At 57.0% G+C, this 57671-nt stretch carries 44 protein-coding genes (1 of these 44 running past the window's edge); 25 read left to right on the top strand and 19 right to left on the bottom strand.

From position 1 onward, the window contains the following. A protein-coding gene (proP, locus tag VSX58_RS18335) for a glycine betaine/L-proline transporter ProP (RefSeq protein ID WP_327619352.1) crosses the window boundary here: on the bottom strand, nt 1-1045 show its 5' portion. 458 nt of this gene lie to the left of the window's left edge; 1045 of the gene's 1503 nt are visible here — the first part of the coding sequence; its start codon is at nt 1043-1045; its stop codon lies off the left edge, out of view. Nucleotides 1046-1687: 642 nt separating this feature from the next. On the opposite strand from proP, the gene VSX58_RS18330 reads away from it, so the two are divergent. Then, nucleotides 1688-3232, top strand: coding sequence for a carboxylesterase/lipase family protein (locus VSX58_RS18330; RefSeq protein ID WP_327619351.1), 1545 nt, complete (start codon nt 1688-1690; stop codon nt 3230-3232). Between the two features lie 164 nt (nt 3233-3396). On the opposite strand, the gene ygjG is transcribed toward VSX58_RS18330, so the two are convergent. After that, nucleotides 3397-4803 carry a putrescine aminotransferase gene (gene ygjG / locus VSX58_RS18325; protein ID WP_327619350.1) on the bottom strand — a complete coding sequence of 469 codons (1407 nt, stop codon included), beginning with the start codon at nt 4801-4803 and terminating at the stop codon, nt 3397-3399. 308 nt (nt 4804-5111) lie between these two features. Then, nucleotides 5112-6536: an aminobutyraldehyde dehydrogenase gene (gene patD, locus VSX58_RS18320; RefSeq protein WP_327619349.1), complete on the bottom strand. Its 1425-nt coding sequence runs from the start codon at nt 6534-6536 to the stop codon at nt 5112-5114. Between the two features lie 315 nt (nt 6537-6851). Between patD and VSX58_RS18315 the strand changes: the two genes are divergently transcribed. From VSX58_RS18315 to VSX58_RS18275, 9 genes are all read left to right on the top strand, one after another. Beyond that, nucleotides 6852-7361 carry an RNA polymerase sigma factor gene (locus tag VSX58_RS18315; RefSeq protein ID WP_327619348.1) on the top strand — a complete coding sequence of 170 codons (510 nt, stop codon included), beginning with the start codon at nt 6852-6854 and terminating at the stop codon, nt 7359-7361. Nucleotides 7362-7441: 80 nt separating this feature from the next. Then, complete coding sequence (locus VSX58_RS18310) at nt 7442-8377, top strand: FecR family protein (RefSeq protein ID WP_327619347.1); 936 nt, start codon at nt 7442-7444, stop codon at nt 8375-8377. Between the two features lie 255 nt (nt 8378-8632). Continuing rightward, entirely contained in the window at nt 8633-11362 is a 2730-nt protein-coding gene (locus VSX58_RS18305; protein ID WP_327619346.1) for a TonB-dependent receptor, read from the top strand. Nucleotides 11363-11491: 129 nt separating this feature from the next. Beyond that, entirely contained in the window at nt 11492-12130 is a 639-nt protein-coding gene (locus VSX58_RS18300) for a heme acquisition protein HasA (protein ID WP_327619345.1), read from the top strand. A 238-nt stretch (nt 12131-12368) separates the two neighbouring features. Next, nucleotides 12369-14174, top strand: coding sequence for a type I secretion system permease/ATPase (locus VSX58_RS18295; protein ID WP_327619344.1), 1806 nt, complete (start codon nt 12369-12371; stop codon nt 14172-14174). A gap of 83 nt (nt 14175-14257) precedes the next feature. Beyond that, entirely contained in the window at nt 14258-15649 is a 1392-nt protein-coding gene (locus VSX58_RS18290) for an HlyD family type I secretion periplasmic adaptor subunit (RefSeq protein ID WP_327619343.1), read from the top strand. Nucleotides 15650-15651: 2 nt separating this feature from the next. Next, a complete protein-coding gene (locus VSX58_RS18285; protein WP_327619342.1) occupies nt 15652-17007 on the top strand; it encodes a TolC family outer membrane protein in 1356 nt (451 codons plus the stop codon). A 464-nt stretch (nt 17008-17471) separates the two neighbouring features. Further along, complete coding sequence (locus VSX58_RS18280; RefSeq protein ID WP_327619341.1) at nt 17472-18812, top strand: anaerobic C4-dicarboxylate transporter; 1341 nt, start codon at nt 17472-17474, stop codon at nt 18810-18812. A 271-nt stretch (nt 18813-19083) separates the two neighbouring features. Next, entirely contained in the window at nt 19084-19422 is a 339-nt protein-coding gene (locus VSX58_RS18275; protein ID WP_327619340.1) for a DMT family transporter, read from the top strand. A gap of 61 nt (nt 19423-19483) precedes the next feature. On the opposite strand, the gene gltP is transcribed toward VSX58_RS18275, so the two are convergent. The 12 genes from gltP to hypC all read right to left on the bottom strand — a co-directional run bounded on the left by gltP (nt 19484) and on the right by hypC (nt 33352). Further along, nucleotides 19484-20809: a glutamate/aspartate:proton symporter GltP gene (gene gltP, locus VSX58_RS18270; protein ID WP_327619339.1), complete on the bottom strand. Its 1326-nt coding sequence runs from the start codon at nt 20807-20809 to the stop codon at nt 19484-19486. 478 nt (nt 20810-21287) lie between these two features. Beyond that, a complete protein-coding gene (gene cbl / locus VSX58_RS18265; RefSeq protein WP_327619338.1) occupies nt 21288-22241 on the bottom strand; it encodes an HTH-type transcriptional regulator Cbl in 954 nt (317 codons plus the stop codon). A gap of 364 nt (nt 22242-22605) precedes the next feature. Continuing rightward, nucleotides 22606-23550: an AEC family transporter gene (locus VSX58_RS18260; RefSeq protein ID WP_327616111.1), complete on the bottom strand. Its 945-nt coding sequence runs from the start codon at nt 23548-23550 to the stop codon at nt 22606-22608. A gap of 668 nt (nt 23551-24218) precedes the next feature. Further along, nucleotides 24219-25289 carry a hypothetical protein gene (locus VSX58_RS18255; RefSeq protein WP_327619337.1) on the bottom strand — a complete coding sequence of 357 codons (1071 nt, stop codon included), beginning with the start codon at nt 25287-25289 and terminating at the stop codon, nt 24219-24221. Between the two features lie 73 nt (nt 25290-25362). After that, nucleotides 25363-25863 (bottom strand): TlpA family protein disulfide reductase, encoded by a 501-nt coding sequence (locus VSX58_RS18250; RefSeq protein ID WP_327619336.1) that lies wholly within the window; start codon nt 25861-25863, stop codon nt 25363-25365. After that, nucleotides 25850-26554 (bottom strand): ABC transporter ATP-binding protein, encoded by a 705-nt coding sequence (locus VSX58_RS18245; protein ID WP_327619335.1) that lies wholly within the window; start codon nt 26552-26554, stop codon nt 25850-25852. Before VSX58_RS18245 ends, VSX58_RS18250 begins: the two co-directional genes overlap by 14 nt. A gap of 4 nt (nt 26555-26558) precedes the next feature. Continuing rightward, complete coding sequence (locus VSX58_RS18240) at nt 26559-27671, bottom strand: ABC transporter permease (protein ID WP_327612403.1); 1113 nt, start codon at nt 27669-27671, stop codon at nt 26559-26561. A 16-nt stretch (nt 27672-27687) separates the two neighbouring features. Further along, the gene (locus VSX58_RS18235; protein WP_327619334.1) at nt 27688-28977 is read right to left on the bottom strand and encodes an ABC transporter permease; all 1290 of its coding nucleotides are present in this window, start codon (nt 28975-28977) and stop codon (nt 27688-27690) included. Between the two features lie 2 nt (nt 28978-28979). After that, entirely contained in the window at nt 28980-30380 is a 1401-nt protein-coding gene (locus VSX58_RS18230) for a Fe-S-containing protein (RefSeq protein ID WP_327619333.1), read from the bottom strand. A gap of 124 nt (nt 30381-30504) precedes the next feature. Then, on the bottom strand, nt 30505-31032 hold the full coding sequence (locus tag VSX58_RS18225; protein WP_327612361.1) for an iron transporter: 528 nt from the start codon (nt 31030-31032) through the stop codon (nt 30505-30507). A 19-nt stretch (nt 31033-31051) separates the two neighbouring features. Further along, nucleotides 31052-32995, bottom strand: a complete 1944-nt coding sequence (locus VSX58_RS18220; protein WP_327619332.1) for an FTR1 family iron permease — start codon at nt 32993-32995, stop codon at nt 31052-31054. Between the two features lie 87 nt (nt 32996-33082). Beyond that, on the bottom strand, nt 33083-33352 hold the full coding sequence (gene hypC / locus VSX58_RS18215; protein ID WP_327619331.1) for a HypC/HybG/HupF family hydrogenase formation chaperone: 270 nt from the start codon (nt 33350-33352) through the stop codon (nt 33083-33085). A 613-nt stretch (nt 33353-33965) separates the two neighbouring features. On the opposite strand from hypC, the gene VSX58_RS18210 reads away from it, so the two are divergent. The 11 genes from VSX58_RS18210 to hycI are packed head-to-tail and all read left to right on the top strand — an operon-like array spanning nt 33966 to nt 45376. Beyond that, entirely contained in the window at nt 33966-34592 is a 627-nt protein-coding gene (locus tag VSX58_RS18210) for a 4Fe-4S dicluster domain-containing protein (RefSeq protein ID WP_327619430.1), read from the top strand. Then, complete coding sequence (hyfB, locus tag VSX58_RS18205; protein WP_327619330.1) at nt 34589-36604, top strand: hydrogenase 4 subunit B; 2016 nt, start codon at nt 34589-34591, stop codon at nt 36602-36604. Before VSX58_RS18210 ends, hyfB begins: the two co-directional genes overlap by 4 nt. A 52-nt stretch (nt 36605-36656) precedes the next feature. Continuing rightward, entirely contained in the window at nt 36657-37604 is a 948-nt protein-coding gene (locus VSX58_RS18200) for a respiratory chain complex I subunit 1 family protein (RefSeq protein ID WP_327619429.1), read from the top strand. Between the two features lie 16 nt (nt 37605-37620). Continuing rightward, on the top strand, nt 37621-39075 hold the full coding sequence (locus tag VSX58_RS18195; protein ID WP_327619329.1) for a hydrogenase 4 subunit D: 1455 nt from the start codon (nt 37621-37623) through the stop codon (nt 39073-39075). Nucleotides 39076-39087: 12 nt separating this feature from the next. Further along, the gene (gene hyfE / locus VSX58_RS18190; RefSeq protein ID WP_327619428.1) at nt 39088-39738 is read left to right on the top strand and encodes a hydrogenase 4 membrane subunit; all 651 of its coding nucleotides are present in this window, start codon (nt 39088-39090) and stop codon (nt 39736-39738) included. Between the two features lie 5 nt (nt 39739-39743). Continuing rightward, nucleotides 39744-41393 (top strand): hydrogenase 4 subunit F, encoded by a 1650-nt coding sequence (locus tag VSX58_RS18185; RefSeq protein WP_327619328.1) that lies wholly within the window; start codon nt 39744-39746, stop codon nt 41391-41393. Next, on the top strand, nt 41386-43122 hold the full coding sequence (locus tag VSX58_RS18180; RefSeq protein WP_327619327.1) for a hydrogenase large subunit: 1737 nt from the start codon (nt 41386-41388) through the stop codon (nt 43120-43122). Before VSX58_RS18185 ends, VSX58_RS18180 begins: the two co-directional genes overlap by 8 nt. 11 nt (nt 43123-43133) lie before the next feature. Beyond that, complete coding sequence (gene hyfH / locus VSX58_RS18175) at nt 43134-43718, top strand: hydrogenase 4 subunit H (protein ID WP_327619326.1); 585 nt, start codon at nt 43134-43136, stop codon at nt 43716-43718. Continuing rightward, nucleotides 43715-44506 (top strand): NADH-quinone oxidoreductase subunit B family protein, encoded by a 792-nt coding sequence (gene nuoB / locus VSX58_RS18170; protein ID WP_327619325.1) that lies wholly within the window; start codon nt 43715-43717, stop codon nt 44504-44506. The genes hyfH and nuoB overlap by 4 nt, the downstream gene beginning before the upstream one ends. Then, a complete protein-coding gene (locus VSX58_RS18165; RefSeq protein WP_327619324.1) occupies nt 44503-44907 on the top strand; it encodes a formate hydrogenlyase maturation HycH family protein in 405 nt (134 codons plus the stop codon). Before nuoB ends, VSX58_RS18165 begins: the two co-directional genes overlap by 4 nt. Beyond that, complete coding sequence (gene hycI / locus VSX58_RS18160) at nt 44900-45376, top strand: hydrogenase maturation peptidase HycI (protein ID WP_327619323.1); 477 nt, start codon at nt 44900-44902, stop codon at nt 45374-45376. Before VSX58_RS18165 ends, hycI begins: the two co-directional genes overlap by 8 nt. 106 nt (nt 45377-45482) lie before the next feature. On the opposite strand, the gene VSX58_RS18155 is transcribed toward hycI, so the two are convergent. Both VSX58_RS18155 and VSX58_RS18150 read right to left on the bottom strand, forming a co-directional pair. Continuing rightward, nucleotides 45483-47132 carry a methyl-accepting chemotaxis protein gene (locus VSX58_RS18155; RefSeq protein ID WP_327619322.1) on the bottom strand — a complete coding sequence of 550 codons (1650 nt, stop codon included), beginning with the start codon at nt 47130-47132 and terminating at the stop codon, nt 45483-45485. A gap of 307 nt (nt 47133-47439) precedes the next feature. After that, nucleotides 47440-48141: a lipopolysaccharide core heptose(II) kinase RfaY gene (locus tag VSX58_RS18150; protein WP_327619321.1), complete on the bottom strand. Its 702-nt coding sequence runs from the start codon at nt 48139-48141 to the stop codon at nt 47440-47442. A gap of 339 nt (nt 48142-48480) precedes the next feature. On the opposite strand from VSX58_RS18150, the gene VSX58_RS18145 reads away from it, so the two are divergent. Further along, nucleotides 48481-49023: a 4Fe-4S dicluster domain-containing protein gene (locus VSX58_RS18145; RefSeq protein WP_327619320.1), complete on the top strand. Its 543-nt coding sequence runs from the start codon at nt 48481-48483 to the stop codon at nt 49021-49023. Nucleotides 49024-49062: 39 nt separating this feature from the next. Continuing rightward, nucleotides 49063-51213 (top strand): formate dehydrogenase subunit alpha, encoded by a 2151-nt coding sequence (gene fdhF / locus VSX58_RS18140; RefSeq protein ID WP_327619319.1) that lies wholly within the window; start codon nt 49063-49065, stop codon nt 51211-51213. A 165-nt stretch (nt 51214-51378) separates the two neighbouring features. On the opposite strand, the gene flhA is transcribed toward fdhF, so the two are convergent. Further along, nucleotides 51379-53550, bottom strand: coding sequence for a formate hydrogenlyase transcriptional activator FlhA (gene flhA / locus VSX58_RS18135; protein WP_327619318.1), 2172 nt, complete (start codon nt 53548-53550; stop codon nt 51379-51381). A gap of 819 nt (nt 53551-54369) precedes the next feature. Here flhA and VSX58_RS18130 point away from each other — a divergent pair. Next, complete coding sequence (locus VSX58_RS18130; protein ID WP_327619317.1) at nt 54370-55665, top strand: dicarboxylate/amino acid:cation symporter; 1296 nt, start codon at nt 54370-54372, stop codon at nt 55663-55665. Nucleotides 55666-55726: 61 nt separating this feature from the next. On the opposite strand, the gene hypT is transcribed toward VSX58_RS18130, so the two are convergent. Continuing rightward, the gene (gene hypT, locus VSX58_RS18125) at nt 55727-56617 is read right to left on the bottom strand and encodes a hypochlorite stress DNA-binding transcriptional regulator HypT (RefSeq protein ID WP_327612377.1); all 891 of its coding nucleotides are present in this window, start codon (nt 56615-56617) and stop codon (nt 55727-55729) included. 150 nt (nt 56618-56767) lie between these two features. Between hypT and cuyB the strand changes: the two genes are divergently transcribed. Beyond that, complete coding sequence (cuyB, locus tag VSX58_RS18120) at nt 56768-57484, top strand: cysteate racemase (RefSeq protein ID WP_327619316.1); 717 nt, start codon at nt 56768-56770, stop codon at nt 57482-57484. The last annotated feature ends 187 nt before the right edge of the window (nt 57485-57671 follow it).

Genomic DNA, 57671 nt, shown 5'->3' with positions numbered 1-57671 from the left:
TGTTAATCAGCATAAAGCTCGGGATAGAGAAAATAAACAGGCCGATGCTGCCGAAAATAATAAACGGCTTACGCCCGTATCGGTCGCTCATTAACCCCATTATCGGCTGTACGAACAGCATGCCGATCATCACGGCGATAATAATCATTACGCCATGATCTTCAGAATAGTGGAGGCTGTGTGAAAGGTAGCTCGGCATATACGTCAGCAGCATGTAGTAGGTGACGTTGGTGACAATCACCACGCCGACGCAGAGCAATAAATTCTTCCACTGGGTCGCGGCGATATCGCGAAAAGAGACTTTCGGCGATGTCTGCAGGCTATCCTTCGACTCTTTATCAATTTTATCAAAATGCTGTTGAAAGGCCGGCGTCTCCTCCAATGCATGCCGCAAATAGATCCCAATCAGCCCCAAAGGCCCGGCGATAAAGAACGGAATACGCCATCCCCACTCAAGAAAGTCCGCTTCGCCGACAATCGACGAGATCAGAACCACAACGCCGGCGCCGAGAACAAAACCGGCGATGGAGCCGAAATCCAGCCAGCTGCCTAAAAATCCGCGCTTTCTGTCCGGCGAATATTCGGCCACGAATATCGCCGCTCCGGTATACTCCCCGCCGACGGAAAAACCCTGCGCCAGTTTTGCCAACAGCAGGAGAATCGGCGCCCAGATGCCGATGGATGCGTAGGATGGGATCAGCCCGATGCAAAAGGTGCTGACCGCCATAATGATAATGGTGATCGACAGCACTTTTTGCCGGCCGAATTTATCGCCCATGGCGCCGAAAAATATTCCGCCCAACGGACGGACAAGAAAAGGAACGGAGAAAGTCGCCAATGCGGCAATCATTTGTACGCCCGGATCGGCGCCGGGAAAAAATACCCGCCCAAGAGCGTAAGCCACAAAACCATATACGCCGAAATCGAACCATTCCATGGCATTACCCAACGCCGCGGCCGTAATGGCCTTCTTTAGTTTGGCGTCATCAATTATCGTAATATCCTGTATTTTCATTGGCACAGGACGTTTTTTTCTTAATGCCATTACTCATTTCCTTTGTCTAAAAAACAAACTTTATATGCAACGATAAAGATAAATCGTCACCACAATCCCCTAATGCTAACTGATTATAGAATATTTTAAAAAATGAAGTGCATTACGTCTGATGCGCAATAATTAACCGAATGCCGTGCATTAATATATACCCAAAATAATTCGAGTTGCAGGACAAAAACGCCAAGGCGTTTTTGAACAGCGCTTGCGGCGGCCCCAACGGGGCGAGCTCGATGGAGGGAGCGAGTAACAAAGCCAACGCACCTGCAACTTGAAGTATGAAGGGTATAAATAACGCGATGATAATTCCATATTGAAATCATCCTGAATAAGCCGGAGCGGCGGGAGTAAACGGGAGTTTGCAACGGTCGGGCGGACACCTGCCGCAAACCGTTTCCATGCGGCCATTGAGCGTTAACCGCCGGCATTTTCCAGGGCATAACGCCGCTTCCCGGCGGCCGAAAAGATGAAAGCCGCATCACATATCCAGCTTTCCAATATTGTCGTCCCCGCGCAAACGCCCTATAAGTAGGGCTACAGGGCGTGACTGACTGAATAAAGGCGAACCTGTCATGTATGGCTTATGGCCATGCATGACAGGTTTTTTTTTGGCATGAAGAAGGATAAACACAGATGAATAAAGCGCTAGCGGTCGGGCTGACGATGCTCCTATCCTCGACCTGTCATTCTGTTCTTGCCGGCGGGCCGGAAGTGACGCTGGACAGCGGCCGCATCGCCGGCGCGACGGCTCAGGGGGTCGATGCCTTCAAAGGTATTCCCTTTGCCGCGCCGCCGGTCGGCGAACTGCGCTGGCAGGCGCCGCAGCCGGTGGCGCCCTGGACAGGCGTGCGCGCGGCCACCGCATACGGCAAAGATTGTATGCAGGAGCCTTTTCCCGGCGACGCCGCTCCGCTTGGCGTCGGATTCAGCGAAGATTGCCTGACGGTTAACGTATGGCGTCCCGACAACGCGCAGGGCGAGCTACCGGTGATGGTGTGGATCTACGGCGGCGGTTTCGTCAACGGAGGCTCATCGCCCGACGTCTATTCCGGCGCAGAGTTTGCGCGGCGGGGCGTGGTGTTTGTCAGCTTCAACTACCGCGTCGGGCGTTTCGGCTTCTTCGCCCATCCCGCTCTGGCTAAGCAGCCGCTGCGCGGCAATTACGGACTGATGGATCAGATTGCGGCGCTGAAATGGGTGCAAAAAAATATCGCGGCCTTTAATGGGGATGCGAAAAACGTCACGCTGTTCGGTGAATCCGCCGGCGGATTTTCCGTCGGCTCGCTGCTTACCACCGACTTAGCCAACGGGTTGTTCCAAAAAGCCATTATTCAATCCGGCTCCGGCAGGAATAATATCGTGCCCTATCAGGGCTGGCGCCAAGCGGAACAGGCTGGATTGGCGTTCGCGCGGGCCAACGGCATCAGCGGCGACGATGAAAAATCGCTGGCGGCTCTGCGCCAAATTCCGCCCGATAAAATAGTCGGCGGGCTGAATATGGCGACGATGATGTCGGCGGATTACTCCGGCCCGATGGTCGATGGCAAAGTGATTACCGGCGAACCGCAAGACCTTTATCGGCAGGGCGCATTTCAGCACGTACCGCTGATGATTGGCGCCACCGACGCAGATATCGCTTTCCCGCCCAGCGTCGCCACGACGGATGAAGCGGTGGCTATTTTCGCCCCGGACGAACGTTCCGCAGCCAAACAGGCCTATCGCGGAATAACGCCTCAAGAGGCCGCACAGGCGATCGCCAGCGATGCTTTTATGGTTGAGCCGGCGCGTTTTATCGCGCGTATCTGGGATCAGGCGGGAGTTCCGGTATGGCAATATCGTTTCGGCTATGTAGCGCAAAGCATGCGAGACCGGTGGCCGGCCGCCGTACATGCCAGCGAGATCCCCTACGTGTTTAACACCCTGACCGCGCGCTATGCGGATAAAGTCACCGCCGAGGATCGCGCCGTCGCCCGACAAATCCATCAGTACTGGGTTAATTTCGCCCGCGCCAGCAATCCCGGCGCCGCGGATCTGCCGGCATGGGAGCGTTACCGCCGGCAAAAAGACAACGTTCTGATCGTTCCGGCCGGCGGCGCGGAGCACACGGCGCAACAGGCCGATCCCTGGAAGGACCGCCTGGACTTGGTGGAGAAACTGGCGGAAAGGCGCTTACATTAACGCTAGCGAAAACGCCATCATGCGCGTCGGTGCGCGCATGATGGCCGCATTTTCATCTGCTTATCGGATATAACGCTCAGATCTGGCGGCGGGGATAAAAAAGCCAGTCGGCGACGGGCCTGACTGGCTTTCAGAAAAGCGCAACATGCTGAATATCCGCTATCTTATTCGACGGCATATTCCTTGATTTTATTTTCCTCCGACATCTCGCCCTTGAGCTTTTTTAACACCTCTCCCGCCTCTTTCAATACCCGCGCGCACTGTTCGCGGGTAATGGTGAGCGGCGGCTCAATGCGCACCGTTTTAGCGTTATTTAGCGTACCGGCGACCAGAATATTACGATGGAAAAGTTCTTTCGAAAACGCATATCCAATTTCATTCTTTTTGAATTCAATAGCTTGCAATAAACCCAGACCTCGGGCTTCAGAAATCAATTCTGGATAGTCGGCGGCGAGCTGCTTCAGTCCCTTCAATAAGAAAGCGCCTTGCCGTGCGGCTTTTTCAGGCAGGTTATCGGTCAACAGGACGTTGATGGCTGCCAGCGCCGCCGAACAGGCCAACGGGTTTCCGCCAAAAGTGGTGGTGTGCAGAAACGGGTTTTCAAACAGTACCGAGAAGACCTCTTCCGTCGCCACCGTGGCGCCGATCGGCATCACGCCGCCTCCCAGCGCTTTAGCCAGGCAAAGAATGTCGGGCTGCACGCCGTAATGCTCGCAGGCGAACATCTTACCCGTCCGCCCCATGCCGGTCTGCACTTCGTCCAGAATCAGCAATGCCCCAACCTCATCGCATAACGCTCTGACCGCAGGTAAGTAATTATCCGGTGGTACGATTACCCCGCCCTCCCCTTGAACGGGTTCAAGGATGATGGCGGCGACGTCATCGCCGGTCTTCTGGCATTGATGAACCTGCTTCCTGATAGCAAGGATATCGCCAAAAGGAACATGGTGAAAGCCAGGAACTAACGGCATGAAAGGACGGCGGAATTCGGCCTTGGCGGTGGCGGACAGCGCGCCGAGCGACTTACCGTGAAACGCGCCCGACGCGGCGATAAAGGTATATTTTCCCCGTTTGGATTGATAAGCCTTAGCCAGCTTCAGCGCAGCCTCAACCGATTCCGTGCCGCTGTTGCTGAAAAAACTGTATTTAAGATCGCCGGGCGTCAGCGCCGCCAACGTTTTGGCCAGCATGGCGCGCAGCGGGTCGAGAAGCTCCTGACTATGCAGCGGTTGTTTGGCGAGCTGCTGCTCTACGGCGGCGATAACGGTGGGATTACGGTGACCAACGCTGAAGATACCGAAACCACCCAGGCAGTCCAGATATTCATTTCCCTGCGTATCGACTAAGGTATTCGGGCCGCTGGCGCGCCATTCGACCGCGCCGTACTCGCCCCCGGAGGTGACGGATTTTCTGTATTCAAGAAATCCCGGATTGACGTATTCACGAAAAGAAGTGAGAACATCGCGATTCAATGCCGCCACTTCATCAGTGGTTAAGGTTTCACTTTTAATCCAATGCAATGCCTGCTGAGTACACTCTAGCGGGTTGATGTTTGACGTCGGTCTGGACAAAATGCGCTCCTTTATAACTGATATCACGTGATATCAGTTTAATTAATGCACATAACGCGCCAGTAAGCAGCCCAAAAATCCAATAAAAGATTAAAATCTGACGAAACACGCAAAACCGAAATAAAAATATAAATAAAACTTAAGTGTTGGAATTAAAGGCTAACAGTAGGCTTGATCTCAGGGGAAAAACGGATAATTAGCGTTTAATCGCACCATAAAGGAGCGATAGGCTCCATGCTAGTGCAAAAGCGCGAAGGGAATGCCACGCTGCGGCGGGAGATGCCGCCGCGCGGCGCCGGGACGAGGGATTAATGGCGGATCATGATATGACGGACGATCGTGTAATCCTCCAGGCCATATATCGACATATCTTTCCCATAGCCGGAAAGTTTCTGTCCGCCGTGCGGCATTTCGCTTACCAGCATAAAATGGGTATTCACCCAGGTGCAGCCATACTGTAGGCTGGCCGCCAGACGATGCCCCCGGCCGATATCTTTGGTCCAGACCGATGACGCCAGCCCGTAGTCGGAGTCATTCGCCCAGCCGATCGCCTGCTCTTCATCGTCGAACGGCGTAATGGAAATCACCGGGCCGAAGACCTCTTTCTGGACGATTTCATCTTCCTGACGGGCGCCGGCCAGCACCGTTGGCTGGAAGTAATACCCTTTCCCCTCCCGCTTCTCGCCGCCGGTTATCACGGAGATATGCGGCTGTTCCCTGGCCCTTGCGACAAAGCCGGCGACACTCTCCAGCTGCGCTTCGGTAATCAACGGCCCCAGTTCGGTGTTTTCATCCAGCGGATCGCCCATATTCAGCGTAGACACCGCCTTGCCTAGCTCAGCCACCACCCGATCATAGACGCCGCGCTGCACATAGAGGCGGCAGGCCGCGGTGCAGTCCTGACCGGCGTTATAGAAACCAAAGCTACGGATGCCGTCGACCACCTGCTCAATATCCGCGTCGTCAAAGACAATGACCGGCGCTTTACCGCCCAGCTCCATGTGCGTACGTTTTACGCTGGGCGCGGCGTTGGAGATGATATTTACGCCCGTGGCGATCGACCCCGTCAAAGAAACCATGCGCACCTTTTCGTGCCCGGTGAGCGCCTTGCCCACGCCGGCGCCGTTGCCAAACAGGATATTCAGCACCCCGGCGGGCAGCGCATCCGCCAGCAGATAAGCCAGATAAAGCGCCGTCAGAGGCGTTTGTTCCGCCGGTTTCAGCACCACGCAGTTCCCCGCCGCCAGCGCCGGCGCCAGCTTCCAGGAGACCATCATCAGCGGGTAGTTCCACGGGGCGATGGAGGCCACCACGCCCACCGGATCGCGCCGAATCATCGAGGTGTGGCCTGCAAGATATTCGCCCGCGGCCGAACCGCTCAGGCAGCGCGCCGCGCCGGCGAAAAACCGGAATACATCGGCAACCGCCGGTATCTCATCATTCAATACCGCATGATAGGGTTTGCCGCAGTTAAGGGACTCCAGCCGGGCAAACTCTCCGGCATGTTCCTCAATGACATCGGCAATTTTTAATAAATAGGCGGCGCGATCTTTGGGCGTCGTTTTTCCCCATGCCGCGAATGCCGCATCCGCCGCCTGCACGGCGTCATCAACCTGCTGGAGGTCCGCCTGCGCTATCGATGCGATTTGCTCTCCGCTGGCGGGATTAAAAACCGCCAGCGCCTCGCCCCGACCCGCGATTTGCTTACCATCTATGAGCAATTTATCGTGCATAACACTTCCCTTATAAACAGAAAATCAGTGGGGGTTTTTACGACTACTGGTTCTTCACTTATAAAAGACGCTTGCAAAATAGCTGCCACTTTTTCAGACGGATAAGACGCCGGCAGATTGTCGGTCGCTATCAATAACGATTCCGCCCCTTATCGGGCGGAAAAGCGCGTCGAACATCAGAAAAGTGTAGCCCATCATTGTTCGCGCCGCACCCGAGCGGAGTCGCATCAAAGAGCATTTATCTCATTAGCCAGATATGATAATAATTATCAATCAAAAAATTAATCAGGTCTACCTGACTGATGGGAAGCTGGCATGTCGGCGTCTGAACTCAGAATACTTTTCAGCCATTACGCCCAACGGCTGGAACGGTATCTTAATTATAAACTTCACGATCCGCAGCTCGCAGCGGATATGGTACAGGAAAGTTTTTTGCGCCTGGCGCAACGGCTAGAGCAACAAGATGACGTAACCGATAAAAAGGCCTATCTATTTAAGACCGCGCATAACCTGGTGTTGGACCATATTCGCCATCAACAACGCTGGCAGAGAAATCCAACTGGCGACGAGGCGGAAAACGAACTGGACGAACTGGCGGATGACGCCCCGCAGCTCGATCAGGTCGTCTTCACCCAACAACAGCTGGCGCGATTGGCGGAAATGCTATCCACCCTGCCGGAACGTTCTCAGTTAATATTCCGCCTGCACCGGCTTGAGCATATGACGCAGGCGCAAATCGCGCAGCGCTTGAATATTTCCCTCAGTACGGTTGAAAAACACCTGGCCAATGCGCTGGCGGCAATGATGACGATACGTTTGTCGTAAAATAATCACAAAATAGTTACGGGTTTACCGCCGCCGGGCGTCTACATAATTAGAGACCATATGACCATCAGGCCTACCAGATGAAAGATTATCCACCTGAAATCAGACAACAGGCAGCATTGTGGGCCGTCCGGCTGACTGAATCTCCCCAGGAAAGCGAACAGGATCAGGCATTGCGAAACTGGCTGCGGCAGGATCCGCGCCATGCCTTCGCCCTGCAACAGGCGCAAAAACTGTGGCAAAACCTCGGTTCGTTGAACGAACAGCAAAAACAACCGTTGCGCGCCCCGGCGTTCAAGTCCAAGCGCGCGCTCCGCTGGCGCATCGCCGCGCTGCTGCTGCTGGGGTTATGCGGCGGTACGGCATGGCTATCCGATGGTCTATTGCTGCTTCAGGCCGATTATCGCGCGGAACATCAGGTGCGGCGGGTAACGCTGCCCGACGGCAGCAACGTCGATATGGACGCCGGCAGCGCTATCGCGCTGGATTACGATCGGACGGTAAGGCGGGTAAAACTGTTGCAAGGCACCGCCTGGTTCAGCCCCGCGCCGGTCGGCGAACGGGAAAAACGCCCTTTTCTGGTCGATGCCTCCACGGGCACCACTCAAGCCATGGGAACCCAGTTCATGATTCAAAATAGCACGGATACCACCACCGTCGGAGTCATTGAACACAGCGTGGAAGTCACGGCCGGCGAGCAATCTCTGCGGCTGCAAGAGCGGCAGGCCGCGCGCTACGATCGGCAAGGACTGACGCGCATAGCCGACTGGAACACTCAGGACAGCGGCGATTGGCGGCGCGGGCTGCTCATCTTTAAGCAACAACCGCTGGCGGACGTCGTCGCGCGGATTAACCGCTACCATAGCGGCACGGTGATCGTCGCCGGTGAAACGCTGCGGCAACGCCGAGTTAGCGGCATCTTTAGTTTAACCGACCTCGACAGCGCGCTCAGCGCCATACGCGCCGAACTCGGCGCAAAAGAAGCGCGCCTACCCGGCGTGATCCTCCTATACTGAATTTCCTCTTTTGCTCCCGCCGCTTTTCGTCGGGAGACGCGTCCAATCTGAACGCACACCACTCCTCCGGGATTTATCCCTAGCCTCAGAAATGTTGAAAAAAAATTAAAATCTTTTTACGGGTTATGCCGTGTCGGCCGTCTATATAGTTAGGTAATGATTTTTATTATCATTTTCATTAAGAAGCAATTCGCAACATATCGCATTGTTTTTTTAATGTTTATTACAGTTGGCATCGATGACAGAACAAGCGACATGAACACAACATTGCATAATTCAAAAATAGGTTTGTTACCCGTAAGTAAACTCGCACTGGCGGTAGGGCTGGCGTTCGGTATTCTGGGCACATCGTCAAACGCGCGGGCGGAGACGGGTAACAACGAGGCCCGCCAGGGGCAGACCGACCAATCACGCCACTTCGCCATCGCCCGACAACCGTTGCGCGTGGCGCTGTTACGCTTTGCGGAACAGGCCGGTTTACAGGTTTTTTTCGCCGACACGAAATTGGACGACATGCAGGCTAACCCGCTGCAAGGTTCATACACGCCCGAACGGGGGTTGAATCAGTTGATCGGCGATAACCCGATTAATTTCAATATCAGCCCGGCCGGCGTAATTACCTTGAACGCGCGTCCCGTGCTGAAAGACGGCGCCAACGGGCAGGATGTGATGGTGGTGCGCGCCCTTACCGTCGCCAACCCCGGCGACTGGATCTACGAACAGCCGCGCGCCATCAGCGTGATCTCGCGCGAACAGATGGACAATCGCCCGGCCCGCCACGCCGCCGATATGCTGGAGCAGTCCGCCGGCGTCTACTCCAGCGTCAGCCAGCAGGATCCCGCGCTGTCGGTGAATATTCGCGGCATTCAGGACTTCGGCCGCGTTAACATGAACATCGACGGCATTCGCCAGAACTTTCAAAAAACCGGTTACGGTCAACGCAACGGCCAGACTTACATCGATTCCGAACTGCTGTCCGGCGTCACCATTGAAAAAGGCGCCACCAACGTAATGGGCAGCGCCGGCACCCTGGGCGGCGTCGCCACCTTCAACACCGTCAGCGCCAGCGAATTTATCGCCCCCGGCAAGGAGATCGGCGGCAAACTGCACGCCAGCACCGGCGACAACGGCACCCACTTTATCGGCAGCGGCATTCTGGCGTTGGGCAACGAAACCGGTGATATTTTAATCGGCGCCAGCGAACGCCATCTCGGCGACTACTGGCCGGGCAACGACGGCAGCATCGGCGGCGTTCGAATTAACAATGATGCGGGCCGTTACGATACGCTGACCGAGCAAGTGAAGCACAGCATGGTCGACTACTCCGGTTATGTCATGCGCTCGCGGCTGGCGAAAATCGGCTGGAATCTGCCCGCCAATCAGCGCGTCCAGCTCAGCTATATGCAAACCCAAACCTCGACGGACAATGCGGGGGTGCTAACCAACCTGACCAATACCTGGCCCTACGAACTGGGCTGGAAAAGCACCGGCCAAAGCGAAATCATGGCGCGCAACGCGGCGCTGGACTACAGCCTGAAGCCGGACGACCAGGACTGGCTGGACTTCAAACTGAAGCTCTACTACGCCAATACCGACAACGACACCTATAACTACGGCAATCCGGCGTCCTGGTCCTCCACCGGCAGCTATACCGCCGCCAAGGCCGCCTACAGCGACCGCACCAGCCTGCGCACCTACGGTCTACAGGCGCAGAACACCTCTCACCTGCTGCAACGCGGCCTGCACGGACTGAGCGCCGATTATGGGCTGGAGATTTACTACGACAAGATATTATCGGACAGCAACGACAGCAGTCAGAATGCGGCCGGCACAACCCCCGCCGGTAACCGCACCATGGCCAGCCTGTTCGCTAACCTGAACTACGCCTACGACGACTGGCTTACCCTGCAAGGGGGGGGGCGTTACGATCGCTACCGACTGCGCGGCAACACCAGCATCAGCTACAAGGAACTGCCTTTCTCTGAAGCGGCCCCTTGCTATCAATACACGCTATCGCGTTGCCCAAGCTCTACCAACGCAACCCAGAGCTGGGACGTGAATGAAGAGCAAGGTAAGTTTTCACCCACAATGTTCGTCGGGGTAAAACCGGGTCTCGACTGGCTTCAGCTGTTTACCAGCTACGGCCTCTCCTGGCGCCCGCCTGCCGTGAGCGAAACCTTCGCCAACGGCACCTACAGCGCCGGCAACTACTACGTTTATCCCAACCCTTATGTCAAGCCGGAACGTTCCCGCGCCTGGGAGATAGGGTTTAATATCCAGCGCCCCGATCTGCTGCTCAAAGACGACCGACTGGTAGCCAAGATGTCCTACTTCGATACCAAGGTCAGTAACTATATCAGCTTGGTTGATGACCGACGAAAACCGGGGTACAACGGCCAATCCATCAGCAATGCCGTATTCCAGAATAACCTGTTAAAGAGTCGCTTCCGCGGCCTGGAGTACCAGCTCAATTACGACGCCGGTTTTGTCTATCTCGACGCTACCTACACCCATATGATCGGCAAGAACGATTTCTGCGCCAAAACCGCCTGGCTGGGAGGCGTCACGACCACTTCAGGCACATATAATAACTGGACATCGAGACCGTACGATGAAGCTAACAATTATATTCAATGCGATAACACCGCGGTATTTAGCAACTCCGCCTTTTTACCGGGCGATCGCGGCTCGGTGACGCTGGGCGGCCGCGCCTTCGATCGCAAGCTGGATATGGGCATCACCATGCGTTTCGCCCCAGGCTACCAAGACACTTCGGTGCCTACCAACAGTCCGTATCTGGCCGACTGGCCCAAATATCGAGTGTACGATCTGTACGCCAGCTACCAACTGACCGACAGATTGACCGTGCGCGGTTCGGTGGAAAACATCAGCAATAAAGCCTATGTGGTGAGCTATGGGGAATCGCTTGGCTATACCCTGGGACGGGGGCGAACAGTGCAAGCCGGCGTGGAATACCAATTCTGATTTTCCGCCGTTTGCGCAGCTAAAGCGCAATGTGGTGGGGAAAACCCACGGCTGAGGACGTCATCTCTCGCCGTTACGACATACGTGGACTGTCTGCGTATATCTATCATCTTGTAAAAGGAATACGTTATGAGCTTTTCCATTACTTATGATGTTAATAATACAGAAGTGTCCTCCTACAGCATTTCAGAGTATCTGGATGCGTGGTCGGCAGAATTCGGCGACGTCAACCATACCGTCGGCAACGTCACGGAAAACAATACCGGCGGCTTCTACGGCGGCACTACCACTAGCGGTACGCAGTATGCCATCACCAGCACCAACAACGACTACTCCGCGCTGATTGCCGAGGGCGATCTGACCTATACCCTGTTCAACGACCCGGCTCATACCCTGTACGGTACGCTAGATAGCGTGAGTCTGGGGGATGGGCTGCAAGGTGGCGGGTCTACTGGAACCGAATATTATCTTGATGCTCCACAGGTATCCTTCGATGGTCTGGATATCACTAGCGACATTTCTGAAGGGCAGAGCGGCGCCGTGCATCAGATCGTCTACGGTCTGATGAGCGGCGATGTCACCCCGCTGAACGATGCGCTGTCGAGTATTTTCGACAACCTCGACGCCTCATCGGCCTTTGACGCCAGCTTCGCCGCGCTGGACGGCGATAGCGACGGCACCATTACCGAAGCGGAAATCACGGCCTATGCCGACGCCGTAACCACCACCGGCGTAGCCGATACCTCGGCTGAACTGTTGGCGGCTTAAGGAAGTACGGCTAAAAGCTGACACTTTTAGCCGTTGAGAGCAAACGCCGCCGCGTCCGCAATGTCACCAGGCCGAGGCGGCGTATTAGTGTAATCGCTGCCGACATTACCCGCAATAACGCTACGTGTAACGATTGCCCTTAACTTATTACAGGTTGCGGCAAGACGAAGACCGCGCGCATCCCCGGAGACGGGAGAAACGCGTGAAGCCGGCGGCGACCTATAAAGATGGATGGACTATGCGTATTTCTCGCGGCAAGGACACCAATACGTCCTCTCAGCCTACTGCTCCGTCTCACCATGAAATTATCGGCGCGCTGGCGGCCTACCGCCAGGGATTCTGGGGCGTCGGCCTGTTCAGCGCAGTGATCAATCTGCTGATGCTGACGCCGGCCATTTATATGCTCCAGGTCTATGACCGTGTTCTATCGTCCGGCAACGACATGACGCTGGGTATGCTAACGGCAATGGCGCTCGGTCTCTTCACCCTGATGGGTCTACTGGAATGGGTGCGTAGCGCGGTGGTGATCCGCCTCGGCACGCAGATGGACATGCGTCTTAATCAGCGGGTATACGACGCCGCATTCGCCAGCCAGTTGCAGGGACAGCCGACGCGCGCCGGCCAGGCGCTGAACGATCTGACCGCGCTGCGCCAGTTCGCCACCGGCAACGCCCTGTTCGCCTTCTTCGACGCGCCCTGGTTTCCGGTTTATCTGCTGGTAATCTTTTTACTGCATCCCTGGCTGGGCATGATGGCGCTGGCCGGCGCCGCCGTACTGATCCTGCTGGCATGGCTCAACCAGCGCCTGACGCGGGAACCCCTAAAGCAGGCGGGACGTATCGCCATTCAAGCCACGACGCAAGCCAACGCCAACCTGCGCCACGCCGACGCCATTGAGGCGATGGGCATGCTGTCCGCCCTGCGCGCCCGCTGGCTGAGTCAGCACATGCGCTTCCTGCACCAGCAGAATGTCGCCAGCGAAAAGAGCGCAGCCGTCACCGCCCTAGCGAAATCCCTACGGCTGGCGTTACAGTCGCTGATGCTGGGGTTAGGCGCCCTGCTGGCCGTGGCGGGCGACATCACACCCGGCATGATGATCGCCGGTTCGATTTTAGTCGGCCGGGTGCTGAGCCCCATCGATCAGTTAATCGGAGTATGGAAGCAGTGGACGCAAGCGCAACAGGCCTGGCAAAGACTCGGCGCGCTGCTGGAGGCCCATCCCGCCCGCGCCGCCGGCATGCGGCTGCCGGAACCGCAAGGCCGGCTACAGGTGGAACAGCTCAGCGCCGCTCCGCTCCATGCCCGCGCGCCGGTGCTGCACAACCTCTCTTTCGCCCTTGAGCCGGGGGACATACTGGGCATTATCGGCCCTTCCGGTTCCGGCAAATCGACATTGGCCCGCCTGCTGGTCGCCACCCAACCGCCGCTGAACGGCAAGGTGCGGCTCGATGGCGCCGACATGCACCTGTGGGACAAGGACGATCTCGGCCGCTTTATCGGCTATCTGCCGCAGGACGTACAACTGTTCGCCGGCACTATCGCCGAAAACATCGCCCGCTTCGGTCAACCGGACGCGGAACAGGTGGTCGCCGCCGCCCGTCTGGCCGGCGTGCACGATCTGATCCTACGGCTGCCCCAGGGCTATGACACGCCGCTGGGCGAAAACGGCAGCGGTCTGTCCGGCGGACAGAAACAACGGGTGGCATTGGCCCGGGCCGTCTATGGCCGGCCGAAGTTGACGGTACTGGACGAACCCAACGCCAGCCTGGACGAAGAGGGCGAAAAGGCGCTATTGGCGGCGATCTCACAGTTAAAAGAAAACGGCGCCACTCAGATCCTCATCACCCATAAACCGGCGTTGCTCGGCAGCGCCAATAAGCTGTTGGCGCTGCGCGACGGACAGATTCGGTTCTTCGGTCCGCCGGAGAAACTGCAACAGGAGATGAAGAAAAAAAATGCGCCGCCCGCCTCCGGCGCATTCGCCCCGGGGTTGAGCGTGGTGTACAACGCCAGAAGTCCACGCCAGACCGCCCCGGAGCGCTGATTGATCGCCATATCGGATTGGCGCGATAAGACCGATTACAGGGAGCAAACCGCATAGGATTGCCCTATTTCATGAGGAGCATCATGTCATTACATCCCGAATCCGCGCGGCCTGACGTCAACTCTCCCGCTTCGTCGGCGAATAGCCCGCCGGATCCTGTCGTACAGCCGCTGCATACCGACGCCGGACGCTGGCTGAAGCGTGGTATGGCGCTGGTATTGCTGGGGTTCGGCGGCGCGTTGCTGTGGGCCGGACTGGCGCCGCTGGACAAAGGCGTGGCGGTCTCCGGCAAGGTGATCGTGACGGATAACCGTAAGGTGGTGCAACCCGCCGCCGCCGGACGCGTGGCGCATTTGTACGTACGCGAGGGTGACAGCGTACAGCGGGGACAAGTGCTGGCCGAACTGGACGTCACGCCGGCGAAAACCCAGCGCGACAATCTGCGCATTCAATTGCTGGAAGCCCAACTGCGCGAGGCGCGTCTACGGGCCGAGCGGGACGACCAGTCCGTTCTGCCCACCCCCGATCCGGCGCTTCTCGCCGCTGCGGCCGGCGATGAACTTCCCCCCTTAACCACGCAGCAGATTCAACTAGGGCAGCAACAGCTGTTCCTCAGCCGCCGCGCGGCTCTGCGTCAGGAGATCGCCGCGATGCGCTCGGCCATTGACGGCAGCCGGGCCCAGCAGCAGGGCACCCGCGCGCTGCTGGAAAGTTACCGCATCCAGTCCCGTCTGCTCGGCGAACAGCTAGGCAGCCTGCGGCCGCTGGCCGCGGAAGGTTACATCCCGCGCAATCGGCTATTGGAAACGGAGCGTCAGGCGGCTCAGTTGCACGGCGATATCGCCCGGCAGAGCGGCGCGTTGGCACAAACCGGGCAGCAGATCGCCGAATTGGAACAAAAAATCCTGCAACGGCAGGAGGAATATCAGAAAGAGGTTCGCACCCAACTGACCGAAGTTCAACTGAGCATTCAGGATCTCGCCCAGCGTCTCACGGCCGCGCAATATGAACTGCAAAACACGCGCATATTGGCGCCGGTCAGCGGCAGCGTGGTCGGCCTGACGCTGCACACGGAAGGCGGCGTCGTCAGCAACGGACAGACGCTGATGGAAGTCGTGCCGGCAGGACAGCCGTTGCAGGTCGATGCGCAACTGCCGATCGATTTGGTCGACCGTATCGCGCCCGGTCTGCCGGTCGAGTTGATGTTCTCCGCTTTCAACCAGAGCACCACGCCGCGCGTCTCGGGCAGCGTCGCGCTGGTGGGCGCCGATCAGCTTATCGATCCCCTGACCAACCTGCCCTATTATCCGCTGCGCATCAATGTTGACGAACAGGGCAAACGCCAGTTGTCCGGACTGGACATCCGTCCCGGCATGCCGGTCGAAGCCTTTGTGCGAACCGGGGAGCGCTCATTGTTCAATTATCTGTTTAAACCACTGGCCGATCGCCTGCATATCGCCCTGACGGAGGAATAATCATGCGTTGCGTTACCCATCCCCGCCAAACGTTTATCCATCGCGTCCGTCTGCTGCTGTGGTTCGTCGCGCTGGGCTACAGCGCGCCCGGACAGACCATGGGGTTGATGGAAGCCTGGCAACGGGCGGTAGGTCACGATCCGACGTTTCAGGCCGCGATTCATGAACGTAACGCCAATGAAGAGGAAAGGAATATCGGCCGCGCCGCGCTGTTGCCCAAAATCAGTTACGACTATAGCAACTCGCGCAATGATTCCACCGTGACCAGCAGCGGGCGCGAAACCGAGCGGGACTACGGCAGCTATGCGTCCAGCCTTTCACTCCAACAGCCGTTGCTGGACTACGAAGCCTGGACCCGTTACCAACAAGGCGACGCGACGGCGCTGCTGGCCGATGAACAGTTGCGCGACGCCAGCCAACAGTTATTGGTTCGCCTGTTTCAGGCATACAGCAACGTACTGTTCAGCCGTGAGCAAATTACGCTGGTTCAAGCCCAACTGCGGGCTTATCAGGAGCAATATCAGCTCAACCAGCGTCTGTTTCAACATGGAGAAGGCACCCGCACCGATATGCTGGAAACCGAAGCCAGGTTGAATTTAACCCAGGCCCAGTTAATCGAAGCGCAGGATAATCTGGACATCAGCCTACGCGAACTGGAAACCCTGGTGGGGATCCCCATCGCGGCGGAACAGCTTGCCCCACTCGACCCCCGATTTACGCCTCGTCAATTGCAACCGAACAATTATCAGCATTGGCAAACGGTTTCTCTGAGCCACAACGCCCAACTCCTGGCGTTAAGCCAATCATTGGCGGTGGCTAAATACGAAATTTCGCGCAACCGGGCCGGGCATTTCCCGCAGGTCACACTGGTCGCCAGCATGCGAAAGACCGAGTCGGATACCGAAAGCAGCTACAATCAAAAATACGACACGCGCTCAATCGGCATTCGGGTCAGCGTGCCGATCTTTGCCGGCGGAGGCGTGTCCGCCGCCACCCGTCAGGCGAAAGAGCGTTACGCGCAAACTTACCAGCAGAAAGATGAGCAAACCGCGGCGATACAGAATGAGCTACGCCGCCAGTTCAATCTAGTGACCAGCAGCCAGGCAAAGATCCGGGCTTATGAATTAGCGGAAAGATCGGCGTTAGCGCTGGTCGAGGCGACGCGAAAAAGCGTTCAGGGCGGAGAACGCGTTAATTTGGACGTATTAAACGCGGAACAGCAACTCTACAGCGCCCGACGCGATCTAAGCGAGGCTCGCTACGCCTGGCTGACAGCCTGGCTCCAGCTACGCTATTACGCGGGCACCCTGGATGACGCCGTACTGCGTCAGTTGGCCGGCTACTTTCATCATGCCTGAAAATGACCCCTTACCATTCGGCTCAGGGCGCCCATGACGTTCCAGGCCGATATTGAGCTAAATTAGCCGCCCTTTTAAAGACCGATGAAATCATCGGTTTTCCTTAATTTTTTTTAAAGTTTATTGTCTAGAAATAAAAAAACCAATCGCTAACAAAAATACAACAATTATTCCCAATGACCTGATAATTTTAAACCAAAATCCTTACACCTTGCGCGTTTTAAATATAAAACATGATTTTTTAATTTACATTCAAAACTAAAGTCACCATTAAAAAATTAAAAAAAGTAAAAAATAAATAATTATTGAGAACTAGCTCAATTATTTAACACAAAAGAAAACCAGATAAAAATTAATCGACTTTGATCAAAAAAATAAATAAAGAAAAATCCATATAGTAGCCATGAAGAAAGTAAGTCAATCTAATAAATTAACCCGTCATTTTAAGCAATGGGGTATATATAATGGATTTTATCATTCAATTAGTCATCGTCCTGATCTGCCTTTTTTATGGGGCAAGAAAAGGTGGGATCGCTCTAGGATTGTTAGGCGGTATCGGGCTGGTTATTCTGGTATTCGTATTTAAGCTTCAGCCAGGTAAACCGCCGGTCGACGTTATGCTGGTGATCATTGCCGTGGTGGCAGCATCGGCGACGCTTCAGGCCTCAGGGGGGCTGGACGTCATGCTGCAGATCGCGGAGCGCCTGCTGCGGCGCAATCCCAAATACGTATCGATCATCGCGCCGTTCGTTACCTGCATTCTGACGATACTGTGCGGTACCGGCCACGTGGTTTATACCATCCTGCCGATTATTTACGATGTCGCCATCAAAAATAATATCCGTCCGGAGAGGCCCATGGCCGCCAGCTCCATCGGCGCGCAGATGGGGGTCATCGCCAGCCCGGTATCCGTTGCCGTCGTCTCCCTGGTCGCCATGCTGGGGAACTTTACCTTCCACGGCAAACACCTGGAGTTTCTTGACTTACTGTCGATTACCATTCCGTCTACGTTGATGGGAATTCTGGCCATCGGTATTTTTAGCTGGTTCAGGGGTAAAGATTTAGATAAGGATGAAGATTTTCAGAAGTTCATCTCGGTACCGGAAAACAAAGAGTATGTCTACGGCGATACCGCGACGCTGCTGGATAAAAAACTGCCGGGCAGCAACTGGCTCGCCATGTGGATTTTCCTCGCCGCCATCGCCGCCGTCGCCATCCTGGGCGCGGTGGAAGAGCTGCGCCCCGCGTTCGGCGGCAAACCGCTGTCCATGGTGCTGGTGATCCAGATGTTTATGCTGTTCTCCGGCGCCATCATTATCATCGCGACCAAAACCAACCCCGGCTCCATATCCAAAAACGAGGTGTTCCGCTCGGGCATGATCGCCATCGTCGCCGTTTACGGCATCGCCTGGATGGCGGAAACCATGTTCGGCGCGCATCTGGAGCAGATAAAGGCGACCCTGGGCTCGCTGGTAAAAGAGTATCCCTGGGCATATGCCATTATTCTGCTGCTGGTTTCAAAATTTGTTAACTCGCAGGCCGCGGCATTAGCGGCGATAGTGCCCGTTGCGTTGGCCATCGGCGTTAACCCGGCGTATATCGTGGCGTCCGCCCCAGCTTGCTATGGTTACTATATTCTGCCTACCTACCCAAGCGACCTGGCGGCCATTCAATTCGACCGCTCCGGCACGACAAAAATCGGCCGCTTCGTGATTAACCACAGCTTTATTCTGCCTGGCTTAATCGGGGTGTTTACCTCCTGCGTCTTCGGCTGGGTATTTGCCGGTATGTACGGATTCCTCTAGTCGTCATCATCGATGTATCACCAGGCCGTTCGGAAAATCGAGCGGCCTTTTATTTTTCACCGCATCCCCGACAGCGCCCCTCTTAGCTTCATCATCATATTGCTGACATCCCCGCCCATCACGGTATGATACTTTGGCCGCTATTCTCGGGGGATCATAAGCGACTCGGCGCAATGTCTTACGCCTGAAGGAATAAACCAGTAAGGTATGTTGAGCGGCAGCATTTTTTCAGCGTGATAAGGGTCAGTTCTTTTTGTAAATGGTGGTAAATATGAACAGCGGTGGCATGGTTTTTCTCGCCGTGGCGATTGTCATGGAAGTCATAGCAACAACTTGTCTAAAGGCGTCGGAGGGGTTCACCCGCCTGTTGCCGAGCATTGTCACGGTGGTTTGTTACGGGGTCTCTTTCTGGTGTCTTTCCATCACCATGAAAACGCTGCCGGTAGGTATTATTTACGCCATCTGGTCGGGCGTCGGCATTGTTCTGATCGGCGCCGCCGGATGGTTGTTCTACGGCCAGAAAATGGATTTACCGGCGCTCATCGGTTTGGGCATGATTATCGGCGGCGTGGTGGTGGTCAACGTTTTCTCATCTTCGATTAATCACTGAGCCGCCTATTCGTCATGACACCGCCCGCGTGCGCGGGCGGTATCTGCGAGGCGGGCGGCGCTTACGCGCTTTTTTCCTGCCGGACGGCGTCGCCGTCGCCGCTGTTTAACTCACGCTCATATTGCCGCGCTTTTTTTCCGTCAAACTGTCTTTCCCATTTGGCGATCACCAGCACGGCCAGCGCATTGCCGACCACGTTCAGCGCGGTGCGCGCCATATCCAGAATGCGATCCACGCCGGCAATAAACGCCAGGCCCTCCAGCGGGATCCCCACGCTGCCCAGCGTCGCCAACAGCACGACGAAGGAGACGCCCGGCACGCCGGCAATCCCTTTGGAAGTCAGCATCAGGGTCACCACCAGCACGATTTCCTGCCCGATTGACAGCTCGATGCCATACAGCTGGGCGATAAAGATCGCCGCAATGCTCTGATAGAGCGTCGAGCCATCCAGGTTAAACGAGTAGCCGGTCGGCACGACAAAACTGGTGATCGATTTCGGCGCGCCATACGCTTCCATCTTCTCGATGATGCTCGGCAACACGGTTTCCGAACTGGCGGTGGAGTAAGCGAGGATCAGTTCGTCTTTCAAGATACGAATCAGCGTTATGATGCGCAGTTTACACAGCCGCGCAATGCCTCCCAGCACAATCAGGGCGAAAAACAGTATTGCGGCATAGACCAGCAGCACCAGTTTCGCCAGCGGCCACAGCGAGGCGAAGCCAAAATTAGCCACCGTAACAGAAATCAGGGCGAATACGCCGACAGGCGCATAGCGCATGATCATATGCGTGACTTTGAACATCGTTTCCGATACGCCGCGAAATACATTCAGCAGCGGCTCACGATGCGCTTTCGGCAGAGAAGAGAGCCCCAGGCCGAACAACACCGAGAAGAAAATGATCGGCAGCATCTCCCCGTTAGCCATCGCAGAAAAGATATTGGGCGGGATTAAGGACAGCACCGTGCCGACCAGGCTGTGGGAGCCATTTTGCACATGTTCGGTGGTTTTTTCATACTGGGAAATATCAACGGCCGTCAGGCTCGACATATCAATCCCGGTGCCCGGCTGGAATACGTTCGCCAGCGTAATGCCCAATATGATGGCTAACGTGGTGACGATTTCAAAATAGATGATGGTCTTAAAACCAATTCGCCCTAACTTTTTCGCATCGCCGACGCCGGCGATCCCGACAATCAGCGTGGCGATAACAATCGGCACGACGATCATCTTAATTAGACGGATAAAGATATCGCCGGCGGGGCTGAGAATGTTGCTGATAAGCCACTGCCGGCTTTCAGGTTGGTTATGCAATACCGCGCCCAGCGCGATGCCGAGGATTAACGCGATGAGAATTTGCCAGGCCAGGCTGATTTTCTGTGTTTTCATAGAGCTCTTCCGTTTTCAAAACTCCTCGCCAGGAACGATGGCGATAGCGCGAATTCCAGCTCAATGCGAGCCGTAAAATAAGCGTGGAGGTATGAGTATTAAGTATGTTTGATGGGGCGGCGCGCCAAGATTTTTCGCTGCCGGCACACAAGAATGAATCACATAGTTATTCAATAAAAGTGCACAAGTATTTGTATCTAAAAACAAAACACCAAACATATGTTATTGTTATTCCGGGGGATGCTACTATCCCGCCACGCTTAGATCAAGCGGATTATTCACGGCTAAAACCATAATTATGCTAATTGAATGCCTCAGCGCGGCGCCGGGTTCAAGGTAAAAAACGCATGAAAAAACGCCGGAAAAAAATGGAGAAAAGCGGAAATATTCTGGCTGGTTAATCAGTTATCCCCAACGGAACGCCGGGGATGCAACCGTGTAAATCAGAAAGATAGCGGAATGGAAATACGCCGGATAATTAGATCTGATAATCAATAACGCTCTCGTCATTCTCCGCGAACACGCGTTCTTTAATCTCCGCCAAAGAGAGTTCGGTGTTACACAGCTGGATAAATTTCCAGGCATAGTTACGCTGTAACTGATTTTTCTTTAGCCCCAGCCATACGGTATTGGCTTCAAACAGATGTTCAGCGCTCAGACGCACCAGCCCTTTGTCCCGTATCGGATCGTAAGCCTTATCGGCCAAAATCCCGACGCCCAGGCCTAGCTCCACGTAGGTTTTGATGACGTCCGAATCCTGAGCTGTCAGGGTAACGTCCGGCTCCATCCCCGCCGCCTGAAAAGCGTGATCCACGCGGGAACGGCCGGTAATCCCCTGACGATAGGTAATCAACGGCACGGCGTTAAGCATATCCAGCGTCACCACCGGCTCCTTCGCCAGCGGATGCGCTTCCGGCACCACGATCGCGTGATGCCAGCGATAATAGGGAAAAGCCGCCAGCGAGGCGTCGTTAATCAGCCGTTCGCTGGCGATACCGATATCGGCCTCCCCTGAATGCAGCATGGTCACGATTTCGTCCGGCGTTCCCTGGTTCAGCACCAGCCGCACCTGAGGATAAAGCTCGCGAAACGCCATTATCACCTGAGGCAGGCTGTAACGCGCCTGAGTATGGGTAGTGGCGATCACCAACTGCCCGGTATCGTTGTTAGTAAACACATTGGCTAACCGACGAATCGTGCTGGCGTCATTCAGGATCCTGTCGGCCACCGTCAGCAACGCCTTGCCGGGCTCGGTCATCCCCAGTAAGCGTTTGCCGCGCCGGACAAAAATTTCAATCCCCAACTCCTCTTCCAACTCGCGGATATGACGACTCACACCGGATTGAGAGGTAAACAGGCTATTCGCCACCTCGGTCAGGTTATAATTGCACCGCGCTGATTCACGAATAATCTTCAGTTGCTGAAAATTCACCTTTCACTCCATCACCATTGCCCTGTTCATGCGTAATAGAGATACGAAGGAATAGTACCCAGGACAAATAAGTAAATGGATTTGGTTATATTTTTTTATACTAAAGCCAGCACTCAAACGCATTTCCAACGATCTCTGGATAAAGAAGAAAATGAAAAACCATTTTTTTCAGTTGGTTACAAACACAACATAAAATAAATGGTTTTTTATCAGCCGCGATAGTTAAAACTTTTTGCCATGAATTATAAGATTTATATCTAACTCTAAATAATTCGAATTGCATGAAAGCGGCAGGACGGCGGGCGACCGGACGGGCCTCGCCCGCCGGGTAACATGCACCGCGCGTTTTCCCATTCGATCGGCGCTAGGTCATCATAAAGATCACTAAACCTTCGGTGAAAATCCCGACGGCAGTCCCCACCAGGATCGCCGAGGAGGCGGATTCAACATAAGTGTCGCTGCGTATCGCAAACATGCCGGCGGCGATGGCGGACGGCGTCGCGCCGATAATCACCACCTGCTGCATCAGGCTGGGACTGAGACCGAAAGCGACGCCGGCGGCGGCCATAATCGCGGGCTGAACCAGATTTTTCAGGCTGATGTTGGTCAGGGTGTGCAGGTTGAATTTCGGACTTTCGCCATAAAACAGCAGGCCAAGCGCGAACAGAGAAATGCCGCCGGCGGTTTTCCCCATCATATCAATCGACGAATACAGCAGCTGCGGGATTTTGACGCCCAACAGGCTGAGCGTTACGCCCAGAATGGGGATCCACACAATCGGATTGCGCGCGGCCTTATACAAATTGCCCATGATCATAAGACCCAGACTCTCCTGGCGCGCGGCGTCGCCATCGCTGTCGCCCATGCGGATCAGCACAATCGTCAGCGGGATCATAAACACGCTGGTAATCAGGTTGCCGATCAATACGCCGAGAAACCCTTCGGGGCCGATAAGCACCGCCAGCACCGGCGCGCCGAAGTAGGCCATATCGGGAAAGGCGCAAACCAGAGATTGAATGGCGCTGGTTTTGATATCGTGGCGAAAAACGAACCGGGAGATGCACAGCGTCAGGAGATAGGCCCCCATCAGGCCAATAAACAGCACCGCCACGAAAGAGAAATTCTTTATTTTATCGGGGCTGGTATTCAACGCGCCGATAAACAGATGCAGCGGCAAAGCAAAACGAATAACGACCGTCGCCAGTACGCCGGCATCCTCCCGTTTCATATAATTTAATTTCCCGCTTAGCCACCCCATCAGCATGATAAACACCAATGGAAATAAAGATGACAATAATAATGAAGACATAAAAAACCTTTTTTATTTACGCTATAAGATAAAGGTATTTTTATCTTATTTATTAATTTTCCATTGTGATTATCGTCACACGGATTTTTATGATTAATTTTCAATAGTTAATAAACACAAAACAAACTAATATAATGAGTTAATAAAGATTAAAACCAATAAAATAATTAATATATATGCTAAAAATAATTCGAGTTGCAGGACAAAAACATCAAAGCGTTTTTACACAGCGCCTGCGGCGGTTCCAACGGGGCGAGTAACAAAGCCAACGCGCCTGCAGCTTGAAGTATGAAGGGTTATATCCTAAGCGATTCGACTTGAGCAAGGCGCCTTGTTGACGGCAAAGCGTGGTTCATTTTACCCGCCCAAAGGATAAAATCGGCCGATTGCGCGGCGCCCAGGCGAGATGAAATATGACGGGGATATTATGAATTATCGCAACCGAACGCATAGGCACCGATTTATCCGCTGCGGAAGATAAAAAGCCATAGATTATTATAGCGCGCATCCCAATAAAAAATTCATTTAATAACCCAATCCGCAGAATTTATTTAAATACCCGCGACAAAATGAGCCGTTATTAACCACGCAGACGATAAAAATATCCCCAAAACGCTAAAGAACGCGGCAGAAAAAATAACCGAACGGCAAAGACAAGCGGGGAATTCCTAGGGCCGAAGCTTAAATTCGCCATGCCGTTCAAACCAGGCGAATTGTTCGGCGGCATAGGCCGACATTTTCGTCCCGTTGTGCCCCACATCGGGAACGGTGGTAAAACGCCAGTTCAGGTCAATTTTGTCATGCCTGGCCTGCTGCCGCGCCGTCAGAAAATAGTTTTTCGCCCGGACCAGCCGGCTATCTCCCTGCGCCATCGCCTGATAAGAGCGGCGCAGCAGCGGATGATAGGGGTCGTTGTCTTTCTCGCCCACCGTAATCAGCATCGGTTTGGCAAAATAATCCGCCAATTGCTTTTTCGAGACCTCGACCGGCGCGTTCTTCAAACCATAAGGCCAGGGATTTTCCACATCCGGCAATGTCCACCACCCCGCCGCGGCGCAGACGGCGGCTTTGACGTTGGCCTCCGGCATAAAGGTCAGCATCCGGTGAACAAACTGGCAGCCCGCGCTGTTGCCAAACAGATAATAACCGTGCTGCCGGGTTATCCCCTGCTGTTGCAGATCGGCGAACAGGTCGTCAATCACCGAGAACGACCATTGCCCTTTGGGATTCAATCGGTGCGTTGCTATATTCTCCATATTGCCCAGATTATAACCGTCAGCGCCGGGATAATCGGTTTTGGCAAACCTGGGGACGATAGCGATCAGGTTATTTTTCCTAGCGTTCTCAATCCATGCGTTCCGGTAATCATCTGCGTTGCGGCGTACTCCGGTAAGCACGAAAACCACCGGCGAATCGGCGTCGGCGTTAGGCGGCCGATAGCTGAATACCGTCATCTTTTTACCGGTTTGCGGCACGGTAAAAGGGAAACTGCCGCTCTCTTTCGGTAGCTCCGCCGCCTGGCAGAGCCCGGCGCTCAAGGCTAAAATAGCGAGCACGCTGAGTAGCGGCGTTTGCTGACAACCCCGTCCGTCAGGGAGAGATACCCGGGGCAACCACGGGGATGAAGCGTCGTAAGCGGGAACCTCCCCCCTGTTTCCCCTACAAAAACGCATGCGTTTTTGTGCGCCGCTGGCGGGGCGAGGAATAGCTAACTTTGTCAACAGTCTGATAGGGTTCATATCTCAATCCTCGTCCGGCGATGAAAATTCATGGCGCGATTTCCCGATTCGCAGACTTTAATTTATAAACCCGTCATGCTCCGTGCGCCAGTTGCGCAAACAGTTCCTTCAGCTGCTGCTCGGTGCGCGCGCCCTGATGCTGCGCGATAACCTTGCCGGCGGCGTCAATGATAAATGAAGTGGGCGTGCCGATAACCTGATAGCGCTCTTTGGTGATCCCCAACTGATCGCGGATCACCGGATAGCCGATCTTTTGCTGCGCCAGCAGCGGGGCAATGTCCACGCCGTCCGGATCCGTATTGACCGCCACCACCGCCACCCGATCGCCGTAGCGCCGGCTCAGTTTCTCCAGCGTCGCCATTTCCGCCAGACAGCCGCCGCAGCCGGAGGACCAGAAATTCAGGTAGACGCTTTTTCCCTGCCAGCGGGTCAGCTCCGCCGGCCGGCCTGCTAAATCGTACGCCGCCAGCGCGGGCGCCTTCTCGCCGATGCTCACCCGCTCCTCTTTGCAGCCGCCGAGCGCCGCCAGGGCGCACAGCGCCAAGAGAACTTTCGCCCCGTTACGCCACCGCATGATGGTTGACCTCCTCGCCTAAATATTTACCGTGCTGCAACCGAATAATACGATCGGCAAACTTGCCCAATTCAGGGTTATGCGTCACCATCACGATGGTGCGCCCCTGATGGTGCAGATCCCTCAACAGATCCAGAACCCGCCGTTCGTTCTCTTCATCCAGATTACCCGTCGGCTCGTCGGCGAAAATAACCGGCGGCTCGTTGACCAGCGCCCTGGCGATACAGACCCGCTGCTGCTCGCCGCCGGAAAGCTGGCTGGGCAGGTGGCCGATGCGGTGCTCCAGCCCCACCTGCGCCAGAACCCGTTTGGCCGCCTCTTCATCGACCACGCTGTGGTAGTGCTGCGCCAGCATGATATTTTCCAACGCCGTCAGAAAAGGGATCAGGTGAAACTGCTGAAAAACCAGCCCGATTTTATCGGCGCGAAATTGACGCCGCCCCTCTTCATCCAGCGCGGCGGCGTCAACGCCGTCCAGCAGAACCTGGCCTTCGCTGACCGTATCCAGGCAGGTCAGAATATTCATCAGCGTGGTCTTCCCCGAGCCCGACGCCCCCATAATGGCGACGAACTCGCCGCGGGCGATGCGGATATTAATATTCTCCAGGGCGGTCACCTGTCCGAAACGTTTGTAGAGGCGTCGCGTTTCAATCACCGCTTCCGCTTGCTGACCATTTATTGATACGGACATCGCGCTACTCTCCTTTTAAAACTTTAGCCGGTTCGATATGGATCGCACGCCGGGTGGGAACGATGGCGGCGGCGGCGGCGACCAGCAAAGAGAGCGCCAGCGTCAGCGGGAAAACCGGCGCCCGTAGCGAAATCGTCGCATTGAACACCGCCATGCCGAGAATTTGCGCCAGCAGGTAACCCAGCACCGAACCGCAGGCCGCCGCCGCCAGCGCGATAATACCGGTTTCGGCCAGCATCTGGCGGATGATATCTCGGCCGCTGGCCCCCAGCGCTTTCTGCAGCGCAAACTCGCGCGCGCGTTCGCCGACAATCGCCATCAGCGTGGTGTTGACGCACAGCGAGGAGAGCACCAGAATCACCGCCGATACCAATCCCATCAGCCCCTTGATCTTATTCAGCACCTGCCCTTCGGAAGCCGAGACTTTAAGGATCGGTCTGATTTCCAATTGCGGATACTGCTGCTGCAAACGTCCGGCGAAGTGATCCACCTGCCCCAGATCGTTGCTGACGCTCAGCAGCGCATTGCTGATCGTGCCGGCTTTATTCAGCCACTTCTGCGCCAGGTCCAGACTGACGATCAGCATATTGTCCGTGGCGTCGCCGGACTCGACGATGCCTTTAATCTGCAGACGCTGCCGGTCGCCATCGTCCACCAGCGTTATGCCGTCGCCGACCTTCACATTCAGCCGCTCCGCCAGCTTAACGCCGATCATCGCGTTGCGGTCGTCAAAGCTGACGCCGATCCAGTTGCCCTTCACCTGCCAGTAAGGCGCCAATGGACGCAATGATTCAAACCACACGCCCATCAGCACCACTTTTTCCAGTTCGGTGCGCGCCATGCCGTACAGGTAGGGGCTGGCCGCATTGATAAGCCCCGCCGGCGCGTTATCGACAATCTGCTGGAAGGTCGCCTGCGGCAACGCATTGCCGCGCGCGGGGCCGATATAGAAGTTCGCCCCGAAGGTGCGCAGCTCCTGACTCATCTTGGCGTTGATATCGAAATAGACGGCGGACATGGCGGTGACGATCGCCGCGCCGACCGTCAGGGCGGCGAACACCACGCCGACGCGCTGCATCCGCAGCCGTAGCGCGCGCAGCACCAGGCGCCAGAACATACCGTTCATCCAGGCATTAGCGGCCATACAGCACCTCCACCGGATAGAGTTTGGCGATGCGCCGCGCCGGGAACCAGGTGCCGATCGCCGCAATCAGCATCGAAATCACCAGCACGCAGGGAATGACGATCCAGGCGAAACTGAGCGGCACGCCGAACAGCATCAGGCCGATGGCCTTCGCCAGCCCCCAGCCTGCGATACAGCCGACGATACCGCCCAGCAAGCCGCTTAACGCCGCCTCCAGATAGAACAGCAGCATAATCTGCCACTGCCGGGCGCCCAGCGCCTTCATCAGGCCGATCTCTTTGGATCTCTCCATAATGGCGCTGGTCATCAGCGAAGCGATGCCCATGGCGGCGGCGACCAGCGCGGCGAAAGTGACCACCGCCAGCAACAGCTGGATTTTATCGATCACCACCCCCTCGGAGGCGGCCACCTGCCAGATAGGGCGCACCACCGAGCCGGAAATGGCCTCTTCCAACTGGTGGGCGATGGAAGAGACGTAGGCGGTGCAGTACCAGAGGTCGTACTCTTCGGCGTTCAGCGCGTCCAGATTTTCACGCGCCCGGCGCGACAGATCGTTTTCCGGCACCGTCAGCGCCGACACGCGGATCGCCTGAATTTTCCCCGCCAGCCCCAGCAGCTGCTGCGCCGTCGCCAGCGGCATCACCAGACGGCTCTCTTCATCGCCGCCGCTGGTCAGAATGCCGCTTATCCGCACCGGCAACTCCCCTTGCGCGCCCTTCAGCCGTAGCTGGCCGCCCGTCTGCCAGCCGTTTTGCTGCGCCAGTTGGCGCCCCGCCAGCACCTCGGCGGTTCGCCCGGCGGCAACCGGCTCCTGCGGCCACCGGCCGTTAACCTGCCAGTAAGGGCTGACGGCTATCTGCCCGGTGCGGTAGTCCTCTTCATCCGGCACCGCCACGGGCTGGGAGAAAAACGTCCCCAATAGCGCAACCGGCTGTCCGTCAATCTCGACGTCGCCGCTGAGCAACGGCGCGAAGCCGACGATATTGTTGCGCCAGAAGATATCCTTGATGTTCGGCAGCTCCGCCTCGTCGAGAAAATCCTGGCCGTCCAGCGGGTTGCTGCGTTCGCCGAACAGTGCCGGCAGCGCCGCCTGCCCCGCCGGCTCAATCAGGATATTCGCGCCATAGGATTTCAGCTCGCGCGACATTTTGTCGCCGATATCGATGGATACCGCCAGCAGGGCGGAGATCAGTCCCGCCGCCAGGAACACCGTTAATATCGCCAGCGATTTACGCCGGATATTTCTGCGCCAGGACTGGCGCAACATACGCCATAGCATGGTTATTCCCCTTCCGCCCGATCGTCGTCGTCCGCCGCCGCTGAAGCGACAAATTTTCCAGGACTGGCGCGGAAACGGTTGTAGTTGGCTTCGGACGAGAAGAAATAGGTTTTACCGGCATAGCGATACTTATGCTCGGCTTTCACATTGGTGAGCCTGGAACCGTCCACCGGATCCACGACATCCATGGCTATCACCGTGGTGAAATAGTTGGCGCCCGCCGCCAGCGACGCGTGGTCGATCACCAGCTCGCGATCGTCATTGCTCCAGCCCTCGATCGGCACCGGATTGCACCCGCCCGCCTTGCCGATGGAAGGAATAAAGATGCGCACGTCGCAGGCCACGCAAATCACCTGATTGCCTTCCATCACATAGCCCTGATCGCCGCACAGCAGGCAGGCATCGAACACCACCCCCAGCCGCAGCCGATCCGGATAGCGGTTAATAACGAAAAAACGCACCGCTTTGCCGTCGTCGGCGATCCAGACGAAACGGTGCAGTTTGCCGTCGCGCACCTGTTCAATCGGAATATGCGCCTTGCCGTCCTCGGCCAGCGTCACCGGCAACGCTTCGGAAAGACGCGGCGGGCGGGAGGCGATCTGGTCCCAGTACAGCTGCCCCGCCACGATAGCCAGCAGCGCCGCCACGGTCGCCAGCGCCGTGCGCCGCCCGTTGCGGTAGTCCGCCGTCGCTTTGCGCCGGGCGACGGCCTGCGTTTCCGCCCGCATGCGCCGGCGCGTACGCAGTAAAGACGGCAGGCAGCAGGCCGCCGTCACGGCCATCAATAGCGCGCCGCAATAGTTCAGCAGCCAGGCGCTGTTGGTGACCTGCGCCACATAGCTCAGACGCGGTTTGGTGAGCCCCACGACCTGTAGCTTTATCAGCAGCAACAGCAGGTTGCCGCTAATCGGCAGCATCAATAAAACAACCAGCGGGATAAGCAACGGCCAGCGCAGCCCGCGGATGCGCCGCACAATCATGCCGCAAAGCGCGGCGCTGAACGCCAGCCATCCGAAAGCGATCGCCACGGCGCTGAAATTCAGCAGCAGTTCGGTATTCACCACATGCGTGTTGGTTAGCGCGCCCAGGTTGGGATCGCCGCCCCAATGGATAGCCGCGCCGGCGCTCAGTATCGCCTGCCAGAGATAGCCGACGCGTGAAGAAGAGGAGAATTGACTGACGAGGAACAGCGCCAGAGCCAGCGCCTGCGCGGCGGTCATACCGAGTTGAAATGACTGTTCGCCGGGCAGGCGAATGCCGACCAGCGTACCGATAATCAACGCCGATAACGTTATCCAGACTAACGGTCTGATTTCGGGCGCGGGGCGATGGCTCCAGTTCAGCCCTAACAGCAGCGCTATCGGCAAAAACGCCTGCAGCGTGGTCACAAAGAAATAACTCATATCCCCGTCATCTTTCAGGTTGTAGCGGCGTTAGCTGCGCCCACCCGCGGATCTCGTACTCAGGAGCCGCTGCCGAGATGTGAATATGGCCGCGATAGCGCAGCGCGCGCCGCGGCCGGCGGGATCACTTGATGCCGACGTATTTAAAATCAAAGCTGACGTCAAACGGTTTCCACCAACGGCCGACGCCGGTTTCGCTGTCGGTATGGCGGTGCATGCCGGCTTTGGACGGCGGGTCTATGTGGTAAACCACTTTGTAGTTGCCGACGCCCATCATTTTAATATTCGCGCCGTAGTGCGGGCCGTCGCTGGCGACCATCGGCATGAAGTTGCCCTCCTGCTTGGCGCCGGTATCGGTGTTGGTCAGGGTATAGGCGATCGTCAGATTCGGCATCCATTCCCCGGCGCCGAAGCCGTTCTTATTGCCTTCCACCGCATGGATATCGGCTTCCAGATGGATATCCGATTTCGCCGCGGGCAGCCCCATGCCGCGCGGCTCCATGTCGATCGGCTGCAGGTAAACCGCGGCGATCTCCATTTCATTAATGGTGACCGGCTCGCCGGCCGGGTACTCTTCAAACGCCAATACGGCCGGCGCGGTGAAAAAACCGGCGATCACCGCGCCGGCAATCAGACTTTTTCGCATATTCATCAAACCCATCCTCATATCATCAATGTAAAGAGCGTCTTTCGTTGTTAACGCTTTCATCGCTTCTTGCATCCGTTCGCCGCCGCATAACCACCAGGGCGGCGGCCGCGGCGACCAACAGCACGCCTTGCGGTATCAGCGTTTCCACATAGGGATAAATCCCCAGCCCGCTGATTTCCGGCGCGCCGGTCAGCAGCGTCGGTTCAAACAGTTTGCCCTCGATCAGCTCCAGCACCCCTTTGCCGGCAAAAACAAACGCCATCAGATACATAAAGCAGCCGGTGAACATAAAGAAAGGCTTAAGCGGCAGTTTGACCACGGTGAAGCGCATAATCAGGTAGGCGATAATCAGGATGACGCAGCCGATAACGAAGCCCGCCAGAATGGAGAGGTGCCCCGTCATATTGTTCGCATCTCCCACCAGGGCGTAGTAAAACAGCACGGTTTCCGCGCCTTCGCGGTAGACCGCCAGAAAGCTGGTCAGCCATAATCCCACCATCGAGCCGCTGCCGAGCGAGTGCGACAGTTTGCCTTCCAGATAGGCTTTCCAGCGCCGGGCCTCCACTTTCGACAGCAGCCAGTAGCTCATAAAGAACAGCATCACCACGGCGATCAGCATGGTGACGCCTTCCAGCAGCTCGCGGCTGGCGCCGGCGTTGGTGAACAGCAGTTGGAAAAGAACGGCGGTGATCGCGCTGCACAGCAGCGCGACGTAAACGGACTGCCGGATAAGCGGCAGCTTATCCTGCTGTTGGTTTTTCACCAGATAGGCGACGATGGCCGCCACAATCAGCAGCGCCTCCAAACCTTCGCGCACAATGATCAGCAGGCTATAGATAAACAGGCTCCAGTGCGTATCGCCGCCGTCCCCCAGCATGGCGACGGCATTCGCCAGATCCTGCTTCAGCGCATCCACCTGCGCCTGCAGCCGCTCTACCGGCTGCCCGGCGCTCATCAGACTGACAAGCCGGGTAAAATAGCCCTCCAGCGTAGACTTGAAGGCGGCGTCGCGGGAGCCGACTTTGTTCTCCATTCCGCTGGCTTCAAACAGATCGAAATAGGCGTCCTGCACCGCCATCATGGCCGGTCTGGCCTGCCCCTGACGATACTGTTCAATGGCGGCCTGCATCGCCTGATTAATATCGGCGGCGACTTTGCCCCAGTCGGCGTCGGGCGCGTCATCGGCGACGGCGTCGCCTTCGGGAGTCGCCGTTACCGGCTGGCTGGCGCGCGTGGTGGGCAGCCCCGGCAGCAGATCTTCAATATCCTGCAGCAACGTCGTCACGCGATAGGCGACCTCGCTCATCTGATCCGGCTGATTCGTCATGGCGATCAGCGCCGAGAACTGCTGGTTGATGGCGGCGGCCTGCTGCGCGGAGCGGTTCTGGCGTACGGACATCTCCATTTCGGAGTTTTTAAACCCCTGATAGAGCGCCTGCTGCACGCCTTGGCTGGCTTTGCCGTAATCGCCGGCCTGATAATCCGTTATCGCCTGAGCCAGCGAGTCGTCGATAATCTTGAAACTCTGCTGCCAGTACAGCGCGATATCGCTATTGTCATAAGCGCCGTGCTGCTCCTGCGCCACCAACTGATGCCCCTCCGACAGCACGGGCTGCACGGCATTCAGTTCCCCTTTCAGCCAGTCGATCTTGGCCTGCACATCGGCCAGCGGTTTCCCTGCGCCGATCAGGCGCCGGATCTCGCCGAAGGCGGCTTCCAACTGGTAGCTTTTTTGCGCGGAGATATTGATGCGGATCGGACCTTCCAGGTTTTCGAAGACTTCGAAATAGGCCATTTGCACTTCGGTACGGGCGTCATCCGATTTTTGCTGCGCATACAGCTGCGCCGTTTTATCCAGCCTGGACTCAATATCCCGAATGAAGGAAGCGTAATCAGTCGCGGCTAACGCCAGGGAGCTGCCCAATAGCCAACACAACGCCAGAAAGATCTTTTGCCACGTAGACATAATATACGGAGTGAATCGCTAATGATATTTATTATCATTATCACTGCGTGAGGTAAATGATTTTTGATATACATCACGAAAAGGAACTTATTGTTGCATAAAAAATGTAACATCTTGTTCCAGCTCTTCCATTTGCCGTAAAACACTCAGCGTCTCCTGCGCTTCCACCTCATCTAAACGGCTCATGGCGAACCCGACGTGGACCAGCACCCAGGCGCCGACCAGCCGCTGCGGTTCAATACCGTCCATCACCAAAGCCACGTTTACCTCGCGCCGGACGCCGCAGACATCAACCCAGGCGAGATCTCCCCCATCCGACGCCAGCGCAACCACCTTTCCCGGAATCCCCAAACACATAGTCGTTCTCCAGCGAGAATGTTGATAAAAAAAATTACAATGCAAAATTCGCGCCATAATACCCCCCGCTTTGCAACGGCGCCGCCAGCGTGTTGATTAGCGCATCGCTGACAAAAACCAGGCATAAATTTACATAATGGGAAAACGCGGCATCCCTGGCGCCATACCGCTCTCTCCTGCCGCTCAGCGCTGTTTGAGATATTCCTCGATATAAGGTAATGCCGATCGTTTAAGCATCAAGATACACGGGGCGACCACCGGGTGTGGCATCCCTGCGGGAACCTCCCCCGGTGTTTCCCCTAAAAATCAGCTTAAGCGAACGGTATTCCCATATAAGGAGGAGTATTTCATACGTTGAATCCGCCGCCGCCGCGGTCGGGACGCATATGACCAAGACTGATATATGCCCGCAGCCGTCGTCAAAAGTGTCGAACCGGTGCGCCGGGAAACTGTCGACACTAATGTCGAGCCGGCCTCTTTACGCTAATCGACGCCCCGTATTCCTCCGCCTTATCCCTTGCCCGCCGCGCGTTGCCCGCCGTTATCGCTCAAGGTGGCACAAAATATGCTTTAGCGCGGCAAAGATTAACTATTTCCCACGGAGAGCATGGCTATGAACCGCTTCGTCATTGCGGAGCCTAAACGCTGTATCGGATGCAATACCTGCATGGCCGCCTGCACCCAGGCGCACCGCCGTCAGGGATTGCAGACGCATCCGCGGCTGACGGTGGAGCGCGATCTCGCCGGCACCGCGCCGGTGTTATGCCGGCATTGCGAAGACGCGCCCTGCGCCAAGGTCTGCCCGGTTAACGCCATTACCCATCGGGATCGCGCGGTGGCGCTCGACGAAAATACCTGCATCGGCTGCAAGCTCTGCGCGATCGCCTGCCCCTTCGGCGCGATTACGCCTGCGGGCAGCAGACCGCAGGCTATCCCGGAGAGCTTCAGCCAGAATATTCCGGCCGACGCGCTCGCCGATGTCCCCTACAGCGTCGCCTCCATCAATCCGTTTCTCGCCTGGAACGCCGGGGTGCGCAGCGTCGCCGTGAAATGCGACCTCTGCGCCTTTCAGCCTCAGGGGCCGGAGTGCGTCCGGGTGTGTCCGACCAAGGCGCTATTTATTGTCGACGAGAGCGAACTTGAGCGGGTTAACGCCGAAAAACGCCGTCATGCCATGGCATGGCCCGCCGGCAACATACCTTTTCCGCCAGACGCCGCCGATCGGGAGAATACGCTATGATGACTTCACTGCAATGGCTGGCGCTGGCGCTGACGCTCTATTCGGTCGGCGCGCTGCTCTCCCTGAGCCTGGCCCGCGCCGAGTCCCTGGCGATTGCGCTAAGCGGCCTCAGCTCCGCGCTGGGCGGACTATGCGGCATCGCCGCCGCCCTGCCGGTATTGCTCGGCGGCCAGACATTGACGGCCGCATTCAACGGCCCCTTCTCGGCCTTCGCCCGCTTAACGCTGCGAATGGACGCCCTGTCCGCCTTTATCATTATGGTCATTTCGCTGCTGGTTATCGCCACCGCCCTCTATTCGATCGCGTATTTGCGCGAGTACCGAGGGCGCGCCTGGGCGATAGGGTTCTTTATGAACCTGTTTATCGCGTCGATGGTGGCGCTGGTGGTTGTCGATAACGCTTTCTATTTCATCATCCTGTTTGAAATGATGTCGCTCAGCTCCTATTTTCTGGTGATCGCCGATCGGGATGAAGAGGCCATCAACGCCGGCCTGCTTTACTTCCTGATTGCTCACGCCGGCTCGGTGCTGATCATGGCGGCCTTCTTTCTGCTGTACCGGCACAGCGACAGCCTCGATTTCGCCGACTTCCGCCAGGCGACGCTCTCCGCGCCGCAGGCCTCCGCGGTATTTCTGCTGGCCTTCTTCGGCTTCGGCGCCAAGGCCGGGATGCTGCCGCTGCACGGCTGGCTGCCGCGCGCGCACCCGGCCGCGCCGTCTCACGCCTCGGCGTTAATGTCCGGCGTGATGGTGAAAATCGGCATCTTCGGCATTATCAAAGTGGGGATCGACCTGCTAGGCGCCGCCGAAGTCTGGTGGGGCGTGACGGTGCTGGCGTTCGGCGCGCTCTCCTCGGTGCTTGGCGTGCTCTATGCGCTGGCCGAACACGATATCAAACGACTGCTGGCCTACCACACCGTGGAGAATATCGGCATCATTCTGATGGGCGTCGGCGTGGGGATGATCGGCATCGCCACCGGCCGCCCGTTGCTGGCGGCGCTCGGCCTGCTGGGCGGCCTGTATCACCTGCTGAACCACGCCCTATTCAAAGGGCTGCTGTTTCTGGGGGCCGGCGCGGTGATTTATCGTCTGCGCACCAAAGACATGGAGAAAATGGGCGGTCTGGCGCGCGCGATGCCCTATACCGCCTCGGCGTTTCTTATCGGCTGTATGGCGATTTCCGCGCTGCCGCCGCTGAACGGTTTCGTCAGCGAATGGTTCACCTACCAGTCGCTGTTCACCCTTAATTATGCAGACCATTTCTCGCTGCGGCTGGCCGCGCCGATCGCCATCGTGATGCTGGCGATTACCGGCGCGCTGGCGGCAATGTGTTTCGTCAAGGTCTACGGCATCAGCTTCTGCGGCGCGCCCCGCAGCGAGAAAGCCGCCCAGGCGCGGGAGGCGCCCTGGCCGATGACCGCCGCCATGTGGCTGCTGGCGCTGCTATGCATCGCGCTGGGCGTCGGCGCCGGCGAGGCGGCGCCGGTCATCGCGCGGGTCGTCGCCGGCCTGACGGGCGAAACGGCGCCGATCGTCGCCCGGGGCATGCTGGTGTTCCCCGGCGACCCGGCGCAAACCTCGCTGGCGGCGCCGCTGATTTTCATTCTGCTGCTGGCCCTGCCGCTTCTGCCGTTACTGCTCTATGCCGGCGCGCAAGGCCGGCGGCTGCATTTCCGCCGCCGCGGCGCGCCCTGGGCCTGCGGCTATGCCTACGAAAGCGCGATGGCGGCCTCCGCCGCCGGCTTTACCCAGCCATTACGCGTCATGTTCGCGCCCTTGTACCGCCTACGCCAAACGCTGGACCCGGCGCCCGTGATGCAGAGCGTGCTGGATAAAACCACGCAGGCCGCCGCACGCGCCGAGCCGGTCTGGGATACGCGACTCGTGATGCCGCCGGTGCGCCTGGCGCAGCGCATCGGCCGCGCCGCGCAGCGCATTCAGCACGGCGACTTCCGGGTCTACTGCCTGTATGTGGTCGCCGCCCTGGTGATCCTGCTGCTGACCACGGTCTGAGGAGGAGATGATGATCGCCGATAGCTCAATCGCGGGAACGGTAAACGCAGCAATGCTGGCCGTCCCGGAATCCGCCCTGATCGCCTGCGCGGTGATTCAAGCGCTGGTTCTGCTGGCGCTGGCTCCGCTGATGTCCGGCATGGCGCGGGTTATTCGCGCCAGAATGCATTCCCGCCGCGGGCCGGGCATCTTGCAGGACTACCGAGATATCTGCAAGCTGCTGAAACGTCAGGACGTTTCGCCGCAGCACGCGGGCGGCGTTTTTCGCCTGATGCCCTATATTCTGATCGGCACCATGCTGCTGGTCGCCATGACGCTGCCCATCGTCACCCGAGTATCGCCGTTCGGTTCCGGCGGCGACGTCATTACCCTGCTCTACCTGTTCGCCCTGTTCCGTTTCTTCTTCGCGCTGGCCGGTCTGGACTCCGGCAGCAGCTTTGCCGGTATCGGCGCCAGCCGCGAGCTTACGCTGGGCGTTCTGGTTGAGCCGATCATGATGCTGGCGCTGCTGGTGGTCGCACTGATTGCCGGCTCCACCAACATCGGCAATATCAGCGACGCGCTGGCCGCCCGTCACTGGCTGTCGCCGACCGCCACCCTGATGGCGCTGCTGGCCTGCGCGTTCGCCGCCTTCATCGAGATGGGCAAAATTCCGTTCGACGCGGCCGAAGCCGAGCAGGAGCTGCAGGAAGGGCCGCTGAGCGAATACTCCGGCGCGGCGCTGGCGCTGCTCAAGTGGGGCATCAGCCTGAAACAGGTGGTGGTGGCCGCGCTGTTCCTTTCCATCTTCATGCCGTTCGGCAAAGCCGAGACCTTTACGGCGGCCGCCCTGATCGGCGGCGCCATCGCCTTTCTGATCAAGCTGATCGCGCTGTTTTTCATCGCCGCCTTGATCGAAAACAGCCTGGCCCGCGGGCGTTTCCTGCTCACCGGGCGCGTGACCTGGCTAGGCTTCGGCGTCGCGGCGCTGGCGTTGGTTTTCTATCTTACCGGTCTATAAGGAGCGAACATTCATCATGGATATGCTGATTTTAAAGAATGTTGCCCTGGCGACCATCCTGCTGCCGTTTATCGGCGCGCTGCTGATAGCGGCCCTGCCGCGGCGTCACGCCAAAGGATTATGCGTGCTGTTCGCCCTGCTGGCGACGCTCGGCATGGCCTGGCTGGGCTACGGCTATCTGGCGGGCGGGAAAACAGACCTCGCCTATACGCTATACCGCTACGGCCGGGCGGAACTGTTCGGTTTCCTGTTCGACCGCGTCAGCCTGCTGATCGGCTTCGCGGTGGTGTTCCTCGGCCTGTTGGTCAGCATCTACTCCACCGGCTACCTGACGTTAGGCAACCGGGAGCATCCTCACGAAGGCACCAACCGTTATTACGCCTTTCTACTGACGTTTATCGGCGCGATGGCCGGCGTCACGCTATCCTCCACGCTGCTGGGACAACTGCTGTTTTTTGAGATCACCGGCGGCTGCTCCTGGGCGCTCATCGGCTACTACCAGCAGCCGAAATCGCTGCGTTCGGCGCTGAAAGCGCTGCTGATCACGCATATCGCCTCCGTCGGGCTTTATCTAGCGGCGGCCTACCTGTTCGCGCGCACCGGAACCTTCGCGCTAAGCGCGCTGACGCAGCTAGACGACGACGGCAAAATCATCGTCTTTTGCGGCATTCTGTTCGCCGCCTGGGGGAAATCGGCGCAGCTTCCGCTGCATATGTGGCTGCCCGACGCCATGGAGGCGCCGACGCCGGTCAGCGCCTATTTACACGCGGCGTCGATGGTGAAGGTCGGCGTCTATATTTTCGCCCGGGCGATCCTCTCCGCCGGGCAGGTGCCGCACGTTATCGGCGCGATCGGCATAGCGATGGCGACCCTCACTCTGGTTTACGGCTTTATCATGTATCTGCCGCAAAAAGATATGAAGCGGCTGTTGGCCTACTCCACCATCACCCAACTGGCCTATATCTTCTTCGCCCTGTCGCTGGCGATCTTCGGCTCGCGCATGGCATTCGACGCGGGCGTGGCGTACATCTTCAATCATGCGTTCGCCAAGAGTCTGTTTTTTCTGGTGGCCGGCGCGCTCAGCTACAGCTGCGGCACCCGTATGCTGCCGCAACTCAGGGGCATCATGAGCAAAATGCCGCTGCTGGGCGTCGGCTTCGGCGTGGCGGCGCTGGCCATCGCCGGCGTCCCGCCGTTTAACGGCTTCTTCAGTAAATTCCCGCTGTTCGCCGCCGGCTTTAGCCTGTCGCGGGAGTATGTCTGGCTGCTGCCGCTGCTGGCTATCGCGCTGATTGAGTCGGTAGCCAGCTTCGCCTGGCTGCTCTACTGGTTCGGCCGCGCCGTGCCGGGAGAGCCCTCCGCGGAGGTCGCCGCCGCCGCGCCCGTGCCCCGGGCCATGCAAGGGGTGCTGATCGCGCTGATCGTCATGTCGGTGTGTTCGAGCGTTATCGCCGCCGTCTGGCTGAACTAAGGATAAATGATGATGACTGGATCCCTGATCGTTAATAACCTGGCCGGGTTGCTGATTATCACCTCTCTGCTGGTAATCTGCGCCCGCCGCCCGACGCTGTCGGCCTGCCTGTATGCGCTACAGTCGCTGGTGCTGGTGCTGATCTTCTTCTCGCTGGCCGAACTGCTGCAGGCTCGTCAGCTTTATCTCTGGTCCCTGAGCGCCTTCGTCACCAAAGTCATACTGGTCCCGGTGATTATGTACCGGGCGTTCCGCAAGCTGGACGATCAGCAGGCGGATGGCGGCGTGGTCGGCCCGGCGGTGATTATCCTGCTGGCCGCCCTGATTGTGCTGCTGTGTTACTTCGTGGTCGAGCCGGTCGCGTTGCCGCTGGTCGGCGCGCTGAAACCGGCGCTGGCGGTATCCCTCGGGCACTTTATGATCGGCCTGCTGTGCATCGTCACCCAGCGTAATATCCTCAAGCAGGTTTTCGGCTACTGCCTGATGGAGAACGGCGCCCACCTGACGCTGGCGCTGCTGGCGTACCGGGCGCCCGAGCTGGTGGAGATCGGCATCGCCACCGACGCGATTTTCGCGGTGCTGGTCATGGCCCTGATGGCGCGCAAAATCCACCGCACGCTCCACACGCTGGATGCGCAACAGCTAACCGCGTTGAAAGGGTGAACGACATGACCAGTACCGATCTTCTCCTCCCCCTGCTCGCCGTCCCGCTCGCCGCCGCGCTGCTGGCTTTTCTGTGCCGCTTCGGCGGCGGGCGGGCGCGTACGCTGGTGAGCCTTATTCACCTATTGGGCATTATCGCCCTGTTGGCGCTCGCCATGCGGCAGGTCTGGCTGGTGTACCGGTTCGGCGAAATTCTCGCCCTCCATAACTGGCTGCATCTCGATAGCCTCAGCGCCCTGTTCCTCGCCATTCTCGGCATCATCGGCTTTATTACCGGGTGGTACTCCATGGGCTATATGCGCCATGAGGTCAACGGCGGCGAGATCACGGTAACCACGCTGTGCGACTACTACGGCTTCTTTCATCTGTTTCTTTTCACCATGCTGCTGGTCATCACCAGCAACAACCTGATTATGATGTGGGTCGCCGTCGAAGCCACCACTCTGAGCTCCGCCTTTCTCGTCGGGCTTTACGGACAGCGCTCTTCGCTGGAGGCGGCCTGGAAATACATCATCATCTGTACGGTCGGCGTCGCCTTCGGCCTGTACGGCACCGTGCTGGTGTACGCCAACGCCGCCGGCGTGATGGCGGAGCCGGGAAACGCCATCTTCTGGACGGAAGTGCTGAAACATGCCGGCGAGCTGGACGGCACGCTGATGCATCTGGCGTTCATTTTCATCATCATCGGCTTCGGCACCAAAACCGGCCTGTTTCCGATGCACGCCTGGCTGCCGGACGCGCACAGCGAAGCGCCGAGCCCGACCAGCGCGCTATTGTCCGCGGTATTGCTGAACTGCGCGCTGCTGGTGATCGTACGCTATTACATCATCGTCAGCGCCGCCATCGGCGACGATTTCCCCCGTCTGCTGCTGCTGGTGTTCGGCATGCTGTCGGTGGCGATCGCCGCATTTCTGATCCTGGTGCAGCGCGATATGAAACGCCTGCTGGCCTATTCCAGCGTGGAAAACATGGGGCTGATCGCCGTGGCGCTGGGAATTGGCGGCCCGCTGGGCATTTTCGCGGCGCTGCTGCATACCCTGAACCATAGCCTGGCGAAAACCTTGCTGTTCTGCGGTTCCGGCAACGTACTGCTGAAATACGGCACGCGCGATATGGATGCGATTAAAGGCGTTATGCGCGTCGCCCCGCTCACCGGAGCCCTGCTGGCCGGCGGAGCGCTGGCGCTGGGCGGGATGCCGCCTTTCAACGTATTCCTCAGCGAATTCATGACCGTAAGCGCGGGGCTCGGCGCCGGACATATCTGGCTGACGATTATCCTGCTGCTTTTGTTGACCGTGGTGCTGGCCGGGTTAGTGCGCATGGTCGCCGGCACCGTGCTGGGCGGCAGTCCGCAAGCGGTGGCTAAAGGCGAACTGGGGATCATGACCACCGCGCCGATGGCGCTGCTGCTGATCCTGATGCTGGTGATGGGCACCCATATTCCCCAGCCGGCGATCCGCCTGCTGGAAAACGCCACGGCCATCGTCGCCGACGCCGGCGCGGGACAGCGCAACGAGAGAGAGTCCGAAATCCCGCTCCCGTCGCCCTGGCGGTATAGCGCGCAACGCGCCGCGCCCGCCGACGCCCCCCGATTTCACGCCGCTGAACGTTCGGCGCCAACCCCTTTCCGTCAGGAGATGTATCGTGATGAATGAAACCCCAGCTTCCAGCCAGGCGTCGCCTGCCGACAGACTCGGCGCCGCTTATGCCGCGCAGGTCAGACAGCGATTCCCGGCGGCCATTCTGGAGCAAGAGTGGCAAACGGCGAATCAGCTGACCCTGACCGTCAAACCGGACGCCCTGCCCGAGGTGGTGGCGTTCCTTTACTACCAGCAAGGGGGCTGGCTCTCCGTGCTGTTCGGCAACGATGAACGCTCATTGCATGGCAGCTTCGCCGTTTACTATGTGCTGTCGATGGAACAGGGCGAAAAGTGCTGGGTGATCGTCAAAACGCTGGTCGACCCGGATAACCCGGAATATCCGTCGGTGACGCCCCGGGTACCGGCGGCGGTCTGGGGCGAGCGCGAGGTGCGCGATATGTACGGACTGATCCCGGTAGGTTTGCCCGACGAGCGGCGGCTGGTGCTGCCGGACGACTGGCCGGACGATCTCTATCCGCTGCGCAAAGACGCCATGGATTACCGCCAGCGGCCGGAGCCCACCCGCGACGACGAATCCTACGTCTTCGCCAACGAAGCCGCCGGCGCCACCCGCGTGGTGCCCATCGGGCCGCTGCACGTCACCTCGGACGAACCGGGACACTTCCGCCTGTTCGTCGACGGCGAGCGGATTATCGACGCGGACTATCGCCTGTTCTACGTCCACCGCGGCATGGAAAAGCTGGCGGAGACGCGCATGGGCTATAACGAAGTGACCTTCCTCTCGGACCGGGTGTGCGGCATCTGCGGCTTTACCCATAGCGTGGCTTACGCCTCCTCGATCGAAAATGCGTTGGACATCGCCGTTCCGCCACGGGCGCACGCCATCCGCAGCATTTTGCTGGAGGTGGAGCGTCTGCACAGCCATCTGCTGAATATCGGGCTCGCCAGCCACTTTGTCGGTTTCGACACCGGTTTTATGCAGTTTTTCCGCGTGCGCGAAAAGTCGATGACCATCGCGGAAATGCTGACCGGCGCGCGAAAAACCTACGGTCTGAATCTGATCGGCGGCATCCGGCACGACATCCTGAAAGAGGATCGCTTAAAGACCATCAGGCTGATCCGCGAAATGCGCGCCGAGGTGAGCCAGTTGACCGATATGTTGCTCTCCACGCCCAACATGGCGCAGCGCACCCAGGGGATCGGCATCCTCAATAAGCAGGTCGCCCGCGATTACAGCCCGGTCGGCCCGATGATCCGCGCCAGCGGTTTTCAGCGGGATATGCGCATCGACCACCCTTACGCCGGCTATGCGGATCTGCCGATGGAGCTGCATCATCTGGATGCGGGCGACGTCTATTCCCGCGTGCTGGTGCGGGTGCGCGAGATCTTCACCTCGATGGCGATGATTGAATACGCGCTGGACAATCTGCCGGCAGGGCCGCTGCTCAACGAACATTTCACCTATCGGCCGCACAAATTCGCCCTGGGCTTTTCCGAAGCGCCGCGCGGCGAAGACATCCACTGGAGCATGACCGGCGACAACCAGAAGCTGTTTCGCTGGCGCTGCCGCGCCGCCACCTACGCCAACTGGCCGGTGCTGCGCTACATGCTGCGCGGCAACACCGTTTCCGACGCGCCGCTGATTATCGGCAGCCTGGATCCCTGTTACTCCTGCACCGACCGGGTAACGCTGGTCGATGTGCGCAAACGGAAAATCACCACGGTGCCTTATAAAGAAATGGAGCGTTACGGCCTGGAACGCACCCGTTCGCCGCTCAAGTAGAGGGATGCATCATGCTGAAACTGTTTAAAACCATCCTCAAGGCCGGCGACAGTACGGTGAAATACCCGTTTAAACCGCTGGATGTCGCAGCCGGCTTTCGCGGCAAGCCGCAATACGACGCCAAACAGTGCATCGCCTGCGCCGCCTGCACCATGGCCTGCCCGGCCAACGCGCTGACGATGGAAACCGACGTCGTCGGCGGCACTCGCACCTGGCAGCTGTTTCTCGGGCGCTGCATTTTCTGCGGACGCTGCGAGGAGGTCTGTCCGACGCGCGCCATCGTACTGTCGCAGGAGTTCGAAATGGCCGTCGCCAGCAAGGCCGATCTCTATCAGCGGGCGACCTTCGACCTGCTGAACTGCCGCGTTTGCCGCCGCCCTTTCGCCCCGCAAAAAGAGGTGGAGTACGCGATGGCGCTGATGGCCCAGTCCGGCCTATCCGCACAAGAGGTGGAGTCACGGCGAGCCCACTTTGAAACCTGCCCCGAATGCAAACGCAAACAGAATATGGTCAACAAAGACAATGTGACGCTGAGCCGGTACGTTCAGCCGCCGGCCGGCTCCCCGTCCGCGACGATCAAAGGGAGCGAATTATGAGTACTCGGTCAACCGGCGCCGATCACTACCGCACCACGCCGATAGCATTGGATGAACAGGCGCAGCGGCTGAAAAAAACGCTGCTGAAAGATATCCGGCGCTCGGCCTACGTTTACCGCGTCGACTGCGGCGGCTGCAACGGCTGTGAAATAGAGATTTTCGCCGCCATAACCCCGGTGTTCGACGCCGAGCGTTTCGGCATCAAAGTGGTGGCCTCGCCCCGCCATGCCGACATTCTGCTGTTCACCGGGGCGGTGACCCGCGCCATGCGCACCCCCGCGCTGCGCGCCTATGAATCCGCCCCCGATCCGAAAATTTGTATCTCTTACGGCGCCTGCGGCTGCGGCGGCGGGATTTTCCACGATCTCTACTGCGTCTGGGGCGGCAGCGATACCATCGTGCCGATAGACGTTTATATTCCCGGCTGTCCGCCGACGCCCGCCGCCACCCTTTACGGCTTCGCCGTCGCGCTGGGCCTGCTGGAGCAAAAACTGCACGGCAGCGAACACCGACAGGGAGAGGATGAGACGGCCGCCCTGATTCATCCGCACGCGCCGCTGGATCTGCGCGTACTGCTGGAGCGGGAAGCCCGGCGTATGGCCGGCTATCGTCAGGGGCGGGAGATCTGCGACGCCTTTTTGGCCCGGCTGGAAAATCAGCCGCCGGAGGGCTTCGACCGGCGCATCCGCGACTGGCTGCAGGCGCATAACGATCCGCGGCTGAATGAAATCGTCGGACGCTTGCAACACATTTATCTGTCACTGCTCAAGGGGGAGCGCTACCGATGAACAGCCAGGCGATATTCTACGCGCTGAATCAGAAGTTCCTCGACAGCAAGGATAAAGTGCCGGAACAGGCGCAGCAGGTGATGTACTACTCGCTGTCGATCGGCCACCACGTCGGGGTGATCGACTGTCTGAAACGGATACTGAGCTGCCCGCTGACGGGCTACCGGCAGTGGATCGATCAACTTCCCGAGGGGGAAGCGCGGCGTAAAATGGCCGGGCTGATGAAGTTCGGCGAGATCGTCATTGATAGCAGCCACGCCGGGATGCTGGGGCGGGCTTTTAGCCGCTTATCCGACGCCGGGGATGCCTATCCCGACTGGACCGCCACCCTGCTCGCCTATCTGCTGGCGATTGAACGGGAAACGGCGCTCTATTTGATGGTGAGACGAATTGATGACTGAACTTAACCCACGCACCGACAATATGGTGCTCGCCGTCGGCAACAGCATGATGGGCGACGACGGCGCCGGGCCGCTGCTGGCCGAACGCATGATGCGCGATCCGGTAGCGGGCTGGTCGGTGATTGACGGCGGCGTCATTCCCGAAAACGCGGCCCACCGGCTTCGCCTTCTGAAGCCTAAGCGGCTGCTGGTGGTGGATGCCAGCGACATGGGATTGCCGCCCGGCGCGATACGCATCCTCGACCCGGAGCGCATCGCCGAGGATTTACTGATGAATACGCATAACCTGCCGCTGAATTTTCTTATCGACAGTTTGCAAGAGGATATTCCCGAGGTGATCTTCCTCGGCATTCAGCCGGCGCTCGTCGCGTTCTATTTCCCGCTTAGTCAGGAAGTGGAGCGGGCGGTGGAGCGGATTTACCGGCGGCTGGCGGAGTGGCAAGGAGACGGCGGGTTTCAGCGGCGCTAAACCGCGCCGCGCGGATGGCGGTGAAACCAGGGGCGCGTCGCCGCGCCCGGATAAGCGCATAAGCGGCGGCAACGCTTAAGCCCGCGTTCAGCAACGTCGCCGAGCATTATCCCCGGCGCTCGCCTACCGACAGCAGCGGCGTTCGCCCCGTCATCGCCCGGGGCGCGACGCTCTCCCGCCGCGCCTCCGCCTGTCGGCCGGCCTGCTCCTCAAGCTGAAAAACCCCCACCGCCGCCGTCAGTTCGCTGGTCTGTTTATCCAGCCTGGCCGCGGCTTCCGCCGATTGTAATACCAGCGCCGCGTTCTGCTGCGTCACCCCGTCTATTTCGTGGATCGCCTGGCTAATCTGACTGATGCCGCGCGTTTGCTCATCGGTAGCGGCCGCGATTTCGCCAATCCGCTCGTGCAGATGACTAATCGCGCCGATAATCGCCGCCATCGCTTCGCCGGACTGGCGAACCAGGCTGGCGCCGGCAGAGACGCGGGATACGGACTCGGCGATCAGCGTTTCAATCTCTTTCGCCGCCTGCGCGCTGCGCTGCGCCAGGATCCGCACTTCCCCCGCCACCACCGCGAACCCCCGGCCCTGTTCTCCGGCTCGGGCGGCTTCAACCGCCGCATTGAGCGCCAGAATATTGGTCTGAAAGGCGATGCCGTTAATCACCGTGGTAATATCGGCCACCTTACGCGAGCTGGCGCTAATCTCATCCATGGTGGTCATCACGCCGTCGCTGATTTCGCCGCCCCTGGTCGCCACGCCGGAAGCTTCCTGCGCCAGTTCTCGCGCCTGATAAACGTTTTGCGCGGTTTGTTTTACCGTAGCGCTGATCTGCTCCATGCTGGCGGCAGTTTCCTGAAGCGCCGCCGCCTGCTGCTCGGTCCGGCTGGAGAGGTCATCGTTGCCGTTTTTAATGTTCGTGGTACCGTTATCGATCGCCGTGGCGCTTTGGCGAATTACCGTGACGGTATCGCGCAGGCTTTTCTGCAACCGTTTGATATCAGGAATCAATCGCCCTGCGCAGTTGCTGCCGAATTCGGCCAGCTCGTCCGCCAGCCGGCCGGAGGTCAGCTGAGCCAGATGCGACTTAAGCACCCCGATCGGTATCACCAGATAATTTCTTAAATAGTACTCGGTGAATATCAATACCATGACGCCGAAAACCATGGCCGCGATCAGAACATTGCGATTATCGATATTGTATTCATTCACCACCGGAGCAAATTCCGCCGCGGTAATTTGATCGGTATATGCCTTGATGTTATCGCCGAAGGTCAAACTTATCGGCGGATAAACATCGCGAAATATTTGCTCAAATCGCTCTTGATTATTTTGTTGCAGCGCGGCATTCATCGGATCAATGGCCGTTGAAATTAACGTTGACCAGTTATTGGTAATATCGTCAATCGCTTGCCGATCCACCCCGATATGCTCCGATGATTTAAACTTCGCCAGCGCTTCCCGCGTGTTCTTTATGGCGCTCTGCGCCATATCCAGCGTATTCTTCGCGCTGTCCGGATCGCCGCGCTGCAAATAATCCATGGTCCGTTCCATACGGGTAACGGCTCTAAAGTATTGATCGCTGCCATAGACCAAATAAGCGTAAGTTTTTCGCTGTGTTTCATTTTTATTAATTAAATCAGTAGCCTGATGGAGCGAGTAGAGGCTATAGCCCGTGGCCGCCCCCCAGACTATCAGCAGGAAAGCCACAATAATTAGCACCATAATTCTTATGCTGATATTTTTTAGAAAGCTCATAATAAACTCCATATATTCATCATATAACGCTTACATCCAATATCACGGTGACAATGCTTATTTTTTAATGATGCCTATAGCCGATAATCCGCCGCAGCGCGCATGGCGGAAGAAACAACGCGGCAAGAGAGAAACGGATATCCTTAAAACGGGCGCAACGCGCATGAAAGTCAAAACGCCTTGCCAGAGTTCGGGTAAATAAAGTATATACCCAAAATAATTCGAATTGCAGACAAGCGCCAAGAGGGGGAAATGCGCCGGCAACATATTTTCCCGCGCGGCGGGCGGCGACGGACCGCGCGAACGCCTACTGCTTTTTGCCGCGCAGCTTTCTGGAAAAGGCGCGGAATTTGTTGCGCAGACCGATAAGCGGATACATAACGTTATTGATTCTTAAATCGATGTCATAGAATTTTTTCAGGGCGAAAGCGTCATTCACCCGGCAGACGGTCAGGCTTCCCGCATCGGATAAATCAATAATCCGCAGCCCGTCGCCGGTCAGGATAATATTGCCGGGATGAATATCGTTGGACGCCAGCCGATGACGGTGCAGGTCTTCGATACAGGTTTTAATTTCCTCTTTATAGGGAGAAAAATCGCTCAGCTCGGCCAGCGGCTTGCCCTCTATATATTCCGTCAGGACATAGCTCTCCAGCGCTTCGCGGTGCCTGACCTTTTCAGCGACGGCATAGACATCCGCCGTTTTGGTACACCCCTGCTCGCGCGCCGCGGCGACGCGGTAAATTAATCGGGAGTAGTAAGGACCGAAGATAAAACGCGAGATGCGTTTTTCCAGCCGGGGATCCCGCTCACGCTCCCACTTCAGCACATATTTCGCGTTATCGACGTTAATTAAATAAACTTTGCGATCGACGCTGCCGCTGCTCAACTCTTGGTAAGGTATTTTCCCGAGGCAAAAATCACGCAGGATTTGCACATAGGCTCCGCGGCGGGATTTTTCATACAGTTGAAAATCGCCGGCCTCTTTTCGGAAAATAATTTCAGACATGATAGTACCTGACGTTACTATATCTTAGTAAACAAACATTACTCTCCTGGTCAGGAATTTTTTTACAAAAACCGTCATAAAAAATTCATCTTTTGATGATTCGTGCGTTTCCCCGCCGCCGCCCTGTCGTCAAATCTGCCGAAACCGCCGCCTGCCGTCGTCATCATTGCCGTTTCAATCGGACTTCCGCAAACAAAATAAAAATAAAAATATTATTATTCATACAGTTAAACAAAAAAGCCATTCTTGGCATAAAGCATGCTTACCGGTGGTGAAGTGTCGCCGCTTGCGCTATCGACACCATGATTTTTCACCTGACTCCGGGTTGGAGACGATGTTATGAACCGCTTCGTTATTGCAGATTCAAAGAAATGTATTGGCTGCCGCACCTGTGAAATTGCCTGCGTATTGGCCCACGGCGACGGCAAAACGACTTCATTATCCCCTGAACGCTTTTCACCGCGCCTCAGGGTGGTCAAGGGGATGAATATCAGCACCACCGTTCAGTGCCGTCAGTGCGAGGACGCCCCCTGCGCCAGCGTGTGTCCCAACGGCGCCATTATCCGCGCGGATGACCATATCAAGGTGCTGCAGGAAAAATGTATCGGCTGTAAGACATGCGTCGTGGCCTGTCCCTACGGCGCCATGTCGGTGATCGGGAAGCCGGTCGCGCGCGTCGACCATTACCAGACGCTGGGGCTGTGCATCAAAGCCGAGGCGCAGAAATGCGATCTCTGCGAAGGGCGCGCGGCGGGCCCCGCCTGCGTCGAAGTTTGTCCGACCAAAGCCTTACGAACGATCGGTCATGACGACATTCAAGCCATGATCCGGCAAAAACAGCGGCGTGCGGCGCTCGATGACGCCGCGGGCATACAGTTCTGAACGGTGCCGCTCAAGGCACGCTGAAGGAGAAGAGTCATCATGCGGAAAGTTATTACCGTCTGTCCCTATTGCGGATCGGGCTGCAAAATTAACCTGCTGGTTGAAAATGGAAAAGTGGTTGGCGCGGAGGGCGCCAACGGTCATACCAACGAAGGCGAACTGTGCCTTAAAGGCTATTACGGCTGGGATTTTCTTAACGACACCAAACTATTGACGCCGCGCTTGAAACAGCCGCTGATCCGGCGCCGTAAAGGCGACCCCTTTCAGGCGGTGTCCTGGGATGAAGCCATAACCTTCGCCAGCTCGCGCCTGAAAGCCATCAAAGAGAAGTACGGCGCCGAATCCATTATGCATACCGGATCGTCGCGCGGCCCCGGCAATGAAACCAACTATGTGATGCAAAAATTCGCGCGCGCCGTCACCGGCAACAACAACGTTGACTGCTGCGCCCGCGTCTGCCACGGCCCTTCCGTCGCCGGCCTGCGAGTGACCCTGGGCAACGGGGCGATGAGCAATTCCATCAACGAAATCGAGCACACCGAATGCATCCTGGTGTTCGGCTATAACGCCGCCGATTCGCACCCTATCGTCGCCCGCCGAATCCTGAAGGCCAAAGAGCGCGGCGCCAAAATCATTGTGTGCGATCCGCGCCATATCGAAACCGCGCGCATCGCCGACCTGTGGCTGCCGCTGAAAAACGGCTCCAATATGGCGCTGGTCAACGCCTTCGCCAACGTGCTGATCGATGAGGGACTGTATAACCAGGAGTATGTCGCGCGCTATACGGAAGGGTTCGAGGAGTATAGCCGGATCGTCGCCAAATATACGCCGGAATACGTCGCCGATATCACCGGCCTGGCTCCTTCGCTGGTACGCGAGGCGATGCGCATGTTTGCCGCCGCTCCATCCGCCACCATTTTGTGGGGCATGGGCGTCTGTCAGTGGGGGCAGGGCGTGGATGTGGTCAAGGGGCTCTCCGGGCTGGCGCTGCTGACCGGTAATCTCGGCCGTCCCAACGTGGGCGTCGGCCCGGTGCGCGGACAAAATAACGTGCAAGGCGCCTGCGATATGGGCGCCCTGCCGAATATGTTTCCCGGCTATCAATCGGTTACCGACGAGCACATCCGTCATAAATTCGCCAGCGCCTGGGGCGTGCCGAGCCTGCCGGACAAAATCGGCTATTCGCTGACCGATGTGCCGCACAAAATAAAAGAGGGGAAAATCAGAGCGAACTACGTGATGGGCGAAGATCCGCTGCAAACCGAACCCGACCTCTCCATGATGCGCGAAGCGTTTAACGAACTGGAACTGCTGATCGTACAGGATATCTTCATGACCAAAACCGCGTCGGTGGCCGACGTGATCCTGCCGGCGACGTCATGGGGCGAACACGAGGGCGTCTATTCCGCCGCCGACCGCGGCTTTCAGCGTTTTTACAAGGCGGTGGAGCCTAAAGGAGATGTCAAACCCGACTGGGAAATCATCAGCCTGATGGCGACCGCGCTCGGCTATCCGATGCACTACAACAACACCCAGGAGATCTGGGACGAGCTGCGCCAGTTATGCCCGCTGTACTACGGCGCGACCTACGAGAAAATGGCGGGGCTGGGCTACGTGCCCTGGCCCTGCACGACGGAAGAGAGCCCCGGCACCCCCTGGCTGTACGCCGGCAACCACTTTGACCGCCCCGGCGGCAAAGGACTGCTGTTCGCCACCGAATGGCGCCCGCCGATGGAGCGGGTCGATGAGGAGTACCCGCTGGCGCTGTGCACCGTGCGCGAAGTCGGCCACTACTCCTGCCGCTCCATGACCGGCAACTGCACCGCGCTGCAAACGCTGGCGGACGAACCCGGCTACGTGCAGGTCAATCCGCAGGATGCCGAACGCCTGGGACTGCGCGATCAGCAGCTGGCCTGGGTCTCTTCGCGACGCGGAAAAGTGATCACCCGCGTCGCCGTCAGCGAACGCGTCAATAAAGGCGCGGTTTATATGACCTATCAGTGGTGGATCGGCGCCTGCAACGAACTGACGCTGGATCACCTCGATCCCATATCAAAAACGCCGGAATACAAATATTGCGCGGTCAGGCTGGAAGCGATAGAGAATCAGCAATGGGCGGAAAATTATGTCCGACAGGAGTACAGCCAGCTGAAGTCCCATCTGCGTAAAACGGCGGAGGAGCTCGGATAACCCCGGGGCGGGCGCTACCGCCCCGGCAATGCCGCGCGCCTTCCCCGTCATGCCCGCGGCAGTAGGCGGGCATCGCAGGCGACGCCGAGTCGTCTGGAGAGGCAGCTCCCCGCCTGCGCGGGGATGACGACGCTGGAGCGGAAGCGGCGGAATATGATCCGCCATTTACTCCATCTCCTCAATCGCCTTAACGGAAATTCCCATGCGCTGCATGCGCGACAGCAGCGTGGTGCGTTTCAATCCCAGCCGCGCGGCGGCGCCTTTCGGCCCGGCGACGATGCCGTTGGTCTCCTTCAACACCTGAATAATCCGCTGGCGTTCGGACAGCTCTTCGTCATCCGCGATCGCCGGCGACGCCGCCGGAGCGTTTTTTGCCGTTATCTCCGGCGTTTTAGGCCCGCTTGACGCGGGCTGAGGGTATTGCAATTCCGCCAGCTGCAGATTGAGCGTGGCGCCTTTCGTCAGGATCACCGCCCTTTCAATCACGTTTTCCAATTCGCGCACATTGCCCGGCCAGGGCAGCTTACTGAGCTGACGCAACATGTCGCAAGGAATGCTATCGATGTTTCTATTCATCCGCCGCGCAATCTTGCGGGTAAAAAACTTCGCCAGCAGCGGAATATCCTCGGGACGCTCGCGCAACGGCGGGATCACGATAGGAAAGACATTCAGCCGATAATAGAGATCGCTGCGATATTCCCGATCGGCCACCATCTGTTTCAAATCGCGGTTGGTGGCGGCGATCAAGCGCACATCAACGGAGATCACTTTACTGCCGCCCAGGCGTTCTATTTCCCGCTCCTGCAATACCCGCAGCAGTTTCGGCTGCAGCTCTAAAGGAATATCGCCCACCTCGTCCAGAAATAGCGTGCCGTTATCCGCCATTTCAAAACGCCCTTGCCGCTGAGCAGTGGCGCCGGTAAAGGCGCCTTTCTCGTGCCCGAACAGATCGCTCTCCAGCAATCCGGAAGGAATGGCCGCGCAATTCATTTTCACCATGCGTTTGCCGTTACGCGGGCTCAGGCTATGGATGGCGCGGGCAATCAGCTCTTTCCCGGTTCCGGTCTCTCCCAGAATCAGCACGGTGCTGTCGCTGCCGGCCACCATTTCCACCTGCTCCAGCACCTGACGAATGGCGGCGCTGCGGCCGATAATTTCGCCAAAGGCTTCGCCGCCCACGCTTTGGCTGTGTTCGGTCAACTGCTCCGTCAGGTAGAAATTTTCATGGATCAGGCTATCTTTCAGGCGGCTAATCTGCTGATAGGCCAGCGCGTTATCCAGCGCAATGGCGATGCGCGACGCAATCTGGCGCAGCAGCTTCATCTCCGCGTCATTGACCGACAGTTCGATACCGTGGGCCAGCTCCAGTACGCCCAGAACGCGATTGCCGAAAGCCAGCGGCAGCAGACAGGCATGATGCAATCCGCCGTCGAACCACTGCGCCAGGCTGCGTGGCCGGCCGGGCTGAGCGTTCCGGTCGCGATGATTAATCAGCATGGGTTCCTGGGTGCGTATGACCTCGGCCGCCAGCATCTCTTCCAGCGCCAGCTCCCCTTCCCCCAGACGCGGGCTCTGTCCGGGACGATAGTGCGTCGCGTAATACTTCAGCGTCTTATCATCGTCATCGTTATCCCGAAAAGTCAGGGCCACGAAATCGATATTAAAAAAGCGGTGGATCTCTTTGGAGACCTCCTGCGCCAGCGCCTTCAGTTCCAGTTTGGAAATAACGGTGTTGGTCACATCCACCAGAATACGGAAGTGGTCGCGCTCATGGCGCAGCATCTCCTCTTCACGCCGCGCTTGCTCCCGTTCGCCGATGTTTTCCAGCGCCAGCGTAACCACGCCGGACAGCGCCTGAAAAAAAACGATTTCACCGTCGTCAAAGCGGCTACCGTCCGTTTTGATGAATTCAATGCCCCCCAACGGGCGGTGCGCCGTCAATAACGGCAGCTGGCAGTAGTCGCTGAGTCCGGCGTAAACCGGCTGACTCATCAGGCGGGGAAAATCATGCTGAAAATGAACCCCGTCGCAATGCAGCAGCGTATGGGTATTCCATACGATATCGCCCGGACCGTCCAATAACGACAGGGTTTCTTCGCTACGGCGAACTTCGTGCGCATCGCGGTCGTGATAGTAAAATGCGGCCTGATTATGCAGGGGATCGATCAGCAGCAGATTGACCCGCCCGAAGCGCACCACCGAAAAAGAGAGACTATCCAATACGTGTAACAGAGTATCAATGCTGCGCTGCTGCAACAGCGTCTGCGACGCCTTCAGCAGCGTATCCTGCCATAGAATCGACAACCTTGATGGAGAATCTGTCAACCGTATCGCCATAGTTACCGCAATAAAATCACCATGAATAATGTGGTTAATAGTGTAGGAGTTAACGAACAAAAAACCTATGTCGGCATGCCAATAGGTTGATCTGCATCGTGCTTAAGCGGCGCTTTCCTGGCAGAAAAGAGCGTGAAGAATCATTTACTCATTTCAACACGCCCCCAGCGCGATGCGCATCGCGCCGCTTTATGCGGGGTATGCCGCTAATATCGCGGCGGGGCGCCACCGTTAACATAATTAATACTTTTATTTATCAAAATAAAACAATTATTTCCCATTCCGTTATTTTTATTGCGGAAATAATGAGCGGCGACGACGGGTATTTGGCAATAATATTGATAACGGGCGAACGCATAATCTTTTGATGACGGCAAGAGAAATTAAATCGCCATAATAAAGCCGGCAGAGAAAGGCCTAATAAAATTTTATTTATTGCTAATAGGCGCTCTATCATAAGAAAATCTAATATCTAGCCATTTTTCACAATCGATCTGAAAAACCGCAGCTCAACTATTTGTTTCTTATATTTTTTATTCCAAATATATTTGCCGTTGTTTTACAGAGATTGCCGCCATCGGAGGTCATGACGCCCCCGTTAGACATGTATTTTTTTCATCAAATTGTTATAATTTGCCACCCGTCACATAGAAAAAAACGGTAAAAGACAAAAATCCATGTAATATCAGGCAGTCAGATACAACACCCCAATAACAGTAAGGGTGCTGGATTTTTTGCGTTCAAGGAATGCGCATCGATCCATCACATAACAATAATACTGTGTGTTGTCTGAATCTTATTCATCAACATGAGGTTAACATGCAAAGGCAGAAGTTACTTATACAGATAGTCGTGGCTATCATATTAGGGATATTAATAGGATGGCTATGTCATCAGTATCTTGAAGGCGGGCGCGCGAAAGAAGTGGCCTCTTATTTCAATATGGTTACCGATATCTTCCTACGTCTGATCAAGATGATCATCGCGCCGCTGGTATTCGCCACGCTGGTTTCGGGTCTGGCCAGTATGGGCAACTCTTCTGCCGTCGGGCGTATCGGCCTAAAAGCCATGACCTGGTTCATCACCGCCTCGATTCTCTCCTTGATTATCGGCATGGCTTTGGCGAATTTCTTCCAGCCCGGCGCCGACATGAATCTGGAAATTCCGGCCGCGTCCGCCCATGTCGCCACCGGTCTGAACACCGATGGCTTTACGCTTAAGAGCTTCATCAGCCATATTTTCCCGAAAAGCATCGTGGAAGCGATGGCGAACAACGAAATCCTGCAAATTCTGGTGTTCTCCCTGTTCTTCGGCTCTGCGCTCGCCTATGTGAAGCACAAAAACAAAAATGCGAGCGTCATTTCATCCATGATCGAAGAACTGGCCAAGATCATGTTCCGCGTGACGGATTACGTGATGAGCCTGGCGCCCATCGCCGTCTTCGCCGCCATCGCCTCCGCCATCACCACCCAGGGGCTGGGCCTGCTGTACGACTTCGGCAGACTGATTGGCGAATTCTATCTCGGTCTGATAGTGCTGTGGGCGGTGTTGTTCCTGGTAGGCTACGCATTCCTCGGCAAGCCGATCGTCACGCTGGGAAAACTGATCCGCGAACCGACCATGCTGGCCTTCGCCACGGCCAGCAGCGAATCGGCCTATCCGAAAACCATGGAAGCGCTGACCAAGTTCGGCGTGCCAAAGAAAATCACCAGCTTCGTGCTGCCGCTGGGCTACTCATTCAACCTTGACGGTTCAATGATGTACCAGTCTTTCGCCATCCTATTTATCGCCCAGGCCTACAACATCGATTTAAGCCTGACGCAGCAAATTCTGATTCTGCTGACGCTGATGATCACCAGTAAAGGCATGGCGGGCGTGGCGCGCGCTTCCGTGGTGGTGGTGGCCGCAACGCTGCCGATGTTCAGCCTGCCGGAAGCCGGCATTCTGCTGATTATCGGTATCGACCAATTCCTGGATATGGGCCGCACCGCGACCAACGTTATCGGCAACAGTATTTCTACCGCCGTTGTCGCCAAGCTGGAAAACAGCATCGGCGCGCCGGAGGAAGAGGAAGATGAAGAGATTGAGTATGAAGAGGCTAGCGCGAATCGGTAATTAATCGCTCGCGTTGCCTTTGAAACGGCGGCCTTGACGGCCGCCGTTTTATTTTTACCGGCTAATGCCGGCGCAGGCTTTTCACATAACGCCAGAACTTTTCCGACGCCATATTCAGCTTGGTATCAAGCCGATAGATATAAACCCCCATCCGCATCACCGCATTTTCCAGATCGACGACGGCGAGCGTTTTGTCCCGCAGCTCGTCCTGAATCGAATAGTCCGGCAGCCAGGCGATGCCAAACCCCTGTTTGGTCATGCGCTTCAGCAGATCGCTCATGGATGAAACAAAGGTGATGGCGAATTTATTGCCGTCGATGCCGGCGAGATAACGGTTTACCTGACGCCCCATATAGCTGTTATCGGTATAATTCAGCAACGGCGCCGCCGGAGCCTTGACATCAAACAGCGGCCGCCCCTCGCCGTCGCACGCGCAGACGGGATACAGACGGGATTCCAGTATTTTCGCATGCATAAAAGGCTCGGACATCAAATCCTCATTATAGAAAGAGATAATGAAATCACTGCGGCCTTCTTTTAAGTTTAATACCGCCTCGTCCACGTCGATGGATTCAACGTAAAATATCTTTTCTTGAGATTCCGGTACGTTCTTTAATAATTCCGGCATAATGAAAATCGACAACGAATGCGCTGCGGCGATAGTGATTTTATTTTTATAGTTACTGCCGCCGTGCAGCTTATTTAATTGATACTCTAAATCATCCAGCGTATTACGAATATGCGCATGAAAAACCCTGCCCTGCTCCGTTAATTGCAATGGCGATGAGGTTCGGTCAAAAATATCGAAACCGATCGCCGTTTCCAACGCGCGAATACGCCGGCTGAATGACGACTGAGAAATATTTCTTTTTTCCGCCGCAACCGTAAAACTCCGATATTCCTCCAGAGCGATAAAATCATAGAGCCACTTTGTTTCTATATTATTCAGCATGATATTTCACCGCGTTGACAAACCCACGAAAAGCATGAAGAACCGACGAGCTATGCAAATCATACATAGCGAATGGGAATTTAGCAATTCACATTGCGCGGAGATATGCAATGATGCCTTCAGTTTCAAAAACGCGATGAGGCAAGCAGCATGAACAGTTTAGTAGGTATTCTTGGCGGTATGGGACCGGGCGCAACCGTTGATGCCATGCAGAAGTTGATCAAAAACACCCCCGCCTATCGCGACCAGGATCATATTCCGACGATCGCCGTTTCCATTCCGGATATTCCAGACAGAACAAAATGCATTCTTGACCATAGCGCGTCGCCGCTGGAAAAAATGATTCAGTATATGAAAATATTGGAGAATGCCGGCGCCGAGTGCATTATTATTCCGTGTAATACCGCACACTACTGGTTTAATGAATTAAAACTGCACACCCATGTTGAAATGATCAGCATTATTGATGCGACCTGTCAGGTTATTCAGGATAAAAAAATCGCCGACGTGGGTTTACTGGCGACCACCGCCACCGTTAAGGCGCAGATTTATCAAAATAAACTGAGTAAAAATAACATTCACTGCCACACGCCGACAGAAACTGAACAAAATCAGGTGATGGAGAGCATTTACGCTTATAAATCCGGCGACGCGCAAAGCGCTCATCGCCTACTCGCGCCGATAAAAGATCGCATGCGGCAAGACGGAGTGGAAAAAATCATTCTGGGCTGTACCGAACTCCCCCTTATCCTGGAAGATGAGATCAGGAAATCGCCGGAAAGCTATATTGACGCCACCGAAGAGCTGATTAAAAAAACCGTCGAATGGTACTTCACCCATACGCATAGAAACGAAGCCGCGGCCTGATACCCCATCGCGCGGGCGGCATTCGCCGCCCGCCGCCAATCTCAACGCCATCCTCTCGCTTACCCGGCGGTAAATTTCACGATAACACCGCGTTATCACTCAGAATTGCAACAAGTTGCGCATTCTCTCGCCAAACAGAACAAATATGTGGTTTCCGCCTTTGACATGCATCAAGCGCCTCGCTATG

This window comes from Brenneria populi (assembly GCF_036016195.1).
Lineage (GTDB): Bacteria > Pseudomonadota > Gammaproteobacteria > Enterobacterales > Enterobacteriaceae > Brenneria > Brenneria populi.
Note: the sequence above shows the minus strand (reverse complement) of the source record. Positions and strands in the feature narration are given on the sequence as shown.

What these genes read in the sequence shown, in the direction of transcription:
- cuyB (WP_327619316.1), top strand. Translation starts at nt 56,768, where the DNA reads ATGAACAGTTTAGTAGGTATTCTTGGCGGTATGGGACCGGGCGCAACC.
- VSX58_RS18195 (WP_327619329.1), top strand. Translation starts at nt 37,621, where the DNA reads ATGGATATGCTGATTTTAAAGAATGTTGCCCTGGCGACCATCCTGCTG.
- VSX58_RS18310 (WP_327619347.1), top strand. Translation starts at nt 7,442, where the DNA reads ATGAAAGATTATCCACCTGAAATCAGACAACAGGCAGCATTGTGGGCC.
- VSX58_RS18150 (WP_327619321.1), bottom strand. Translation starts at nt 48,141, where the DNA reads ATGTCTGAAATTATTTTCCGAAAAGAGGCCGGCGATTTTCAACTGTAT.
- VSX58_RS18180 (WP_327619327.1), top strand. Translation starts at nt 41,386, where the DNA reads ATGAATGAAACCCCAGCTTCCAGCCAGGCGTCGCCTGCCGACAGACTC.
- hyfB (WP_327619330.1), top strand. Translation starts at nt 34,589, where the DNA reads ATGATGACTTCACTGCAATGGCTGGCGCTGGCGCTGACGCTCTATTCG.
- nuoB (WP_327619325.1), top strand. Translation starts at nt 43,715, where the DNA reads ATGAGTACTCGGTCAACCGGCGCCGATCACTACCGCACCACGCCGATA.
- VSX58_RS18295 (WP_327619344.1), top strand. Translation starts at nt 12,369, where the DNA reads ATGCGTATTTCTCGCGGCAAGGACACCAATACGTCCTCTCAGCCTACT.
- VSX58_RS18330 (WP_327619351.1), top strand. Translation starts at nt 1,688, where the DNA reads ATGAATAAAGCGCTAGCGGTCGGGCTGACGATGCTCCTATCCTCGACC.
- VSX58_RS18185 (WP_327619328.1), top strand. Translation starts at nt 39,744, where the DNA reads ATGACCAGTACCGATCTTCTCCTCCCCCTGCTCGCCGTCCCGCTCGCC.
- VSX58_RS18285 (WP_327619342.1), top strand. Translation starts at nt 15,652, where the DNA reads ATGCGTTGCGTTACCCATCCCCGCCAAACGTTTATCCATCGCGTCCGT.
- VSX58_RS18315 (WP_327619348.1), top strand. Translation starts at nt 6,852, where the DNA reads ATGTCGGCGTCTGAACTCAGAATACTTTTCAGCCATTACGCCCAACGG.
- VSX58_RS18250 (WP_327619336.1), bottom strand. Translation starts at nt 25,863, where the DNA reads ATGCGGTGGCGTAACGGGGCGAAAGTTCTCTTGGCGCTGTGCGCCCTG.
- patD (WP_327619349.1), bottom strand. Translation starts at nt 6,536, where the DNA reads ATGCACGATAAATTGCTCATAGATGGTAAGCAAATCGCGGGTCGGGGC.
- fdhF (WP_327619319.1), top strand. Translation starts at nt 49,063, where the DNA reads ATGCGGAAAGTTATTACCGTCTGTCCCTATTGCGGATCGGGCTGCAAA.
- VSX58_RS18210 (WP_327619430.1), top strand. Translation starts at nt 33,966, where the DNA reads ATGAACCGCTTCGTCATTGCGGAGCCTAAACGCTGTATCGGATGCAAT.
- VSX58_RS18245 (WP_327619335.1), bottom strand. Translation starts at nt 26,554, where the DNA reads ATGTCCGTATCAATAAATGGTCAGCAAGCGGAAGCGGTGATTGAAACG.
- VSX58_RS18200 (WP_327619429.1), top strand. Translation starts at nt 36,657, where the DNA reads ATGCTGGCCGTCCCGGAATCCGCCCTGATCGCCTGCGCGGTGATTCAA.
- VSX58_RS18275 (WP_327619340.1), top strand. Translation starts at nt 19,084, where the DNA reads ATGAACAGCGGTGGCATGGTTTTTCTCGCCGTGGCGATTGTCATGGAA.
- VSX58_RS18165 (WP_327619324.1), top strand. Translation starts at nt 44,503, where the DNA reads ATGAACAGCCAGGCGATATTCTACGCGCTGAATCAGAAGTTCCTCGAC.
- hycI (WP_327619323.1), top strand. Translation starts at nt 44,900, where the DNA reads ATGACTGAACTTAACCCACGCACCGACAATATGGTGCTCGCCGTCGGC.
- VSX58_RS18230 (WP_327619333.1), bottom strand. Translation starts at nt 30,380, where the DNA reads ATGAGTTATTTCTTTGTGACCACGCTGCAGGCGTTTTTGCCGATAGCG.
- hyfE (WP_327619428.1), top strand. Translation starts at nt 39,088, where the DNA reads ATGACTGGATCCCTGATCGTTAATAACCTGGCCGGGTTGCTGATTATC.
- VSX58_RS18255 (WP_327619337.1), bottom strand. Translation starts at nt 25,289, where the DNA reads ATGAACCCTATCAGACTGTTGACAAAGTTAGCTATTCCTCGCCCCGCC.
- VSX58_RS18235 (WP_327619334.1), bottom strand. Translation starts at nt 28,977, where the DNA reads ATGCTATGGCGTATGTTGCGCCAGTCCTGGCGCAGAAATATCCGGCGT.
- VSX58_RS18300 (WP_327619345.1), top strand. Translation starts at nt 11,492, where the DNA reads ATGAGCTTTTCCATTACTTATGATGTTAATAATACAGAAGTGTCCTCC.
- VSX58_RS18225 (WP_327612361.1), bottom strand. Translation starts at nt 31,032, where the DNA reads ATGAATATGCGAAAAAGTCTGATTGCCGGCGCGGTGATCGCCGGTTTT.
- hyfH (WP_327619326.1), top strand. Translation starts at nt 43,134, where the DNA reads ATGCTGAAACTGTTTAAAACCATCCTCAAGGCCGGCGACAGTACGGTG.
- VSX58_RS18155 (WP_327619322.1), bottom strand. Translation starts at nt 47,132, where the DNA reads ATGAGCTTTCTAAAAAATATCAGCATAAGAATTATGGTGCTAATTATT.
- VSX58_RS18280 (WP_327619341.1), top strand. Translation starts at nt 17,472, where the DNA reads ATGGATTTTATCATTCAATTAGTCATCGTCCTGATCTGCCTTTTTTAT.
- VSX58_RS18240 (WP_327612403.1), bottom strand. Translation starts at nt 27,671, where the DNA reads ATGTTCTGGCGCCTGGTGCTGCGCGCGCTACGGCTGCGGATGCAGCGC.
- VSX58_RS18130 (WP_327619317.1), top strand. Translation starts at nt 54,370, where the DNA reads ATGCAAAGGCAGAAGTTACTTATACAGATAGTCGTGGCTATCATATTA.
- VSX58_RS18290 (WP_327619343.1), top strand. Translation starts at nt 14,258, where the DNA reads ATGTCATTACATCCCGAATCCGCGCGGCCTGACGTCAACTCTCCCGCT.
- VSX58_RS18220 (WP_327619332.1), bottom strand. Translation starts at nt 32,995, where the DNA reads ATGTCTACGTGGCAAAAGATCTTTCTGGCGTTGTGTTGGCTATTGGGC.
- gltP (WP_327619339.1), bottom strand. Translation starts at nt 20,809, where the DNA reads ATGAAAACACAGAAAATCAGCCTGGCCTGGCAAATTCTCATCGCGTTA.
- VSX58_RS18305 (WP_327619346.1), top strand. Translation starts at nt 8,633, where the DNA reads ATGAACACAACATTGCATAATTCAAAAATAGGTTTGTTACCCGTAAGT.
- VSX58_RS18260 (WP_327616111.1), bottom strand. Translation starts at nt 23,550, where the DNA reads ATGTCTTCATTATTATTGTCATCTTTATTTCCATTGGTGTTTATCATG.
- flhA (WP_327619318.1), bottom strand. Translation starts at nt 53,550, where the DNA reads ATGGCGATACGGTTGACAGATTCTCCATCAAGGTTGTCGATTCTATGG.
- VSX58_RS18145 (WP_327619320.1), top strand. Translation starts at nt 48,481, where the DNA reads ATGAACCGCTTCGTTATTGCAGATTCAAAGAAATGTATTGGCTGCCGC.
- hypT (WP_327612377.1), bottom strand. Translation starts at nt 56,617, where the DNA reads ATGCTGAATAATATAGAAACAAAGTGGCTCTATGATTTTATCGCTCTG.
- hypC (WP_327619331.1), bottom strand. Translation starts at nt 33,352, where the DNA reads ATGTGTTTGGGGATTCCGGGAAAGGTGGTTGCGCTGGCGTCGGATGGG.